Annotated in this window: 51 protein-coding genes (1 of these 51 running past the window's edge); 38 read left to right on the top strand and 13 right to left on the bottom strand. The window is 69.8% G+C overall.

From position 1 onward, the window contains the following. Positions 1-866, bottom strand: partial view of a sulfoacetaldehyde acetyltransferase gene (gene xsc, locus QNJ30_14585; protein ID MDJ0944690.1) — the 5' portion only. It extends 853 nt beyond the left edge of the window; the window shows 866 of its 1,719 coding nt (coding positions 1-866); it begins with the start codon at positions 864-866; its stop codon lies off the left edge, out of view. A gap of 280 nt (positions 867-1,146) precedes the next feature. Between xsc and QNJ30_14580 the strand changes: the two genes are divergently transcribed. Together QNJ30_14580 and QNJ30_14575 are read left to right on the top strand one after the other, a co-directional pair. Further along, positions 1,147-1,596 carry a hypothetical protein gene (locus QNJ30_14580; GenBank protein ID MDJ0944689.1) on the top strand — a complete coding sequence of 150 codons (450 nt, stop codon included), beginning with the start codon at positions 1,147-1,149 and terminating at the stop codon, positions 1,594-1,596. Between the two features lie 34 nt (positions 1,597-1,630). After that, positions 1,631-2,083: a thioesterase family protein gene (locus QNJ30_14575; protein MDJ0944688.1), complete on the top strand. Its 453-nt coding sequence runs from the start codon at positions 1,631-1,633 to the stop codon at positions 2,081-2,083. A 34-nt stretch (positions 2,084-2,117) separates the two neighbouring features. Here QNJ30_14575 and QNJ30_14570 read toward each other — a convergent pair whose 3' ends face one another. Continuing rightward, positions 2,118-3,581: a hypothetical protein gene (locus QNJ30_14570; GenBank protein ID MDJ0944687.1), complete on the bottom strand. Its 1,464-nt coding sequence runs from the start codon at positions 3,579-3,581 to the stop codon at positions 2,118-2,120. Beyond that, positions 3,578-4,054, bottom strand: coding sequence for a YaiI/YqxD family protein (locus tag QNJ30_14565; GenBank protein ID MDJ0944686.1), 477 nt, complete (start codon positions 4,052-4,054; stop codon positions 3,578-3,580). Before QNJ30_14565 ends, QNJ30_14570 begins: the two co-directional genes overlap by 4 nt. 42 nt (positions 4,055-4,096) lie before the next feature. Here QNJ30_14565 and arfB point away from each other — a divergent pair, with 42 nt between their 5' ends. Together arfB and QNJ30_14555 are read left to right on the top strand one after the other, a co-directional pair. Beyond that, the gene (gene arfB / locus QNJ30_14560) at positions 4,097-4,519 is read left to right on the top strand and encodes an alternative ribosome rescue aminoacyl-tRNA hydrolase ArfB (protein ID MDJ0944685.1); all 423 of its coding nucleotides are present in this window, start codon (positions 4,097-4,099) and stop codon (positions 4,517-4,519) included. Between the two features lie 71 nt (positions 4,520-4,590). Continuing rightward, the gene (locus QNJ30_14555; protein MDJ0944684.1) at positions 4,591-5,466 is read left to right on the top strand and encodes a phytanoyl-CoA dioxygenase family protein; all 876 of its coding nucleotides are present in this window, start codon (positions 4,591-4,593) and stop codon (positions 5,464-5,466) included. A 208-nt stretch (positions 5,467-5,674) separates the two neighbouring features. Here QNJ30_14555 and QNJ30_14550 read toward each other — a convergent pair whose 3' ends face one another. The 3 genes from QNJ30_14550 to QNJ30_14540 all read right to left on the bottom strand — a co-directional run bounded on the left by QNJ30_14550 (position 5,675) and on the right by QNJ30_14540 (position 9,286). Further along, on the bottom strand, positions 5,675-6,817 hold the full coding sequence (locus QNJ30_14550) for a hypothetical protein (protein ID MDJ0944683.1): 1,143 nt from the start codon (positions 6,815-6,817) through the stop codon (positions 5,675-5,677). A gap of 253 nt (positions 6,818-7,070) precedes the next feature. Then, a complete protein-coding gene (locus tag QNJ30_14545; protein ID MDJ0944682.1) occupies positions 7,071-7,721 on the bottom strand; it encodes an HAD family phosphatase in 651 nt (216 codons plus the stop codon). An 86-nt stretch (positions 7,722-7,807) separates the two neighbouring features. After that, entirely contained in the window at positions 7,808-9,286 is a 1,479-nt protein-coding gene (locus QNJ30_14540; protein MDJ0944681.1) for a PLP-dependent aminotransferase family protein, read from the bottom strand. A 157-nt stretch (positions 9,287-9,443) separates the two neighbouring features. Here QNJ30_14540 and QNJ30_14535 point away from each other — a divergent pair, with 157 nt between their 5' ends. Together QNJ30_14535 and QNJ30_14530 are read left to right on the top strand one after the other, a co-directional pair. Then, entirely contained in the window at positions 9,444-10,754 is a 1,311-nt protein-coding gene (locus QNJ30_14535; protein MDJ0944680.1) for an aspartate aminotransferase family protein, read from the top strand. 212 nt (positions 10,755-10,966) lie between these two features. Continuing rightward, positions 10,967-11,260, top strand: a complete 294-nt coding sequence (locus tag QNJ30_14530; GenBank protein MDJ0944679.1) for a GYD domain-containing protein — start codon at positions 10,967-10,969, stop codon at positions 11,258-11,260. A gap of 74 nt (positions 11,261-11,334) precedes the next feature. Here the strand turns inward: QNJ30_14530 and QNJ30_14525 are convergent, their stop codons facing one another. Further along, a complete protein-coding gene (locus QNJ30_14525; GenBank protein ID MDJ0944678.1) occupies positions 11,335-12,444 on the bottom strand; it encodes a pyridoxal phosphate-dependent aminotransferase in 1,110 nt (369 codons plus the stop codon). Between the two features lie 173 nt (positions 12,445-12,617). Then, a complete protein-coding gene (locus QNJ30_14520) occupies positions 12,618-14,381 on the bottom strand; it encodes a winged helix-turn-helix domain-containing protein (GenBank protein MDJ0944677.1) in 1,764 nt (587 codons plus the stop codon). A gap of 319 nt (positions 14,382-14,700) precedes the next feature. Between QNJ30_14520 and QNJ30_14515 the strand changes: the two genes are divergently transcribed. From QNJ30_14515 to QNJ30_14395, 25 genes are all read left to right on the top strand, one after another. Further along, a complete protein-coding gene (locus QNJ30_14515; GenBank protein ID MDJ0944676.1) occupies positions 14,701-15,351 on the top strand; it encodes a hypothetical protein in 651 nt (216 codons plus the stop codon). Between the two features lie 263 nt (positions 15,352-15,614). Next, a complete protein-coding gene (locus QNJ30_14510; GenBank protein ID MDJ0944675.1) occupies positions 15,615-16,274 on the top strand; it encodes a peroxiredoxin in 660 nt (219 codons plus the stop codon). Between the two features lie 174 nt (positions 16,275-16,448). Beyond that, complete coding sequence (locus QNJ30_14505) at positions 16,449-17,378, top strand: sulfurtransferase (GenBank protein ID MDJ0944674.1); 930 nt, start codon at positions 16,449-16,451, stop codon at positions 17,376-17,378. A gap of 324 nt (positions 17,379-17,702) precedes the next feature. After that, positions 17,703-18,440, top strand: coding sequence for an MBL fold metallo-hydrolase (locus QNJ30_14500; protein MDJ0944673.1), 738 nt, complete (start codon positions 17,703-17,705; stop codon positions 18,438-18,440). Between the two features lie 44 nt (positions 18,441-18,484). Then, on the top strand, positions 18,485-19,309 hold the full coding sequence (locus tag QNJ30_14495) for a methyltransferase domain-containing protein (GenBank protein MDJ0944672.1): 825 nt from the start codon (positions 18,485-18,487) through the stop codon (positions 19,307-19,309). 67 nt (positions 19,310-19,376) lie between these two features. Next, a complete protein-coding gene (locus QNJ30_14490) occupies positions 19,377-23,114 on the top strand; it encodes a hydantoinase B/oxoprolinase family protein (protein ID MDJ0944671.1) in 3,738 nt (1,245 codons plus the stop codon). 240 nt (positions 23,115-23,354) lie between these two features. Continuing rightward, a complete protein-coding gene (locus QNJ30_14485; protein ID MDJ0944670.1) occupies positions 23,355-24,521 on the top strand; it encodes a M20 aminoacylase family protein in 1,167 nt (388 codons plus the stop codon). Between the two features lie 157 nt (positions 24,522-24,678). Then, complete coding sequence (locus QNJ30_14480; protein MDJ0944669.1) at positions 24,679-26,262, top strand: peptide ABC transporter substrate-binding protein; 1,584 nt, start codon at positions 24,679-24,681, stop codon at positions 26,260-26,262. 47 nt (positions 26,263-26,309) lie between these two features. Further along, positions 26,310-27,233: an oligopeptide ABC transporter permease OppB gene (gene oppB / locus QNJ30_14475; GenBank protein MDJ0944668.1), complete on the top strand. Its 924-nt coding sequence runs from the start codon at positions 26,310-26,312 to the stop codon at positions 27,231-27,233. 7 nt (positions 27,234-27,240) lie between these two features. Further along, entirely contained in the window at positions 27,241-28,386 is a 1,146-nt protein-coding gene (locus QNJ30_14470) for an ABC transporter permease subunit (GenBank protein MDJ0944667.1), read from the top strand. Positions 28,387-28,388: 2 nt separating this feature from the next. Beyond that, a complete protein-coding gene (locus QNJ30_14465; GenBank protein ID MDJ0944666.1) occupies positions 28,389-30,011 on the top strand; it encodes an ABC transporter ATP-binding protein in 1,623 nt (540 codons plus the stop codon). Between the two features lie 149 nt (positions 30,012-30,160). Then, complete coding sequence (locus QNJ30_14460; GenBank protein ID MDJ0944665.1) at positions 30,161-31,105, top strand: peptidoglycan DD-metalloendopeptidase family protein; 945 nt, start codon at positions 30,161-30,163, stop codon at positions 31,103-31,105. 359 nt (positions 31,106-31,464) lie between these two features. After that, complete coding sequence (locus QNJ30_14455; GenBank protein MDJ0944664.1) at positions 31,465-31,641, top strand: hypothetical protein; 177 nt, start codon at positions 31,465-31,467, stop codon at positions 31,639-31,641. A gap of 46 nt (positions 31,642-31,687) precedes the next feature. Continuing rightward, positions 31,688-33,139, top strand: coding sequence for a circularly permuted type 2 ATP-grasp protein (locus QNJ30_14450; GenBank protein MDJ0944663.1), 1,452 nt, complete (start codon positions 31,688-31,690; stop codon positions 33,137-33,139). Between the two features lie 4 nt (positions 33,140-33,143). Next, positions 33,144-34,076, top strand: coding sequence for an alpha-E domain-containing protein (locus QNJ30_14445; protein MDJ0944662.1), 933 nt, complete (start codon positions 33,144-33,146; stop codon positions 34,074-34,076). 10 nt (positions 34,077-34,086) lie between these two features. Next, positions 34,087-34,908 (top strand): transglutaminase family protein, encoded by an 822-nt coding sequence (locus QNJ30_14440; GenBank protein ID MDJ0944661.1) that lies wholly within the window; start codon positions 34,087-34,089, stop codon positions 34,906-34,908. Positions 34,909-34,948: 40 nt separating this feature from the next. Then, the gene (locus tag QNJ30_14435; protein MDJ0944660.1) at positions 34,949-35,686 is read left to right on the top strand and encodes a proteasome-type protease; all 738 of its coding nucleotides are present in this window, start codon (positions 34,949-34,951) and stop codon (positions 35,684-35,686) included. Positions 35,687-35,989: 303 nt separating this feature from the next. Further along, a complete protein-coding gene (locus QNJ30_14430; protein ID MDJ0944659.1) occupies positions 35,990-37,114 on the top strand; it encodes an MHYT domain-containing protein in 1,125 nt (374 codons plus the stop codon). Between the two features lie 351 nt (positions 37,115-37,465). After that, positions 37,466-38,332, top strand: a complete 867-nt coding sequence (locus QNJ30_14425) for a xanthine dehydrogenase family protein subunit M (protein ID MDJ0944658.1) — start codon at positions 37,466-37,468, stop codon at positions 38,330-38,332. Between the two features lie 20 nt (positions 38,333-38,352). Then, complete coding sequence (locus QNJ30_14420) at positions 38,353-38,847, top strand: (2Fe-2S)-binding protein (GenBank protein ID MDJ0944657.1); 495 nt, start codon at positions 38,353-38,355, stop codon at positions 38,845-38,847. Next, positions 38,847-41,255, top strand: coding sequence for an aerobic carbon-monoxide dehydrogenase large subunit (locus QNJ30_14415; protein MDJ0944656.1), 2,409 nt, complete (start codon positions 38,847-38,849; stop codon positions 41,253-41,255). The genes QNJ30_14420 and QNJ30_14415 overlap by 1 nt, the downstream gene beginning before the upstream one ends. 98 nt (positions 41,256-41,353) lie before the next feature. Continuing rightward, positions 41,354-41,746: an endonuclease domain-containing protein gene (locus QNJ30_14410; GenBank protein ID MDJ0944655.1), complete on the top strand. Its 393-nt coding sequence runs from the start codon at positions 41,354-41,356 to the stop codon at positions 41,744-41,746. Continuing rightward, positions 41,743-42,627 (top strand): MoxR family ATPase, encoded by an 885-nt coding sequence (locus QNJ30_14405; GenBank protein MDJ0944654.1) that lies wholly within the window; start codon positions 41,743-41,745, stop codon positions 42,625-42,627. Before QNJ30_14410 ends, QNJ30_14405 begins: the two co-directional genes overlap by 4 nt. Then, positions 42,624-43,790 carry a VWA domain-containing protein gene (locus QNJ30_14400; protein ID MDJ0944653.1) on the top strand — a complete coding sequence of 389 codons (1,167 nt, stop codon included), beginning with the start codon at positions 42,624-42,626 and terminating at the stop codon, positions 43,788-43,790. Before QNJ30_14405 ends, QNJ30_14400 begins: the two co-directional genes overlap by 4 nt. Before the next feature lie 13 nt (positions 43,791-43,803). After that, complete coding sequence (locus tag QNJ30_14395; GenBank protein ID MDJ0944652.1) at positions 43,804-44,736, top strand: XdhC/CoxI family protein; 933 nt, start codon at positions 43,804-43,806, stop codon at positions 44,734-44,736. A 63-nt stretch (positions 44,737-44,799) separates the two neighbouring features. Here the strand turns inward: QNJ30_14395 and QNJ30_14390 are convergent, their stop codons facing one another. Beyond that, entirely contained in the window at positions 44,800-46,779 is a 1,980-nt protein-coding gene (locus QNJ30_14390; GenBank protein MDJ0944651.1) for a DUF3857 and transglutaminase domain-containing protein, read from the bottom strand. Then, a complete protein-coding gene (locus QNJ30_14385) occupies positions 46,764-47,891 on the bottom strand; it encodes a hypothetical protein (protein ID MDJ0944650.1) in 1,128 nt (375 codons plus the stop codon). The genes QNJ30_14390 and QNJ30_14385 overlap by 16 nt, the downstream gene beginning before the upstream one ends. A gap of 230 nt (positions 47,892-48,121) precedes the next feature. Between QNJ30_14385 and QNJ30_14380 the strand changes: the two genes are divergently transcribed. The 3 genes from QNJ30_14380 to QNJ30_14370 all read left to right on the top strand — a co-directional run bounded on the left by QNJ30_14380 (position 48,122) and on the right by QNJ30_14370 (position 50,171). Beyond that, the gene (locus QNJ30_14380; GenBank protein ID MDJ0944649.1) at positions 48,122-48,970 is read left to right on the top strand and encodes an AraC family transcriptional regulator; all 849 of its coding nucleotides are present in this window, start codon (positions 48,122-48,124) and stop codon (positions 48,968-48,970) included. Between the two features lie 219 nt (positions 48,971-49,189). Continuing rightward, positions 49,190-49,876, top strand: a complete 687-nt coding sequence (locus tag QNJ30_14375) for an AzlC family ABC transporter permease (GenBank protein ID MDJ0944648.1) — start codon at positions 49,190-49,192, stop codon at positions 49,874-49,876. Continuing rightward, positions 49,866-50,171, top strand: a complete 306-nt coding sequence (locus tag QNJ30_14370; protein ID MDJ0944647.1) for an AzlD domain-containing protein — start codon at positions 49,866-49,868, stop codon at positions 50,169-50,171. The genes QNJ30_14375 and QNJ30_14370 overlap by 11 nt, the downstream gene beginning before the upstream one ends. Before the next feature lie 174 nt (positions 50,172-50,345). Here the strand turns inward: QNJ30_14370 and kdsA are convergent, their stop codons facing one another. The 3 genes from kdsA to QNJ30_14355 form a co-directional block, all read right to left on the bottom strand. Beyond that, positions 50,346-51,191, bottom strand: a complete 846-nt coding sequence (gene kdsA / locus QNJ30_14365; protein MDJ0944646.1) for a 3-deoxy-8-phosphooctulonate synthase — start codon at positions 51,189-51,191, stop codon at positions 50,346-50,348. Between the two features lie 337 nt (positions 51,192-51,528). Then, entirely contained in the window at positions 51,529-52,467 is a 939-nt protein-coding gene (locus QNJ30_14360; protein ID MDJ0944645.1) for a nucleoside hydrolase, read from the bottom strand. 45 nt (positions 52,468-52,512) lie between these two features. Further along, positions 52,513-52,905, bottom strand: a complete 393-nt coding sequence (locus QNJ30_14355; protein MDJ0944644.1) for a VOC family protein — start codon at positions 52,903-52,905, stop codon at positions 52,513-52,515. A 229-nt stretch (positions 52,906-53,134) separates the two neighbouring features. Between QNJ30_14355 and QNJ30_14350 the strand changes: the two genes are divergently transcribed. The 4 genes from QNJ30_14350 to QNJ30_14335 all read left to right on the top strand — a co-directional run bounded on the left by QNJ30_14350 (position 53,135) and on the right by QNJ30_14335 (position 57,247). Next, entirely contained in the window at positions 53,135-54,376 is a 1,242-nt protein-coding gene (locus QNJ30_14350; GenBank protein ID MDJ0944643.1) for a hypothetical protein, read from the top strand. A 75-nt stretch (positions 54,377-54,451) separates the two neighbouring features. Beyond that, a complete protein-coding gene (locus QNJ30_14345) occupies positions 54,452-54,742 on the top strand; it encodes an HNH endonuclease (protein MDJ0944642.1) in 291 nt (96 codons plus the stop codon). Further along, positions 54,739-55,464 (top strand): 5-formyltetrahydrofolate cyclo-ligase, encoded by a 726-nt coding sequence (locus QNJ30_14340; protein ID MDJ0944641.1) that lies wholly within the window; start codon positions 54,739-54,741, stop codon positions 55,462-55,464. Before QNJ30_14345 ends, QNJ30_14340 begins: the two co-directional genes overlap by 4 nt. Positions 55,465-55,912: 448 nt before the next feature. Next, positions 55,913-57,247, top strand: a complete 1,335-nt coding sequence (locus QNJ30_14335; GenBank protein ID MDJ0944640.1) for a hypothetical protein — start codon at positions 55,913-55,915, stop codon at positions 57,245-57,247. The last annotated feature ends 85 nt before the right edge of the window (positions 57,248-57,332 follow it).

The following is a 57,332-nucleotide window of genomic DNA, read 5'->3' as shown; positions in this document are numbered from 1 at the left end:
CAGTACTCGATGCCGTGCTGGGGCAGGGTGCCGAAGGGCCCGAGGCGGGTGCCCAGGGCCAGCACAACGTCGGCCTGGGCGATCAGCTTCATCGCCGCCTTGGAGCCCTGGTAGCCCAGCGGGCCGCACCAGAGCTCGTGGGAGGCCGGGAAGGAGTCGTTGTGCAGGTAGGAGTTCACCACCGGGGCCGAGAGGTGCTCGGCCAGGGCCATGCATTCCTTGACGCCGTCCGACATGATCACACCGCCGCCGGAGACGATGACCGGGAACTTGGCGTCGGCCAGGGCCGCGGCCGCGGCGTCCAGGCTGCCCGGCCCGCCGGCCGGGCGCTCGACCCGGATCGGCTGCGGGATCTCGACGTCGACGTCGCCGTAGAAGAAGTCGCGCGGGATGTTGAGCTGGGTCGGCCCGCGCTCGGTCAGCGCCAGGTCGAAGCAGCGGCCGGTGAACTCGGCCAGGCGGTCGGGCCGGTTCACGTGGGCCTGGTACTTGGTAATCTTCTCGAAGAAGGGCAGCTGCTCGGTCTCCTGGAAGCCGCCCAGGCCCTGGGTCGCCGAGCCGGTCTCCGGGGTGATGCAGACGACCGGCGAATGGGCCCAGTAGGCCGCCGCGATGGACGTCACGAAGTTGGTGATGCCCGGGCCGTTCTGGGCGATGCAGACGCCCTGGCGGCCGGAGACCCGGGAATAGCCGTCGGCCATGTGACCGGCGCCTTGCTCGTGCTGCACCGAGATGAAGCGGATGCCGGCCGCCGGAAAGATGTCGAGCGCGTCCATGTAGGCGGAGCCGACGATGCCGAAGACGTCGGTCACGCCGTGCGCGACCAGGGTCTCGACGAAGGCCTCGCTGGGCGTCATGCGGGTCATGTCTCTAGCCTCCCCAGAGATCGGGACGATCCGCCGGCGCGGGGCCCGCGGAAGGGCGGGTCTTCGGCGCCTCGGGCGTCGGGAAAACGGTGTCGTCAAGGCGGCGGGACGGTCCCGCGCCGCGCTCAGTCTTGCGCAGGGACCGCCTGCCTGTCATCAGGCCGTCGCCAGCGGCAAGCTTCGGTGATAGACCAAAGCCTGGCCCCCCCATAGGTCCAGACACGCCCTTTCCCCTGGGCCAGGCAGGCAGCGGCGATCGGGTCTTCACAGGAGGGTGCAGATGCGTAGTCTGCAGGCGGGTCCGGTTCGGCGGACCTCCGTCGCCCGGGCCGTGAAAGGGGATGTCGCAATGGACGAGCGTGCTTTCGTAAAGCTGGAGGACTTTCTCAAGCGGGTGCCCGGTATCACGGGCGCGATCGGCAAGGGGACGAGCGACGACGGCAACTGGTGGGTCAAGTTCGGCATCGACATCGATCACCCCCTCGCCTGGCAGGTGGTCCAGGAGCTTGGGCATGTGGTCAACTACCTCTCTTTGGACGAACGGCTGCCCGCCGTCTTCATGCCGGTCTCGCCGCCGCCCTACATGAACGGCGGTCCAAGGGATTTTCTTTCCTGGGTTATCGAATCCTCGTCGCCCGATTTCAGACCGGGGACCCTGGCCGAGTGGCTGGAAGGGCGTTTGCCACGCCCTGTGGATGACCTATCGCAATGGAACGACGACGAGTCTTGATTCCCTGCGACCCGGCCGCGGCTCCTCGGATGCCATGGCAGACCGCAAGACCTGGCACAGCAGCAAAGGGACGCCGGCGATGGTCGAAATCGAGGTTGGCATGACCGGCATGGCGGAGCTCGTCGTCGAGGCCGCGCATACCGCGCCACGGATCGGCAGCGGCCGGGTCCACGTCCTGGCGACGCCGGTGATGATCAACCTCATGGAGGCCGCCGCGCTGGCCGCCGTCGAGCACCGGCTGCCGGCCGGACACCAGAGTCTCGGCACGCACCTTGACGTCAGCCACGTCGCGGCGACTCCCGTCGGCATGCGGGTCCGCGCCGTCGCAGAGGTGACCGAAGTGGCGGGCAACAAGGTCGCCTTCAAGGTCGAGGCCCGCGACGAGGCGGACCTGATCGGCGAGGGCCGGCACCGCCGCGTCGTGGTCGAGGTCGCGCGCTTCGACAAGCGCGTCCAGGCGAAGCTCGCCGACCGGACGAAGGAGTGACGGCGCTCCGCTCGGCCGCCAAAGCAAGATTGCCTCAGACCGCCGTCAAGACCGCATAGACGACCAGCAGCACCGCGACGCAAGTCAGGGTGTAGGCGAGGTTCCAGCGCCAGGCCAGGGTGACGCCGCTGTGGCCCGAGGCGCGGGCCAGCATCAGGGTGCCCGAGGCGAAGGGCGCGCCGGTGGTGCAGATCGCGGTCCCGGCGGCGATGGCGAGCGCGGCCAGGGTCGGGTCGACCGGCAGGACCCCGAGCTCGGCGACCAGGCTGCCCAGGAAGACCGCCATGGTGATCGGGCTGAGCGCGACCTGGCCGCCGATCAGGACCAGCACCGAGAGCCCCAGCAGGAAGAGCCAGCCGGGCAGGGCCTGGAGGTCGAGGGCGGCGGCCACCTGATCGGCCGGCACCAGGTGCGCCGCCAGGGTGCCGATAAAGCCGGCGCAGGCCAGGGAGACCGCCTCGCGCACTGCGCCCGGCAGGGCGACGGTCGCGATCTCCTTCAGCCGCGCCGCTGCACCGACCAAACGGCGGCCGCCCTGCTGGGCCAGGACCCAGGCGCCGAGGGTGATGGGGGCGGCCAGCATGACCCCCGAGACCACCGAGACCCCGGTCAGCCACGACAAGCTCAGGGTCAGGCCGAAGAGCAGCGCACAGACCGCGCCGAGCCGGCCGAAGGCGGCCTTGGGGACGGCCTGGCGAACGGGGCTCGGCAGGCTGCCGCTGGCCTGCAGGCGGCGGCGCAGGGGCCACCAGCGCAGGCTGTCTTCGGCCCAGCTCACCAGCAGCATCACCGCGGCGAGCCCGAGGCCGATGCCGATCAGGCGGCCGGCGTCGATCCCCGGGATCAGGGTCGGCAGCACCGCCTGGGTCACCGCGGTCGGCGCCCAGACCAGGAACCAGGCGAAGCCGCGCAGGGCGGCGCTGAGCTGCCGCCGCTCGCGCACCCGGGCGATCTCGTCCAGGGGCGCCGCCGGGTCGCGGCCGCGGCGCACGCCGCGCTGGATGATCGGCGCCAGCAGGCTGAGCGCCCCCAGGTTGATCAGGACGGAGAAGAGATGACTCCCGGTGAAGACCGCCAGGAAGCGCCGGCGCGGGGGCTGCAGGGTGACGTAGCTGCCGCAGTCGAGCACCGCCGGCGAGGTCACGGCGCCCTCGCGCAGCAGGCCCATCAGCAGGATGAAGGCCGCGAGATAGAGGGCGCGATCCAGGCCGCGGGACACGACGCCCAGGTCGTCAGACGGGCCCGCCCAGACCAGCAGGAAGACCCCGCCGGCGACCGCCAGCAGATAGGCCTCACGGGCCCTGAGCGCCCGCAGGGCCAGCAGCGGCAGACACAGCAGCAGGGCCTGGCCGGCCAGGCCCGCGGCCGCCCAGCCCAGGTAGAGCTGGACCAGCTCCAGGACCATCAGGGCGATCAGGACGGCGCCCAGCAGCGGCCTGGGCGCGGTCGCGGCGGCCAGGGGATCGGGGGCCGCGGCAGACGGGGCGGAGGCGGTCATCCGGCCCGCTTCAGCCGCTCGATGGCCTCGTGCAGGGCCGAGAGAAAGGCCGAGCGGTCGCGCTGCGAAAAGGCCTTTGGCCCGCCGGTAACCTGGCCGGCCTCGCGCAGGTCGGTCATCAGGTTGCGGGTCGCCAGCGCCATGCCGATGGACTCCGGCGTGAAGAGCTTGCCGTTGGGCGCGATGACGCAGGCCCCGGCCTTGACGCAGCGGCTGGCCAGGGGCACGTCGGCGGTGACCACGACGTCCTTCGGCCCGGCCCGCTCGGCGATCCAGTCGTCCGCCGCGTCCAGCGCCTCGCCGACCACGACCAGCTCGAGCCGCGGGTCCGGGGGCAGGCGCAGGAAGCTGTTGGAGACGACCCGGACCGGCACGCCGTGGCGCGCGGCGACCTTGTAGACCTCCGACTTGACCGGGCAGGCGTCGGCGTCGACATAGATCCGGCAATCGGGCGAGGTCTGTGCGTCGGTCATGGATCGGGTTCCGAAGCGGGCCGGCAAGAAGGGCCTTTCAGCATGATCAAGATCACGGAGCGGATCAAACTCGATCCGGCGGAGATCGAGGAGAGCTTCGTCCGCGCTTCCGGCCCGGGCGGCCAGAACATCAACAAGGTCTCGACCGCGGTCCAGCTGCGCTTCGACCTCGCCGGCTCCCCCTCCCTGCCGGAGGCGGTCCGCGCCCGCGCCGCGCGCCTGGCCGGCCGGCGGCTCAACAAGGAGGGCATCCTGGTGATCACCGCGGCCCGCTTCCGCGGCCAGGAGCGCAATCGCGAGGATGCCCTCGCTCGCCTGGTCGCCCTGCTGCAGGCGGCGGCGCGCCCGCCCCGGCCGCGTGTGGCGACCCGCCCGACCCGGGCCTCTAAGAGGCGCCGCCTGGAGGCCAAGGCCCGCCGCGGCGCGCTCAAGAAGCAGCGCCGCAGCAAGCCCGACGACGCCTGAAGGCGCGGCCGCGTCGCATCGCGCGGGATTTTCGCGGCCGTCTCCGCTAGGCTTCAGTGGGAGGACGGGCCATGGCACAGCTCACGTCGGCGCAGATCGAGCTTTTCCGGACCGGGGGCTACCTCGTTGTCGAGGACGCGGTCGAGCCCGCGCTCCTGTCCGAGCTCCAAGAGACCTTCGCCGCCTGGGTCGAGGAGAGCCGCGACCACGACGCGCCCTACGGCGAGACCGTCAACGGCCGGCCGCGCTTCGACCTGGAGCCCGGCCACAGCGCCGAACTTCCCGCGCTGCGCCGCGTCAACGCGCCGGTCGAGGTCTCCGAGGCCTACTTCAAGGCCATGGCCGACAGCCGCATGACCGACTGCGTCGCCGCGCTGATCGGCCCGAACGTCAAGTTCCACCACAGCAAGATCAACGCCAAGCTGCCCGGCGGCCAGACCGCGGTGAAGTGGCACCAGGACTTCCTCTTCACCCCGCACAGCAACGACGACGTGGTGACCGCGCTCCTGATGCTCGACCAGGTCACGGCCGAGAACGGCGCGCTGGAAGTCCTGCCCGGCTCGCACCGGGGCCCGCTGCACGGGCTCTGGCACGACGGCGTATTTACCGGCGCGGTCGCCGAGGCGGTCGCCGCCGACTGCCGGCCTCAGGCCGAGCTCTGCACCGGGCCGGCCGGCGCGGTCTGCCTGATGCACACGCGGCTGCTGCACGGCTCGGCGCCGAACCGCTCGGCCCGGCCGCGCACCCTCTTCATCTCGGTCTACAGCGCCGAGGACGCGGTCCCGCTCTCCCCCAACCCCATGCCGAACCGCCACGAGGGCCTGGTCGTCCGCGGCGCGCGCTCCGGCCGCGTCCGCAGCATCGCCTACGACATCGCCCTGCCCCAGCTCCCCACCACCGCCTCCTTCTTCGACCAGCAGGCCAAGCACCCGGACGCAGCGGAATAGGCCTGCGTCTCGCAGGGGTCCAGCAAGCCAGCGAAAAGGCAGAGAGCCCTTGCAGGTGATCATGCTTCGACAAGCTCAGCATGAGGTGAAGCTTCTGCTACTGCTCGCCCTCACCCGCGCGTAGCGCCGGGCTGCGCCCCCTGTCGAAGGGCGAGGGTGGCCGTTTGCACATCCCCGACCGCCTGTCAGCGGTGCCGAGCCCACGACCTCAATGGCAGTAGCTGAGGCCGCCGGCGCGGTTGACGGCCCAGGGCCGTTCGCCGACGCCGTCGATCAGGCGCAGCAGCCGGCGCCCCATCAGGTCGATGACGGCGACCTGGTCGCTGCTGCTGAGCGCGACATAGAGCTTGGTGCCGCCTTCGGCGGAGACGCCGGTCTCCGGCGTCCCCGGCAGCTCCAGGGTCTTGTCGCGCCGGCCGTCCTGGAGGTCCAGGGCGACGGCCTGGCGACGGGAGCGGCTGATCGCGAAGCCCAGGGTGTCGAACATGCCCAGGTTGACGCCCTGGACGTCCGGCGCCGCCGGCAGCCGGAAGGTCTCGCGGTGGGTCCAGGTCGAGACCGAAGAGACGCTGCCGTCCAAACCGTTGGGGATCAGGAAGAACTGGCTGTTGGCCGAGGGGAAGCCGCGCAGCGCCGGACCGGGAACGCGAAGCTTGGCGATCCGTTCGGCCTTGGGCAGGTCGATGACGCTGACCTCGCCGCTCTGGCCGTGCAGGGCCAGGGCGATGCCGCCGCCCGGGGTCCGGACCAGGTCGGCGATGCCTGGCAGCTCGGCGCCCAGGTCGATCACCTTCGTCACCCCTCCCTGCTCGAGCGAGACCACGTCGATCCGGCTCTCGCGGCCGCTGGCGACGAAGAGCCGTCCGCCCTCCCGGTCGAAGACCAGGTCGCTGGGGGCGGGCAGCCCGTCGATTTCCTGCCGCAGGTCGGGGTCGTCCAGGCCGGCCAGCAGCAGCCGACCCGTCTCAGGGTCCGCGGCCGCGAGCAGGTCGCCGTCGCCGTTGAGCTGGATCAGCTCTGGCCGGAAGCCGGTCTCGATCACTTCGACGACCCGCCGGCTCGTCACGTCAAGGATGCTGAGACGCCGCGCCTCGGCGTGGGCGGCGACCAGCAGGCCCAGGCTGCCGGACAAGAGAAAGCTGTCCGGCGTCAGGCCCAGGTCGAGCCGCTCGACCACCCGGTCGTCCCGGGCGTCGATCACGCTGATCTCGGACGAGGCGCGGTTGGCGACGAAGACGTAGCGGTCCAGCGCCTCGACCTCGATCGCCGCGGCGGGAAGGGGCGAGAAGATGCCCGCCGCCAAGGCGAGCCAAGCCGTGCAGCCAAGGCTACGGGACCTGTTACTGATCATCCGCCTCATTCTCTGTCATCCGCGATTGCAGGAACACTAATGGAGTTCTTCTGACAAGTCTGCGCCGAGGCGATGATCCCACGGCATTGTGAGCTTTGTAGAGGACCGGCGGAGGCCTTTGGTGGCGTCTTCCACCGAGCGCGGGCCGCCCGATCCAATATATCGCCGGCTCGCTAGGGCGGACATCGACAGAGATCCCCCAATGGCAAGCTTTCTTTACGCCGTAACCGGAATGGCACAGCCTTCCGGCCTGTCACGGCCGAGGCGGGGCCGGCCTTGTCAGCCGGTCCGGCTCGGCGTCCAGCAGGCCCCGCGCCGCCAACGTGGCTTCCAGGTCGGCGATGCCTTCGACCTGATGAGCCTCCATGCCCGCGGCGCGCGCGCCCTCGACGTTGTCCGGGCCGTCGTCGAAGAAGACGATCTCGGAGACGGCCCGCCCGAGGTCTTGGGCGACGAAGCCGTAGATCTCCGGGTCCGGCTTGAGCATCCCGAGAAGATGGGAGGCGTAGTGGTGGTCGAAGCAGGACCGCAGGCCGTGGCCGTCGAGGATGTCCTCCCAATGGACCTCGTTGGTGTTGCTGAGGCAGGCGAGCGTGAAGCGCGGGCGCAGGCGGGCCAGGAGCGCGTGGGCGCCGTCGAAGGCCGCCCGGTTCCAGGACCGGAACAGCGCGATGAAGGCCTCCGTGTCGAGCACGAGTCCCCATTCGGCCGAGAAAATGCGGGCGAACTCGGCGGTCGAGATCTCGCCCCGCTGAAAGCCGGCCATGGCCGCCGAGCCCTCCCAACGGCGTCGTATCTCACTGGACGGCGGCGCGTCCTCGAGAAGCGCCGGAAACTCCCGCAGGCCGGCAAAGTCGACCAGGACGCCGCCGAGGTCGAAGAGCAGTACCTTCGGTGATGCCATGCCGGCTCGTCTCCGGTTGCAGTTCGATCGCCGTCAGCTTGAGAGCCGATCTTGACCGAACTTCGACGTTGGGCCCAGCGCCCGATCTAGGCCGCATCCCTCTGCAGCCGGCGGATCACCCCGGCCAGGCGCTCGATGCCCGGCGCGATCCGCTCCTGCGGGATCGAGGAGAAGCCGAGGCGGAAGTGGTTGCGCGGCGCGTCCTGGGAGAAGAAGCAGACCCGGCCGGGCTCGATCAGCACGCCCTCGGCGCGGGCCGCCTCGGCCAGCGCCTCCGCGTCGACCCCCTCCGGCGCGCGGACCCAGTAGGCGCTGCCGCCGAAGGTCGGCATCTGGCTGGACTCCGGCAGGTGACGGGCCAGGGCCTCGCCCAGGGTCTGCCAGCGCGCCCGATAGATCCGTTGCAGCCGGTGCACCAGGGTGTCGTGGTGGCCCTCGGCCAGGAACAGGGCGGTGGTGCGCTGGTTGTTGTTGGGCGCATGGCGCAGCATCAGGCGGCGCAGCGCTCGGGCCTCGGCGACCAGCTCCGGCGCCGCCACCAGGTAGCCCAGGCGCAGGCCGGGGAAGATGGTCTTGCTGAGGCTGCCGACGTAGATCACCCGGTCCTGGGTGTCGAGCGACTTCAGCGCCGGAGTCGGATCGCTGACGTAGTTGGTCTCCGGCTCGTAGTCGTCCTCGATGATCAGGAAGTCGCGATCGGCGGCGCGGCGCAGCAGGGCCGTCCGCCGCTCGATCGGCATGGTGACGGTGGTCGGAAACTGGTGGCTTGGCGTGACGTAGACCGCGTCGCAGACGTTGAGGCGCTTGTCGACCACCAGGCCGTGGCGGTCGACCCGGATCGGGATCACCTGGTCGGTGCGCAGGCGCAGGATGTTCCTGAGGTCCGGATAGCCCGGGTCCTCGATCGCCACCGTGCTGCGCTCCGTGACCAGCAGGCTGGCCAGGATGTAGAGCGCGTTCTGGGCGCCCAGGGTGATCAGGATCTGGTCGTCGCTCGCCAGGATCCCGCGGCGCGGCAGCAGGCGGCTGCGGACCTGCTCGACCAGCAGGGGATCGTCGCTGCCCCGGGTGTCGCTGGTCCAGGCGTCCATGCCGCGCCGGCCCAGAGCTCGCCGCTGGCAGTCCCGCCAGGCGGCGATGGGAAAGAGGCTCTGGTCGACCTGGCCGTAGATGAAGGGAAAGGGATAGGAGGTCCAGTCCAAGGGCTTCTCGATGTTCTCCTGGCCGCTGGGCCGGACCCGGAAGCGCCGGCGCCAGGCCGGCCGGCTGCCGGCCGCCTGGACCGGGGGCGGCAGGGTCGCGGCGCGGCCCTCCAGGATCTCCGGGCTGACGAAGAAGCCGCTGCGTTCCCGCGCGGTCAGGTAGCCGTCGTCGACCAGGCTCTGGTAGGTCAGGACCACGGTGTTGCGCGAGCAGCCCAGCATCTTGGCCATCCTGCGGCTCGAGGGCAGGGGCTCGCCGCCGCGCAACTGGCCGTTCAGGATCGCCGAGACCAGCAGCTCGCGGATCTGCGACTGCACGCTGACGCTCTCGACCCGCTCCAGATGGAACAGCGAATCCCGCATTCCCTGGAACCCCCGCAGTTCCTGGACCTAATCAATCCTCCGATCTGGCCCTAGGGTTGGGCCAGTGGCCCAGCCTACGCTTCCGTTTTGCGCAGAACAAGCCGCAGCGCCTTTCCCCGGGAAAGGCGACGGAGGCGGTATGTCGGGAGCGACCGAGATGCAGCAGGCGACGAACACCCTCGAGCACCACTGGCTGCCCTTCACGGCCAACCGGGACTTCAAGGCGGATCCCCGACTCCTGGTCCGCGGCGAGGGCGTCTACTACTGGAACCACAAGGGCGAGAAGCTGATCGACGCCTCCTCCGGCCTGTTCTGCGTCGCCGCCGGTCACGGCCGGCCCGAGATCGCCGAGGCGGTCCACGCCCAGCTGCTGGAATGCGACTACTCCCCGCACTTCCAGGTCGCCAGCCCGCTGTCCTTCGAGCTCGCCAGCCGGATCGCCCGGATCACGCCCGAGGGCCTGAACCGGATCTTCTTCGCCAACTCCGGCTCCGAGGCGGTCGACAGCGCGATCAAGATCGCCCAGGCCTATCACCTGGCCCGCGGCGAGGGCCAGCGCAGCCGCTTCGTCTCCCGCGAACGGGCCTACCACGGGGTCAACATCGGCGGCGTGTCCCTGAGCGGCATGATCAAGAACCGCCACGCCTTCCCGGCGGTCATGCCCGGCGTCTTCCACATGCGCCACACCTGGCTGGAGGAGAACCGCTTCGCCCAGGGCCAGCCCGAGACGGGCGCGGAGCTGGCCGAGGACCTGCAGCGCGCGGTCGAGACCTTCGGCGGCGACACCATCGCGGCCTGCTTCGTCGAGCCCATCGCCGGCTCGACCGGTGTCCTGGTGCCGCCCGTGGGCTACCTGGAGCGCCTGCGCGAGATCTGCGACCAGCACGGCATCCTCCTGGTCTTCGACGAGGTGATCTGCGGCTTCGGGCGCACCGGCGAGGCCTTCGCGGCGCAGAGCTTCGGGGTCCGGCCGGACATGATGACCATGGCCAAGGCCCTGACCAACGGTGCCCAGCCCATGGGCGCGGTCGCGGTCGACGAGAAGATCTACGACACCGTGGTCAACGCCGCGCCGGAGCGCTCGGTCGAGCTCTTCCACGGCTACACCTACTCCGGCCATCCGGCCGCCTGCGCCGCCGGAATCGCGGTGCAGGACATCTACCAGCGCGAGGGCCTCTTCGAGCGGGCCGCCGAGCTGGCGCCCTACTTCCAGGCGGCGGTCTTCGACCTGCAGGACATCCCGGTGGTCGCCGACATCCGCGGCTACGGCCTGCTGGCCGGGGTCGAGCTGGCGCCCGACGGCGTCCCGGGCGTGCGCGGCTACGACGCGACCAAGCGGCTTTTCGCCCGCGGCATGCACATCAAGTTCACCGGCGATTCCGGCATCGTCTCGCCGCCCCTGGTCGCCGAGCGCGCCCACGTCGACGAGATCTGCGGCATCCTGCGCGAGGTGCTCTCGGCCTATTAGGTCCGTCAGCCGTCGCACGGACCTTCGCCTCGGCGGACGCTCCGACACCTGACCTGAATCAGTGATCGCGGCGCGGCCTTCTGTTGTCCTGAGTGGGCGCGGAAGGCCCGCGACACCTTGCGCAGCGGGTCCGCTCGGATGGCGGCCCCGGCCCGGGCCGAGCGCCCCAAGGGGCATCAATGGACGGCAAGGACCTAGCCAGGAGACGTGAAATGGCAACCTTCATCATGCTCGTGAACTACACCGAACAAGGGATCAAGGCGATCAAGGAGTCGCCGAGGCGCATCGACGGCGTCCGGGTGCTCGCCGAGAAGCTGGGCGGCACGATGGGCAATCTCTATCTGACCATGGGTGCCCACGACATCGTCGCGATGACCGAGTTCCCGGATGCCGAGACGGCGGCCAAGTTCGCCCTGACGCTCGGATCCCTGGGCAACGTGCGCACGACGACGTTGCAGGCCTTCCCGGAAGACCAGCTCCGCGACATCGTCTCCCAGCTGCCTTAGGTGCTGGCCGTCTTGATGCCGGACGCATCGCCGGGCATCGGACAGGACAAGGCGGGTGCTGCCGTCTCTCCGCCTCAGCCCGGCAGTCGCCCGAGGACCTTCTCGAAGGCGGCGGCGAAGAGGGCGCGTTCCTCGGGCTGGCCGACCGAGACCCGAATGCAGCGATCGAGCGGCGGCACGCCCGGCATGCGGATGAAGACGTCGTCGTCCTGCAGGGCCTTGAGGATCGCCCGGGCGCGCTCGCCGGAGCCGACGTCGATGGCGACGAAATTGGTCGCCGAGGGAATCGCCGAGACGCCCAGGCGTCCGGCCAGGGCGTAATAGTCCTGGCGGCCTTCCTCGACCTGGCCCACGACCTGCGCGATGAAATCCCGGTCGCCCAGCGACGCCAAAGCGCCCGCCTGGGCGATGCGGTTGAGCCCGAAGTGGTTGCGGATCTTGTTGAGGCCGGTGATCAGCTCCCGATGCGCGATGGCGTAGCCGATGCGCGCGCCGGCCATGCCATGGGCCTTGGAGAAAGTGCGCATGCGGATGACCCGGGGGTCGCCGGTGTCGATCGGCAGCGCCAGGCCTCGGGGCGCGAACTCGATGTAGGCCTCGTCCAGCACCAGCAGGCAGCCCTGCGGCAGGGCCGCGATGAAGTCGGCGACGACACCGGTCTCCTGCCAGGTCCCCATGGGGTTGTCCGGGTTCGCCAGATAGACCAGGGGCGCGGCCTCTTTCCTGACGGCGGACAGCAGGGACTCCGGATCCTCCCGGTCCTCGACATAGGGCACCTTCACCAGGCGGCCGCCGAAGCCGGCGACGTGGTAGTTGAAGGTCGGATAGGCGCCCAGCGAGGTCACCACCGGCGTGCCCGGCGTCACGGTCATGCGGACCACCAGGCCGAGCAGCTCGTCGATGCCGCCGCCGACGCAGATCTCCTCCCTGGCCACGCCGTGCTCGGCGGCCAGGGCCCGGCGCAGGTCGAAGCTCTCCGGATCGCCGTACCAGGAGACCCGGTCGACCGCCTCGCGCATCGCCGCGGCGGCCTTGGGCGAGACCCCGAAGGCGCTCTCGTTGGCGCCGATCCGCGCCCGGAAGCTCCGGCCCCGCTGGCGCTCGATCGCCTCCGGCCCGACGAAGGGCACCGTCGCCGGCAGGCTCTCCACCAGCGCCGTGAAGGGAATCTCGTATTGGGACATGAGGCCGTCTCCGAATCCTGCTTCGTCGCGGCCGAGCATAGGCGGCCGCCCTCCCGCTTCCAAGATGGCGACGCTGCCTCCCGGTAGACGGCGGCGGTCCGGTCCCATTCCCGACGAGGAAGCCGGCGTGTCCGTGGCAGAGCCAACGCCTCTCGGTGCAGAGAGCCCGGCCCTCAGATCGGCAGGCCGGCCAGGCAAAGCCCGGCGCGCAGGCGCGCGATGTCCTGGGGTCGGCTGTAGACGTGGCGGAACTCGAACTCCCAGGCGATACGCTCGGCGGCGCCGGCCCGCGGGTCGCCCGCCCAGCGCTTTCCGAGATCCTCGAGGTAGTGGGCGGCATGCCTTTGCGCTGCGTCCCTGCGGCCGCTGTGGGCCAGGGCGGCGATGACGACGACGATGCTCTCGTCCAGCTCGTCGTCCGGGACGCGCTCGAAGAACTCGACCGCCTTTTCGTCCAGGCCGGCGAAGAACAGCGCTTCGCCGAGGTCGAAGAGATAGTAGTCCGGATGCTCGGGCGTCTTTTGCATCGTCCGCTGCGCCAGCTCGGTGGCTTCCTCCGGCCGGCCGAGATAGGAGAGGGCGGTGGTCCAGCTCATCGCGACGTCGCCGTCATGGGGGCTCATCGCATGGGAGCGCGCGAGGAAGCGTTCGGCCTCCGCGTAGTTCCGGCAGGCCAGGTAGCTCCAACCGAGCGAGCGCAGGGTCTCCGGGTCGTTGGGGTCGAGCTCCGAGGCCTTGAGGGCGCAGTCGCGGGCGCGTTGGTAGGCCCAGCGCAGCTTGGCGGCATCCCCCGCGTCGGTCAGGACCGCGAGCCAGCGATAGGCATTGGCCAGCATGCCGTAGCCCGGCGCGAACTGCGGGTCCGCGGCGACCGCCCGCTGCGCGAAGTCAAGGACCCGGCCCACGTGCTCGGCAGTGCGCGGCAGCTGGGAATAGCGGCGGGCCATCATGTAGTGGTCATAGGCCTGCCAGTCGGGCAGAGGGCGCCGCCTGACCTCTTGCAGAAGGGCGCAGGAAATCTGGTCCGACAGGGTGGCGACGATCCGTCCGATGATCTCGTCCTGGACCTCGAAGATCTCCTCGAGGCGGCGGTCGAAGCGCTCGGCCCAGAGGTGGGCGCCGGTCCGGACTTCGACCAGCTGCACGTTGATCCGCAGACCCGGGCCAAGCCGCCGCAGGCTGCCTCGGAGAAGGTAGTCGACCTCGAGGTCGCGCCCCGCCTCGACCGGGTCGACGGCCCGGTCCCGATAGGCGGCGCTGGCGCTGCGGGCGGCGACGACCAGGCTGTGGAAGCGCGCGCATTCGGTGATGATGTCCTCGACCATGCCGTCGCCGATCTGGGCCAGGGCCGGATCGCCGGTCATGTCGGCGAAGGGCAGGACGGCGATCGACCGCTTGTGGCCGAGCAGGTTGCCGCGGAGCGACGGCCCGGCGCTTTCGCGCGTTCCGGACAGCCGGTCCTGGTCGAACCGGATGGCGGTCCCGACGCTCGGCACGGCAACCGGCAGCGCGGCGGCCGAAGTCGACGGATGCCCGTTCGGCCGCTCGTCGCCACGGCCGGCGGCTGAATGGCGCTCGGCAAGGTCGGCGCTGCAGTGCCGTTCCGCGCCCCTGCCGCGGGTGACCGGCGCCAGGAGCCTGTAGCCAGCCTTGTGCACAGTCTCGATGTAGCTCGGCCGCCGCGGCTTGTCGCCCAGGGCCCGGCGGAGCTCGGCGACGGCGTGGGTCAGGACCTCCTCGCCGACGACGACGTCAGGCCAAACGCTGTCCATCAGGCTGTCGCGGGTGACGACCTGGCCCCCCGCCTCGACCAGGGTCAGAAGCACGCCGTTGGCCTTGTTGGACAAGCGGACCGGCGGGCGCGTCTGGTCCTGGGTGTGGGTCAGCCGCCGACCCAGCGGGTCGACCTGCCAGATTCCGAGCGTGAAGTCTTGCACTGTTTCTCCCTTGAAGCCGCTGCGCAGGGGCACGGCCTGCGGCCTCGGAGGCTTCGTTTCCTTTCCGGTTTCGCGGTCCGGGGACGTTAGTTGCCGGAGCACTGCGGCAAATCCCCGATTTGAGGGGTGTTTAGCCGCCCCGTTCAAGGCGGGAGGTGGCAAAAGTCACAGGCCGGCGTCCTCAGAAAAACAGTCGAAAAGCATCAGGTCTCCGCGCCCGAGCGCCGCTACTAGAGCGCCCTCTTGCCGCCGCGCCCCAGCGGGCCGCCGCCGGCAAAGCACCGCGAACACCAGGATCATCAATTGAAAGGAGAAATCCGTGTTGCATCGACAAATCCTGTCCCTCGGCCTCGCAGGCCTCATATCCGTCGCGTCCCTACCGGGGGCAGCGGCGGCCGAAGACGGCATCCGGCACGTGCGCTTCGGCAAGCAGAGCGTCAGCGTTGCGCCGGTCGGCGCCTTTCCGGCCCTGCCGGACGGCTCGCTGGCCGAGGTCGACGGGACCTCGCACCTGGTCCGGACCAGGACCGGAGTCGGCTTCACCTTCGACACGACCGCGCTTGCGCCCGAGGCGCCCTACACTGCCTGGTGGGTGGTCTTCAACCGGCCGCGCGCCTGCTTCACCCCCTACGACTGCGGGGCCGAGGATCTCGGCAACGCCGCGGCCGAGGTCGGCGTGTTCTTTGCCGCGGGCCGCGTGACCGACGCCTACGGACAGGCCAATTTCGCGGCCCAGGTGGACTACGGCGAGCTGCCGGACGGCGAGGACCAGGTGCCGAACGCGGAGCGCGCCAATCCGATCAGGCCCAATGCCGAGATCCACATCGTGCTGCGCGACCACGGGCCGGCCTCCGACGATCCCGAGGTTCTCGAGGCGCAGCTCACCCAGTTCAACGGCGGCTGCCCGCCCTACAGCTGCGCCAACGTTCAGGCTTCGGTTCACCCCAGCCCCAAGGCCCGCCTGTGGTAAGGCCGGGCCGGCCGCGACGATCGCGGGGAGCCCTCATTGCCGAGGGCTGCCCGCTTCGACCGGGCGCCCAATTCGCGCCCTTCAGGAAAACGGTCGGTTTTCTTCAGGACTCTCTTTCCGGCCCGCAGTAGAGCAGCGGGCCGGCAGGCCGCTCCGGGCCGCGGGCGCCAAGCGGCGCAGGCGGTCCAGCGCCATCGGGGGATGGGAGCGGCCTGCCGAACCGGATTCAAGTCAGGTTCACATCTTCGTTAAGGGAGCGAGGCATGACTCTTCAGATCAACGACCCGGCCCCGGACTTCACGGCCGAGACGACCCAAGGTGCGATTTCCTTCCACGACTTTATCGGCGAGGGATGGTGCGTCCTCTTCTCGCACCCCAAGGACTTCACGCCGGTCTGCACCACCGAACTGGGCTACATGGCGAAGCTGAAGCCGGAGTTCGAAAAGCGGAACTGCAAGATCCTGGGCCTGAGCGTCGACCCGGTCGCCGACCACGAGCGCTGGGCGCAGGACATCGAGGAGACCACCGGGACCGCGCCCAACTATCCCTTGATCGGCGATACAGAGCTGCGCATCGCGAAGCTCTACGGCATGCTCCCGGCGGAGACCGCCGGCGGCGCGGCCGGACGCACGGCCGCGGACAACGCCACGGTCCGCTCGGTCTTCGTCATCGGGCCGGACAAGCAGATCAAGCTGATGCTGACCTATCCGATGAGCACCGGGCGCAACTTCGACGAGATCCTGCGCGTCCTGGATTCCCTGCAGCTCACCGCCCGCCACAAGGTCGCGACCCCGGTGAACTGGCGTTCCGGCGAGGACGTCATCATCGTGCCCGCGGTCGGCGAGGAGGAGGCCAGGCAGCGCTTCCCGGAGGGCTGGACCGCGCCCAAGCCCTACATGCGGATCGTCCCGCAGCCGGCGTAAGGCGCCGCCGCGCGGGATGCCGGCCGCTCGCCCCGCCCAAGCTTTGACAGCCCTGCCCTCGATCCCCAAACGTCGAAGGCGAGCCCCCGGGCGGGGTCGGCGGCGCTCACATCAAGATGGGCCTTTGCGACCGGAGGTCCGGCCGCAGCGCCCGGAATACAGGAACAAGAGACGATGAATGCCAAAATCCTTGCGCCGGCCCTGGCCGGCCTGCTCCTCGTCGCCACGGCGGCACGACCCGCCTGGACGGAGGACTACCCCAACCCGCAGCTCCTGGTGGAGACGCATGAGCTGGCGGCCTGGCTCGACGATCCCACCGGGCCGGTCGACCCGGACTTGCGGATCCTCGACGTGCGACCGAAGGCGGCCTATGACGCCGGGCACATCCCGCAGGCCCTGCACCTCTCCGCCGACGCGGTGATCGATCCCGAGAGCCATGTCGAGGGCACCCTGCTGCCGGCCGAGGTCCTGGCCGCCAAACTCGGAGCGCTGGGCATCGACCGGACCTCGAAGGTCGTGCTCTACGACGACAAGGGCGGGTTCCACGCCGCCCGGCTGTTCTGGATGCTCGAGTACTTCGGGCATCGCAAGGCCGCGGTCCTGAACGGCGGCTTCCCCAAGTGGCAGGCGGAAGGCCGCGAGGTCAGCGACCGGGTCCCCGTCTTCGAGGCCCGGACCTTCGGCCTGACGATCACGCCGCGGCGCCTGGCCACCGCCGAGTGGCTGCTCGATCACCGCAGTGATCCGGCGACCGTGGTCATCGACGTGCGTCCGCCCAAGCTCTTCCGGGCGGGCCACATCCCCTGGGCGCGGAGCATCCCCTGGAAGCAGAACCTCGCCGAGGATGGGACCCTGAAGCCAGCCGCCGAGCTCGTCGCGCACTTCGCGGCGCAGGGCGTGACCCGGGAGAAGAACGTCGCGGTGCACTGTCAGAACGGCAAGGCCGCGGCCCATTCCTACTTCGCCCTGCGGCTGCTCGGCTTCCCGCGGGTGCGCAGCTACGACCGCTCCTGGGCGGAGTGGGGCGCGGCCGACGACCTGCCCAAGGCCGCCGGGCCGCAGGCCGCGCTCGACGGTCCCGTGCCCCGGGACCTGAAGCTCTAGTGTGATGGTTTCGAAGTTCGGCACATTTCATGTGCCGAGCTTTGGAAGCTGAATCACACTAGATTCAATGAGATAGTGTCCCTTTGATTCCGAAATTCGCTCTTGCGAATTTCAGAATCGGGACACTAGGGCATTATCCGGTCAGATGGAATCGCTTCGCGATCCATCTGACCGGATGTCATGGCCTACCTTCAGAGTCATAGCGCACGACTCCCGGCCAGACGCGAAGGCGTCTGATCGGGAAGTGCGCTAGCCACGGCAAGAGACGCGGCCGGAGCCGGGGCGCCGAAGGTCCCGGTTCCGGCCGGATGAGGACTCCGAAAGATGATCTTCCGTCAGCTCTTCCACCAGGGCTCCTGCTCCTACAGCTACCTGATCGCCAGCCGGCAGGGCGGCGAGGCCTGCCTGGTCGATCCAGTGCTGGAGCAGGTCGATCGCTATCTCACGCTGCTCGAGGAGCTCAGGCTCTCCCTGGTGATGGCGATCGACACCCACCTGCATGCCGACCACGTGACCGGCGCCGGGCGGCTCTCCCAATGCACCGACTGCATGACCGTCATGGGCCGGGAAACCGAGGCCGAGCTGGTCTCCCTGCGGGTCGCAGACGGGGAGGTGATCGACCTCGACGGCATCACCCTGCGGGCCTTGCACACGCCGGGACATACCCCCGACTCCTACAGCTTCCTTCTGGGCGGCCGGGTGCTGACCGGCGATACGCTCTTCATCCGCGGCACCGGACGGACCGACTTCCAAGGCGGCGATCCCGCCGCCCAGTACGAGTCGATCTTCGGCAGACTGCTTCGCCTGCCGGACGAGACCCTGGTCTTTCCGGGCCACGACTACAAGGGCGACTCGGTCAGCACCATCGGCGAGGAGCGCGCCTTCAACCCGCGGCTCCAGGTCGGCTGCGTCCGGGACTACGTCGACCTGATGAACGGCCTGAACCTACCCAGGCCCAAGCTGATCGACGTCGCGCTGCCGGCCAACCGGCGGCTCGGCCTGCCGCCGGCGGCGCCGGAACCGGCCCCGGTCCTGGACCTGCCCGGCGCCTACTTCGTCTGAACCCGCCGCGCCACGGCGCTGCGCGCCTCAAGGAGACGAAAGACATGCTGGATTGCCTCGACGCAGCCAAGGCAAGGGCGGCCGCGACCTACAACGCCGCCGCCGATCACTTCGACGAACCGCCGCTGGCCTTCTGGGACCGTATCGGCGACCGAACTGTGGAGCGCCTGGCTCCTGCGTTGGGCGACCGCGTGCTGGACGTCGGCTGCGGCGCCGGCGCCTCGGCGCTGCCCGCGGCCCGCGCGGTCGGGCCCGAGGGCCGGGTGATCGGCGTCGACCTGGCCGAGGCCCTGCTGGAGCGGGCGCGGATCAAGGCCGCAAGGCTCGGCCTGGGCAACGCCGAGTTCCGCTACGGCGACATGACCGATCTCGGTTTCCCGGACGCCAGCTTCGACGCCGTGGTCTGCGTCTTCGCCCTCTTCTTCGCCCCCGACATGGAGGCCCAGATCGCCAGGCTCTGGCGACTGGTCCGGCCGGGCGGGCGCCTTGCGGTCACGACCTGGGGCACCGAGGCTTTCGAGCCCGGCAGCCGCACCTTCTGGGACGCGGTCCGCTTTTTCCGGCCGGACCTCGTCAACGACTTCCGGCCCTGGACCCGGATCACCGAGCCGGAGGCGGTGACCCGTCTGTTCCTGGAGGGCGGGGCGGCCGCCCCGGAGGTGACGGCGGAGGCGGGGGTCCAGCCGCTGTCCAAGGTCGAGGACTGGTGGACCATCGCCCTCGGCTCCGGCTTCCGCGCGACCATCGACCTGCTCTCGGCGGAGGAGGCCCGCAAGGTCCGTGAGGCGAACCTGGCGCGGCTGCGCCTCGAAGGCGTCGCCGGGATCGAGACCGGCGCGGTCTATGCGGTCGCGCGCAAGCCGGTCTAGGGCGGCGGCTCGACAGGCGCCCGCGCCGCGCTAGAGTCGACTCCGAGAGGGACTCGGGAGCGCGGTCATGTCAGGGGCGCAGGCACGTCTGGCGGTCGATATCGGCGGCACCTTCACCGACATCGCCCTGGAGAGGGACGGCCGGCTGCACACCGCCAAGGTTCTGACCACGCCGGCCCAGCCGGCCGAGGGCTTCCTCGCCGGCATCGCGCGGGTGCTGAGCGAGACCGGCACGGCACCGGGCGACGTCGGGCTGATCCTGCACGGCACGACCCTGGCGACCAACGCCCTGATCGAGCGCAAGGGCGCGAAGACCGCGCTGATCGTCACCGAGGGCCATCGCGACTCCCTGGAGATGGCCTACGAGAACCGCTTCGCCCAGTACGACCTGGAGGCCGAGCGGCCGGCGCCCTTGGTGCCGCGCGACCTGCGCTGGCCGGTGCGCGAGCGCTGCGACTGGCGCGGCGGGGTGCTGGCCCCGCTGGACGAGGCCTCGGTCGAGGCTTGGCTGCCGGAGTTCGAGCGCCAGGGGGTCGAGAGCCTGGCGGTCGGCCTCTTGCACGGCTACGCCAACCCGGAGCACGAGCGCCGCATCGCCGAGATCTTCCGGGCCGTCCATCCCGGGCTGCCGGTCACCCTGGCCTCCGAGGTCTGCCCCGAGGTGCGCGAGTATGACCGCCAGTCGACGACCTGCGCCAACGCCTACGTCCGGCCCCTGATGGCGCGCTACCTGGCGGAGATCGCGGTGCGCCTGGAGGCGGCGGGCTTCGCCTGCCCCTGCTTGGTCATGACCTCGGGCGGCAACCTGGTCACCCTGGAGACCGCGGCGCGTTTTCCGATCCGCTTGGTCGAGTCCGGGCCGGCCGGGGGCGCGATTCTGGCCTGCCACATCGCGCGCAGCCTGGGCGAGGACCGGGTGCTGTCCTTCGACATGGGCGGCACCACCGCCAAGATCTGCCTGATCGACGGGGGCCGGCCGCAGCTCTCGCGCAGCTTCGAGATCGACCGCGCCCACCGCTTCATGAAGGGCAGCGGCCTGCCGGTGAAGATCCCGGTCGTCGAGATGGTCGAGATCGGCGCCGGCGGCGGCTCGATCGCCCGGGTCGATTCCCTGGGCCGGGTGGCGGTCGGGCCCGAGAGCGCGGGTGCCGAGCCGGGGCCGGCCTGCTACGGCCGCGGCGGCAGGTCGCCGACGGTGACCGACGCCGACCTCCTGCTCGGAAGGCTCGACCCCGAGGGCTTCGCCGGCGGCCGCATGACCCTGGATAGGGACGCCGCCGCGGCCGCCCTGGAAAGTGGCGTCGGCGCGGGCCTCGATCTTGACGCTCCCGCCGCCGCCGAGGCTGTGGCCGAGATCGTCGACGAGGCCATGGCCTCGGCCGCCCGGGTCCACGCCGTGGAGCGCGGCAAGGAGGTCGCGGCCCGCACCCTGATCGCCTTCGGCGGCGCGGCGCCCCTGCACGCCGCACGCCTGGCCGAGAAGCTGGGCATCGCCCGCGTGATCGTGCCGACCGACGCCGGGGTCGGCTCGGCCATTGGCTTCCTCCTGGCGCCCATCGCCTACGAGGTGGTGCGCAGCCGCTACACCCGGCTCGCCGGTTTCGACGCGGCGGCGCTCAACGCGCTCTTCGCGGAGATGGCCGTTGAGGCCGAGGCCGTGGTCCGCCTCGGCGCCCCGGAGGGGCCGCTCGAGGCCGAGCGCCACGCCTACGTCCGCTACGTCGGTCAAGGCCATGAGATCAAGGTGACCCTGCCCAATACCGAGCTGACGGCCGCCGACGCCGAGACCCTGCGCCGGGCCTTCGAGGCCGCCTACCAGGCGCAGTACGGCCGCAGCGTGCCGGGGCTGGAGATCGAAGTCCTGACCTGGTCGCTGACCCTGAGCGCGCCGGCCCCGGTGGTGCCCGTGGCGGCGGATACGTCTGCGGCCTCGGAAGCAGGGGCCATCGGCCGCCGCCGCCTGCGCCTGCTCGGCGGCGAGGTCGTGGCGGCGGCGGTCCACCGGCGGATCGAGCTCGCCGCGGGCGCGGAGGTCGCTGGCCCGGCGGTGATCGTCGAGGACCAGACCACGACCCTGGTCGCGCCGGGCTATCGGGCCCGCGTCGGGACCGGGGGTGCCCTCCTGTTGGAGCGGCGCGGCGCGGCCACCGCCGCGGTCTCCGAGGGCCTGCGCCGCCAGGTCGCCTGGGACCGCCTGATCTCCATCGTCGAGGAGCAGGCCCAGGCCCTGATCCGCACCGCCTTCTCGACCACGGTGCGCGAGGCCGGCGACCTCTCGGCCGGGATCTTCGACCTTCAGGGCCGCATGCTCGCACAGGCGGTCACCGGCACGCCGGGCCACGTCAACGCCATGGCGGCCTCGGTCGGCCATTTCCTGCGGCGCTTCCCGGCGGAGACCATGGCGCCGGGCGACGCCTACGTGACCAACGATCCCTGGCTCGGCACCGGGCATCTCTTCGACTTCACCGTGGTCAGCCCCGCCTTCCACGGCGGCCGCCTGGTCGCGCTCTTCGCCTCCACGGTGCACGTCGTCGACATCGGCGGCAGCGGCTTCGGCCCCGACGCCGGCGAGGTCTTCGAGGAAGGGCTCTGCATCCCGCCGCTGCCCCTGTTCCGCGCCGGTACGGCCGAGGACTCCCTGCTGGAGATCGTCCGCGCCAACGTCCGCGAGCCGGACCAGGTCGTCGGCGACCTCTATTCCCTGGCGGTCAGCAACGAGGTCGGCGCCCGGCGCCTGGCCGAGATGATGGCCGAGTTCGGCCTGGAGAGCCTCGACGCGGTTGGCGCGCACATCCTCACTGCCTCGAGCGACGCCATGCTGGCCGAGATCCGCGCCCTGCCTGCCGGGGTCTACGAGAACGCCATGACCGTCGACGGCTACGACCGCCCGGTGACCCTGCGGGCGCTGATGACTTTGGGCGCCGACGGTCTCGACCTCGACTTCTCCGGCTCCTCGGCCATGTCGGCCTTCGGGGTCAACGTGCCGCTGACCTACACCCAGGCCTATGCCTCCTTCGGAGTCCGCTGCGTCCTGGGGGCGCAGATCCCCAACAACGCCGGCTCCCTGGCGCCGATCCGGGTGACCGCGCCCAAGGGCTCGATCCTCAACGCCCCGCGTCCGGCGGCGGTCAACGTGCGCCACGTCACCGGCCAGATGCTGCCCGACGTGGTGCTCGGCTGCCTGGAGCAGGCCCTGCCGGGCTGCGCCCCCGCCGAGGGCAGCTCCAGCCTCTGGAACCCCATGCTCTCCGGCGGCCGCGGCATCGTCGGCGAGACCGACTACGGATCGGCGACGCCCTTCTCGGTGACCATCTTCCACTCCGGCGGTGCCGGCGCCCGCCCGGGCGGCGACGGCCTCTCGGCCACGGCTTTTCCCTCGGGGGTGCGCAACACGCCGGTCGAGATCACCGAGACCGTCGCCCCCGTCCTCTATCACCGCAAGGAGTACCGGCCCGATTCCGGCGGCGCCGGGCGGCGGCGCGGCGGCCTCGGCCAGGTGATCGAGATCGGCCACGCCCAGGGCGCGCCCTTCGCCGTCTTCGCGCTCTTCGACCGCATCGACCATCCGGCCCGCGGCCGCCACGGCGGCGCGCCCGGCGCGCCCGGCCGCATCGCGCTCTCCGACGGCCGTCCCCTCAAGGCCAAGGGCAAGCAGATCGTCCCGGCCGGCCGGACCCTGATCCTGGAACTCCCCGGCGGCGGCGGTTACGGCCCCCCGGCCGAGCGCGACCCCGCCCGCCGCGAGGCGGACCGCCGCAAGGGCCTGGTCACGGCGGAGATAGGCCGGGCGCGGAAGCGGGCCTGACAACGCCCCCTCACCCTCCCAACGCTTCGCGTCGGGCCCCTCCCTCTCCCCGCGGGAGAGGGAAATGGGTGCGCGGCCAAAAGTCCCTCTCCCCTGGAGGGAGAGGGACCCGCAGCGCGTGAGCGCTGTGGGAGGGTGAGGGGGGCACACCGCCTTCGCCCCTCCGGAACGACTCTCCCTCATTGCCCCGCGCCGCCCGCTCAGCCATGGTACCGGCCGGTCACGACAGCGGAGCGGAGCATGACGATCTCGAACCGGATCAAGGCCCTGGCGGAGGAGGCCAGAGGCTGGCGCCACCACATCCATCGGCACCCCGAGCTGCGCTACGAGGAGGTCGGCACGGCGGCCTTCGTCGCCGAGAAGCTGCGCGGCTTCGGGCTCGAGGTGCACGAGGGCCTGGGCAAGACCGGGGTGGTCGGCCTGCTGACCGGAGAAGGCGGCGACAGGGCGCGCATGATCGGCCTGCGCGCCGACATGGACGCTCTGCCGATCCACGAGGCCAACGACCTGGCCTACAAGTCCGTGCACGAGAACGTGATGCACGCCTGCGGCCACGACGGCCATACCGCCATGCTTCTGGGCGCCGCCGCCTACCTGGCCGAGAACCGCGACTTCTCAGGGCAGCTCTGCTTCATCTTCCAGCCCGCCGAGGAGGGCGGGGCCGGGGCCAAGGCGATGATCGACGACGGCCTCTTCGAGCGCTACGCCTGCGACGAGGTCTACGGCCTGCACAACATGCCGGGCATCCCGCAGGGCCACTTCGGCATCCGCCCGGGCGCCCAGATGGCCTCCTCCGACTATTGGGACATCACGGTCGAGGGCCGCGGCGGCCACGCCGCATGGCCGCACACCTGCGTCGATCCTGTGGTCGCCGCCGGCCAGCTGGTGCAGGCCTTCCAGTCGATCATCAGCCGCACCCTGGACCCCCTGACCACCGGCGTGCTCTCGATCACCATGCTCCACGCTGGCGACACTCACAACGTCATCCCACAGCGCGCGACCCTGGGCGGCACGGTCCGCGCCCTCAGCGAGGAGACCCGGCAGATGGTCCGCCGGCGCATGACCGAGATCTGCGAGGGCACCGAGAAGGCCCTTGGGGTCACCATCAACCTGGACTACCGCGAGGGCTATCCGCCGACCGAGAACCATGCCGGCGAGACCGACGCCGCCGCCACCGCCGCCGCCGCCGTGGCCGGCGCGGCGCGGGTCGACCCCGATACCCGGCCGGTCATGGGCTCCGAGGACTTCGCCTACATGCTGCTGGAGAAGCCGGGCGCCTACATCTTCCTGGGCAACGGCGACACGGCCGACCTGCACAACCCGGGCTACGACTTCAACGACGACGCTCTGGAGCTTGGCATCTCCTACTGGGTCCAGCTCGCCCGCGACCGCCTGGCGGCGGGATAGTTCTGACGGGCTATCCGTCCATTAACCTGATGTTATCGGGCTTTCTGCCCGTCCAAGTTGTGGATTGTCGGAACCCCAGAGGGGGGATAGTGTTCCCCAAACACCGGCGGACGGCGATCCGCTGGCGCGTGCACGGACAGGGAGTATCGCTATGCTCATGACCTCGCTGAGGACCGCGGTCCTCGCGGTTTCGCTCGCCGTGGCGGGGAGCTTCGCAGCCGCCGCCGAGATGGTCTACCACCGCGGCAACACGGCGGATCCGGAGACCCTCGACCAGCACAAGACCTCGACGATCTACGAGTCGAACATCCTGCGCGACCTCTACGAGGGCCTGGTGATCTACAACGCCAAGGCCGAGGTCATCCCCGGCGTCGCCGAGAGCTGGTCTGTCTCGGACGACGGCACGGTCTACACCTTCAAGCTGCGCGGCGACGCCAAGTGGTCGAACGGCGATCCCGTGGTCGCCGGCGACTTCGTCTACTCGCTGCGCCGGATCATGAAGCCGGCGACCGGCGCCAAGTACGCCAACATCCTCTACCCGGTCAAGAACGCGGAAAAGATCAACAAGGGCGAGGCCCTGCCGGAAACCCTGGGCGTCAAGGCGGTCGACGACCGCACCCTGGAGATCACTCTCGAGGCCTCGACGCCCTTCTTCCTGGAGCTCCTGACCCATCAGACCGGCCTGCCGGTCCACCCGGCCACGGTCGAGAAGCACGGCAGCGACTTCGTCCGGCCTGAGAACATCGTCACCAACGGCGCCTACGTGCTCGCCGAGTTCATCCCGAACGCCCACGTCAAGTCGGTCAAGAACGCCAAGTTCCACGACGCCGCCAACGTCAAGATCGACACGGTCTTCTATCATCCGACCGAGGATCGCGGCGCCGCGCTGCGCCGTTTCCAGGCTGGCGAACTGCATTCCAACAACGACGCGCCGACCGAGCAGATCAAGTGGATGCGCGAGAACCTGGGCAAGCAGTTCCGCGTCGCGCCCTACCTCGGCACCTACTACTACGCGGTCAAGGCCGACAAGGCGCCCTTCGACGACGTCCGCGTGCGCCAGGCCCTGTCCATGGCCGTCGACCGCGAGTTCATCGCCGAGGAGATCTGGGGCGGCGCCATGGTCGCCGGCTACTCCTTCGTGCCCCCGGGCATCGGCAACTACGTCGACCCGGCCTTCGCCGACTACAAGGACATGTCGATGATCGACCGGGAGGACAAGGCCGCGGCTTTGCTCAAGGAAGCCGGTTTCGGGCCGGACAAGCCGCTGAAGGTCGAGATCCGCTACAACACCTCGGAGAACCACAAGAACACGGCCGTGGCCATCGCCGACATGTGGAAGCCCTTGGGGGTCGAGGTCTCGATGCTCAACACCGACACCAAGACCCACTACGCCCACCTGCGCGACAAGGGCGACTTCGACGTCGCCCGCGCCGGCTGGATCGGCGACTACTCCGACCCGCAGAATTTCCTGTTCATGGTCGAGAGCGACAACGACGGCTTCAACTACGCCAACTACAAAAATCCGGAGTACGATTCCCTGATGGACCAGGCGGCGGCCGAGACCGACCTGGACAAGCGGGCCAACATCCTGAAGAAGGCGGAAGAGCTTTTCATGCGTGACCTGCCCTTCATCCCGCTGATGTACTACGGCTCCTTGAGCATGGTCTCCGACAAGCTCGTCGGCTGGGAGGACAACATCCAGAACGTCCATCCGACCCGCTTCATGTCGATCGTGGAGTAGCCGCAGCCTTGTAGGGGGATGACCGGGACCGCGGCGGAGCGACGGCCATGTTCAGCTACGTGGCGAGACGTTTCTTCGGTGCGGTCCCGACCCTCTTCATCATCGTCACCGTCGCCTTCTTCCTGATCCGGGTGGCGCCGGGCGGCCCCTTCGACCTGGAGCGGCCGCTGGAAGCCAAGGTGATGGAGAACCTCAACCGGATCTACCAGCTCGACAAGCCGCTTTGGCAGCAGTACGCGCTCTACCTGGAGAGCCTGCTGCGCGGCGACCTGGGCCCCAGCTTCTACTTCCGCGACTTCTCGGTGAACGAGCTCTTCGCCCGCGGGCTGCCGATCTCGATCCAGCTCGGCAGCGCCGCGCTGCTGCTGGCGCTGCTGGTGGGCGGGCTGCTCGGCGTCATCGCCGCCCTGCGCCAGAACCGCGGGACCGACGTCGCGGTCATGGCGACGGCGACCATCGGGATCACGATCCCCAACTTCGTCGTCGCGCCCCTGCTGACCCTGCTCTTCGCGATCTGGCTGGGCTGGCTGCCGGCCGGCGGCTGGGGCGACGGCGCCCTGATCAACAAGGTCCTGCCGGTCTTCACCCTGGCCCTGCCGCAGGTTGCGATCATCGCCCGGCTGACCCGCGGCAGCATGATCGAGATGCTGCGCGCCAACCACATCCGCACCGCCCGGGCCAACGGGCTGCCGGGCTACGTGGTGGTCGGCGTCCACGCCCTGCGCGGCGCCCTGCTGCCGGTGGTCTCCTACCTGGGTCCGGCGGCAGCGGCGCTGCTGACCGGCTCGGTGGTGATCGAGACCATCTTCGGCATTCCGGGGGTCGGGCGTTACTTCGTCCAGGGGGCGCTGAACCGGGACTACACCCTGGTGATGGGCACGGTGATCATGATCGCCGTCTTCATCATCGTCTTCAATCTGATCGTCGACCTGCTCTACGCGGTCCTCGATCCGCGCGTGCGCTACGACTGAGGCGGCCATGGCCATCGCCCAGCGACCCGCCGAGGAGCAAGCCGGGACCGGCGCCGAGCCGCAGCGCGGCCGTTCGCTCTGGGACGACGCCTGGGACCGGCTCAAGGCCAACCGGGCGGCGGTCGCCAGCGCGGCGCTCCTGGTCCTGATGGTCCTGGCCTGCGTGGTCGGGCCCTGGCTCTCGCCGCATCCCTTCGACGCGGTCTACCGCAGCTACGTCAAGGTCCCGGCCAGCCTGACGCCCTACCCCCGGGCCGAGCAGATCGGCCCCGGCCTGGAGAGCGCCCTGCGCCGCGCCCGGGTCACGGTGGAGGACTGGCGCGAGGAGGGCGGCCGCGTCTTCGTCACCGTGACCTCGAGCCGGGCGATCGATCCGCGGACCACCCGCTACCTCGACCGGGCCAACGACTTCTCCAACACCCGGGTCGAGGAGACTTCGGCGGACGGGAAGCGCATGATGCTCTCGGCCGAGGTCGAGCGGCTCTACTTCCTCTTCGGGACCGACTCCAACGGCCGCGACCTCCTGACCCGGACCCTGATCGCCGGCCGGATCTCTCTGACCATCGGCCTGCTGGCGACCTTCGTCGCGCTCTTCATCGGCGTGACCTACGGCGCCGTCTCCGGCTACCTCGGCGGCCGGGTCGACATGATGATGATGCGGGTGGTCGATATCCTCTATTCGCTGCCCTTCATCTTCTTCGTCATCCTGCTGGTGGTCTTCTTCGGCCGCAACTTCGTGCTGATGTTCATCGCCGTCGGTGCCATCGAGTGGCTCGACATGGCGCGCATCGTCCGCGGCCAGACCCTCTCCATCAAGCGCCAGGAGTACGTCCAGGCGGCCGAGGCGCTGGGCGTCGGCGCCCGCGGCATCCTGCGCCGCCACGTCGTGCCCAACACCCTGGGGCCGGTGGTGATCTACATGACCCTGATGGTGCCCAAAGTGATCCTGCTGGAGAGCTTCCTGTCCTTCCTCGGCCTCGGGGTGCAGGAGCCCATGACCTCCTGGGGCGTGCTGATCTCGGAGGGCGCGCGCAACATCCAGGGCGCGACCTGGATGCTGATCTTCCCCTCGCTCTTCCTGATGGCGACGCTCTTCGCCCTCAACTTCATCGGCGACGGGCTGCGCGACGCCCTCGACCCCAAGGACCGCTAGCCGTGAGCGCCGCCGGAGAGCCGATCCTGGAGAGCCGCGGGCTCCACGTCCGCTTCTCGACCCCGAACGGCGAGGTCCACGCCGTGCGCGGCGTCGACCTTCAGGTGCGCGCCGGCGAGACCATCGCCATCGTCGGTGAGTCCGGCTCGGGCAAGAGCCAGCTGATGATGGCGACCATGGGCCTGCTGGCCCAGAACGGCCGGACCGAGGGCTCGGTGCGCTTCCGCGGAGAGGAGCTTCTGGGGCTCTCCGCCCGGGCGCTTAACCGCTACCGCGGCGAGAGGCTCTCGATGATCTTCCAGGAGCCGATGACCTCGCTGGATCCGCTCTACACCATCGGCCGGCAGATCGCCGAGCCGCTGGTCCACCACAAGGGGATCAGCCGCGCCCAGGCGCGGCCGCGGGTCCTGGAGCTCCTGAAGCTGGTCGGCATCCCGGAGCCCGAGCGCCGCCTCCAGTCCTATCCTCACGAGCTCTCCGGCGGCCAGCGCCAGCGGGCGATGATCGCCATGGCGCTCGCCAACGGCCCGGAGATCCTGATCGCCGACGAGCCGACCACCGCGCTCGACGTCACCATCCAGGCGCAGATCCTGGACCTGCTGGCCGAGCTGCAGCGGCGCCTCGGCATGGCCATCGTCTTCATCACCCACGACCTGGGCATCGTCCGAGACTTCGCCGAGCGGGTCTACGTCATGCAGGAGGGACGGGTGGTCGAGACCGGCCCGACGGCCCAGATCCTGGCCCGGCCCGAGCACGACTACACCAAGATGCTGCTGGCCGCCGAGCCGGAAGGCCGCAAGCCCGCGGTGCCGGCGGCCGAGCCCCTGCTGCTGGAGGGCCGGGACCTGAAGGTGATCTTCCGGCTCGGCGGCGGCTGGCTGTCGCGCGACAAGCACGAGGTCCGCGCCGTCGACGGCATCGACCTCGCCCTGCGCGAGGGCCAGACCCTCGGCGTGGTCGGCGAGTCCGGCTCCGGCAAGTCGACCCTGGGCCGGGCGCTGCTGCGCCTGCTGCCGAGCAAAGGCGCCATCCGCTACAAAGGCCGGGACCTGCAGGGCCAGGACCGCGCGGCGCTGCGCCCGCTGCGCCGCGAGCTGCAGCTGGTCTTCCAGGACCCCTTCGGCTCGCTCTCGCCGCGCATGACCGTCGGCCAGATCGTCACCGAGGGCCTGCTGGTCCACGAGCCGGAGCTCTCGGCCAGGGAGCGCGACCGTCGTGCCGCGCAGGCGCTGGAGGAGGTGCAGCTCGATCCCCTGATGCGCAACCGCTTCCCGCACGAGTTCTCCGGCGGGCAGCGCCAGCGCATCGCCATCGCCCGGGCCATGATCCTCAAGCCCAAGCTGGTCGTGCTCGACGAGCCGACCTCGGCGCTCGACCGCTCGGTGCAGAAGCAGGTCCTGGCCCTGCTGCGCGAGCTGCAGGCGGCGAACGGCCTGACCTACATCTTCATCAGCCACGACCTGGCGGTGGTGCGCGCCATGGCCGACGAGGTGGTGGTGATGAAGGACGGCCGCGTGGTCGAGCAGGGCGTGACCGAGGCGATCTACGAACGTCCGAAGGAAACCTACACAAAGGCGCTGATCACCGCCGCCTTCCGGCATGAAGCGCACTCCGAGGCCTCGTGACCGGAGCGCGTCGAGCGACATGGCACGCGCCTCTCCACGCCTCGAGGGATTTAGGAGGCCTTTATCCTTTCTTAGGCTCTGTCTTCGAGAGTCGTCCGACGCGGTCGCGCGAATCCGGGGACCTCGCGCATTCGACGCAGGAAGCGGTGATGATCAGGACGATTGCTTTCTCGGTGCTCTGCGGGCTGCTCTTCGTCCTGCCCCCGGGCGCCGCGTCGGCCGACTTCTGGTCCCGGTCCCTGGCCTCAAGCGCGCCCTTCAAGGACCCCGGTGTTCTCGGGGATCTGGAGCGCTACACCGACCTGCGCTTCAAGAAGGCCTTTGCGGTCTCGGTCACCCGGAGCTCCTGGGGCTGGAGCCACGGCTATCGCAGCCAGTGGGAGGCGAACCGAATCGCTCTGCGCGCCTGCGAGACCCGCTCCGGGACCGAATGCCAGCTCTACGCCATCGGCAACTCGGTGGTCTGGGACCCCGAGAAGGCCGCGGTGGGGCGGGCCCGGGCGCTGCCCGCGCCGGCGCGCCGCGGCGCGGTCTGGCGCTACTACGGCGAGGGGCGGCCGCACGAGTTGCCTCTGGTCATGCCGGAGGAAGCGCCGTCGATCATCTCCGACTATCGCTCGGCGCGCGGGGTCCTCGGCGGGCTGCGCGCCAAGCGGAAGATGATCCGGCCGCAGCACAGCGGGATCGACATCCTCGCCCGGATCGGAACCCCGGTCCTGGCCGCGGCGGACGGCGTGGTCAAGGCGGCGGGCGCCCGCGAGGTGGCGGGACGCCGGGTCGAGATCGCCCACGGCGGAAGCGGCGAGGACCCTGCGCTGGTCACCCGCTATCTCCACCTCGACGAGATCCTGGTCGCGGTCGGCGATACCGTGCGGCGCGGCCAGCAGATCGGCACCGTCGGCGTCTCCGGAAAGGGTGCGGTCCCCGAGCTTCCGCACCTGCACTTCGACACCGCGGGCAGCAACCCCCACCTCTACTGGCACGACGGGCAGGGCCGCATCACCTGCTTCCTGCCCGAGCGGACCTTCGCTGCGGATCCGACCGCTCTCACCTATCCTCTGCCCTGCGGGGCGACGGTCGTCGCCGAACGCTAGCCCGGCCGCGCGCGGCTGGGTGGATCGCGGCGGCCGGCCTCCTGCTGTTCTGCCTGCTCGACCCCGGGTCGCCGCCGGCGGCCGCCGAGCGGCTCTACATCAATACCTACGGCAGCGACTGGGGCCTCTGGGTCCGTGGCCACTGCCTGCTCGAGGAACGGGACGGCAAGCTGGTCCTGGAGCTTGAGGCGGTCGCCCTGGAGCCCAACCGCGGCTATCCCCAGGCCCTGGAGGTCGCCGGCTTCCGGCTCGCCGCCGGCTATCTGGATGCGATCAACGAGGAGCCGCTTCCCGACCGGGGCGCGGCGGGCCCCCTGATCGACCACCCGCTGACCCTGGCGCCCGGGGACAAGAAGACCGTGACCGGCCTGGCCCTCGATCTGCCGCGCCCTGCCCTGCCCGGCGCGGGCGAGACGCGGCTGCTCCTGCTCCAGGTCGTCATGGCCTCGGGCACCTCCTTCGCCATCGAGGTGGCGCGGGCCGAGGGATCCGAGGCTGCGGCCGATTCCGACGAGTCAGGTCGCCTGAAGCCTTGACCTGCGCCCGTTTCGCGGGGGACCCTGTCCGGGCACAGGGAGGACAATGACAAAAACCGCCTTCGACGAGATGAACGGCACGGCGGGGGACTGCCGGGCCCAGTACCGCCGGGTCGAGGACTGGCTGACGGCGGTCTCGCCGGACCTGCTGGCGCTCAAGCGCCGCGAGGCCGAGCTCTTGTTCAAGCGCATCGGCATCACCTTCGCGGTCTACACCGAAGGCGGCGATCCCGAGCGGCTGATTCCCTTCGACATCATCCCCCGGATCCTCGACGAGGAGGAGTGGTCGCATATCGCCCGCGGCCTGGAGCAGCGGGTCAAGGCGCTCAACGCCTTCATCTGGGACGTCTATCACGAGCGCGAGATCATCCGCGCCGGCAAGGTCCCCGAGGGCCTGGTCCTGCACAACGAGAGCTTCCGGCCTGAGATGCAGAGCTTCGACGTGCCGCAGCGGGTCTACACCCACATCGCCGGAATCGACATGGTCCGGGTCGGGCCCGAGGAGTTCTACGTCCTGGAGGACAACTGCCGCACCCCTTCCGGCGTGTCCTACATGATCGAGGACCGCGAGGTCATGATGCGGCTCTTCCCGGAGCTCTTCGAGACCCATGACATCGCCCCGGTCTCGCACTATCCGGAGGAGCTGCTCGGCGTGCTGGCCTCGGTGGCGCCGCCGAACTGCAAGGACGAGCCGACCGTCGCCCTGCTGACCCCGGGCGCCTACAACAGCGCCTACTACGAGCACTGCTTCCTGGCCGACGAGATGGGCGTCGAGCTGGTCGAGGGCCAGGACCTCATCGTCGAGGACAACGTCGTCTACATGCGCTCGACCCGCGGCCTGACGCGGGTCGACGTGATCTACCGGCGGATCGACGACGATTTCCTCGATCCGCTCGCCTTCCGGCCGGACTCGGCGCTCGGCGTGCCCGGGCTGATGCAGGCCTACCGGGCCGGCAACGTCACCCTGGCCAACGCGGTCGGCGCCGGCATCGCCGACGACAAGGCGGTCTACATCCACGTGCCGGAGATGATCCGCTTCTACCTGGGCGAGGAGCCGATCCTGAAGAACGTCCCGACCCACTCCTGCGGCGACGAGGCGGAGCTGGCCTACGTCCTCGATCACCTGGACGAGCTGGTGGTGAAGGACGTCCACGGCTCCGGCGGCTACGGCATGCTGGTCGGTCCCACCGCCAGCCGGGCCGAGCGCGAGGACTTCGCAGCCAAGCTGAAAGCCAAGCCGGCCGGCTACATCGCCCAGCCGACACTGGCGCTCTCGACCTGTCCGACCTTCGTCGAGAGCGGCGTCGCCCCGCGCCACGTCGACCTCCGGCCCTTCGTGCTCTGCGGCCAGGACGTCCGCATCGTGCCCGGCGGGCTGACCCGGGTCGCCCTGCGCGAGGGCTCGCTGGTGGTCAACTCCAGCCAGGGCGGCGGCACCAAGGACACCTGGGTGATCCGGACCCCGGACGACGGACCGCAATCTCAGGCGCAGGGCTGACACGGTGCTCAGCCGCACCGCCAACAACCTCTATTGGCTCGCCCGCTACATGGAGCGCATGGACTACGTCGCGCGCCTTCTGGAAGTGGGCCAGCGCATGTCCGGGCTGTCGCGCGGCGGCGAGGAATGGCGCTCGATGCTGATCGCCGCCGGCTGCGAGCCGGCCTTCGTGAAGAAGCACGCGAGGGTCACGACGGCGGCCGCGGTCGATTTCCTGTTCCGCGACCCGGACAACCCCTCCAGCGTCCAGTCCTGCATCACCACCGCGCGGCAGAATGCCCGCGCGGTCCGCACCGCCATCACCACCGACATGTGGGAGGCGCTGAACGGCACCTGGCAGGAGAGCCGCGAGCTCTTTGGCGGCGGCCTGCGGCCCGAGGATCTGAACCGCGCCACGGACTGGGTCAAGACCCGTGCGGTGCTGTTCCGTGGCGCCTACGGCAGCACCATGCTGCGCAGCGATGCTTACTGGTTCGCCCGCCTGGGCAGCCACATCGAGCGGGCCGACAACACGGCGCGTATCCTCGACGTCAAGTACCACGTGCTGCTGCCGGACTACGAGGTGGTCGGCGGTGGCCTGGACTACCACCACTGGACCTCAATCCTGCGCGCGGTCTCGGCCCTGCGCGCCTACCACTGGGTCTACCGGGACCGGGTCAAGCCCTGGAACGTGGCCGAGCTGATGATCCTGCGGCCGGAGATGCCCCGCTCCCTGCGCGCTTGCTACGACGAAATCACAAGCAATCTCGACCTCTTGGGGGCAACCTACGGCGGCCACTACGGGGAATGCCACCGCTTGGCCGGGGAGCTGCATGCCCGCTTGCGCTTCGGCCGAATCGACAACATCTTTCAGACCGGCCTGCACGAATTCTTAACCGAATACATCGATAGAACCTTAGAGCTCGGCGACGAGATATCGGATTTCTTCCTTTTCTAAGAGACCCGAGATGCGGATTCACGTCCGGCACCGCACGCTGTACCGCTACGACTCGCGGATCGACTACACGATCCAGCTGCTGCGCCTCTGTCCCCGCGAGCACGACGGGCAGAGCGTGCTCGGCTGGGACCTTCGGGTGCCCGGCCGCAAGGAGCCCCTGCCGGTCTCCGAGGACGGCTTCGGCAACATCGTCCACGTCCACACCGTCAACGGCGCCCACGACGAGACCGCGATCGAGATCGAGGGCGAGGTCGAGACCAACGAGACCCATGGCGTGGTCCGCGGCGGCGAGGAACGTCTGCCGCCGGCCTTCTTTCTGCGCCCGACCGCCATGACCGAGCGCGATTCCGCGATCGGCGACCTGGCCGCGGGCGCGGTGGCCGGGGTCTCTGACGACGTCGAACGCCTGCACCGTCTGATGGACGCGATCCGCGATCGGATCGCCTACACCCTGGGCGCCAGCGACACGACCACCACCGCCGCGGCGGCGCTGGCCAAGGGCGAAGGGGTCTGCCAGGACCACGCCCACGTCTTCATCGCCGCCGCCCAGAGCCTGGGCTATCCGGCGCGCTACGTCAGCGGCTACCTCTGGACCGGCGACAACGCCGAGCCCTACGAGGCCGGCCATGCCTGGGCCGAGGCCTACGTCGAGGGCCTGGGCTGGGTCGGCTTCGACCCGGCCAACGGGGTCTCGCCGGGCGAGGCCTACGTCCGCACCGCGGTCGGCCTGGACTACCAGACCGCGGCCCCGGTGCGCGGCCTGCGCCGCGGCCTGGCCAGCGAAGACCTGGAAGTCGAGGTCCGGATTGCCGCCGTCGCCAGTCAACAGTAGCCTTCAGCCCGGATCCAGACTCTGGAGTGAGACAGCGGCCATGACATATTGCGTTGGCCTCTACCTGCAGGACGGCCTGGTCCTGCTGTCGGACACGCGGACCAACGCCGGGGTCGACCACATCTCGACCTTCAGCAAGATGCACGTCTTCGAGACCTCGGGCGAGCGGGTCATCGTCGCCATGACCGCCGGGAACCTGGCGATCAGCCAGGCGGTGATCAACCTCCTGAGCGAGGGCCTGGAGAACGGCGAGGACGGGGCGAGCGAGACGCTCCTGACGGTGCCCTCGATGTTCCGCGCCGCCCGGTTGGTCGGCCGCGCGGTCCGCCAGGTTTACGAGACCGATGGCCCGACCCTCGAGGCCCAGGGCCTGTCCTTCGACGTCTCGGTCCTGCTGGCCGGGCAGATCAAGAACCGCAACATGCGCCTCTTCCAGGTCTACGCCGCGGGCAACTTCATCGAGGCCACCGAGGAGACGCCCTTCCTGCAGATCGGCGAGCACAAGTACGGCAAGCCGATCCTGGACCGGGTCCTGACCCACGGCAGCGAGATCGACGACGGCATCAAGCTGGTCCTGATCTCGATGGACTCCACCCTGCGCTCCAACCTGACCGTCGGCATGCCCCTGGACCTGCTGGTCTACCGCCGCGACAGCCAGCGGATCGAGTTGAAGCGGCGGATCTCGGAGGATGATCCCTACTTCCTGAGCATCCGACAGAGCTGGTCCGCCGCCCTGCGCGAGGCCTACCAATCGATCCCGCGCCCGGATTGGAGCTGATAAAGCACGCCGCCAGCGCGTTTTTTTGCTGCGCTGTGGGATTTCCCACCGTCGAACCCCGAAACAGGCGACAGGATGCGGGTCTCGGTCTCGTGCCGAGGCGGGCGTCTCCATCCGGGCGTCCGCAGACACCACGGTCGCCATGTCCGGGAGGGGGTGTGCCTGCCTTGCAGGTCGCCGGGCATGGCGATCCCTCCGGGCCGCCGGCCGTCGCTGCGCGGAACGGCGTGCTTTTCCGCCAGAGATGCTATCATGCCCCCGTCGCAAGGTGCGCGACGGCTTTGGCACAGGGGCTGAGGCATCGTGGTTGCCACCTACGATCCGCTGCTGATCCTGCTCTCGGTGGTCATCGCCATCCTGGGCGCCTACGCCGGGCTGCGCCTGGCGCGGGGCCTGCTGCGCCAGGGCGGCACGCTGCGCAAGGCCCTGCTGTCCGCGGCGGCGGTCACCATCGGCGGCGGCATCTGGTCGATGCACTTCGTCGGCATGCTGGCTTTGGAGCTGCCGGTCACCATTAACTATGACGTCCTGCTGACCCTGATCTCGGCCCTGGTCTCGATCCTGGTCACCGGGATCGGCCTTTCGGTCGCCAGCTACGGCGAGGCCAGCCTGCGCCGCCTGGCCGCCGCCGGCGTCTTCATGGGCCTGGGCATCTCCTCCATGCATTACATCGGCATGGCCGCGGTGCGGGCCAACTGCGTGATCAGCTATGCCTGGGGGCTGGTCGCCGCCTCGGTCTTGGTCGGCATCGCCGCGGCCAGCCTGGCGCTCTGGCTCGCCTTCAACCTGAAAGGCCCCTGGCAGACCCTGGCCGCCGCGGTGGTCATGGGCCTGGCGATCGCCGGCATGCATTACACGGCCATGGCGGCCGCCACCTTCCTGCCGGTCGAGGTGCTGATCGAGCACGCCGCGCCGGCGCTCAGCCCCTACCTGCTGGCCATCGTGGTGGCCCTGGCGGCCTTCCTGATCTTCGGCCTGGCCCTGCTGATCGCCCTGCCCGACCCGGCGGTCCCCGGCACTGGCGCCGAGGCTGGCCAACCGCCGGCGGCTGGCGAATCCCGGCCGGCCGCGAACGGCCTAGAGCCCGAGCGGCTCACCCGCCTGCCGGTCGAGCGCAACAAGACCACCCTGCTGCTCGACCCGGAGCAGATCGTCTCGATCCAGGCCGAGGCCCACTACACCAGGGTCTTCGACGGCGCCGAGACCTACTTCTGCTCCCTCTCGCTCTCCGACCTGGAGGCCCGGCTGGACCCGGCGGTTTTCCTGCGGGTCCACCGCAGCCACATCATCAACCTGAAGCACGCCCGGGCCTTCGAGAAGCACCGCGAGCAGGCGGTGGTACGCCTGGGCGGCCGTGCCGGAGCCAGCGTCCCGGTCAGCCGCCGCAACGTGTCGAGGCTGCGCGAGGCCCTAGGCCTACCGTCCTAGAGCACGATGACATAAGGTCGAATCGACCTCTTGTCTGAATCGTGCTCTAAACTGTTGAAAGAGACGGGATTCAGACATGAAGCTGGATCGGCTTCATGTCATCCCGCTCTAGTCCCGCGGTCGTGGTCGGGGCGCCTTCGGTCTGCCATTCGTGCGCCCAGGCCGCCGCCCGTGCAGCTGGACTGCCGTTGGTGCGCCACGGTTGGCCTTTCGTTTCACTTTCGTTACCCTTGCAGTCGAGCTGACGGACTTGGACGTGCGGTTGTGATGTCGGGCGCTCCTACAGCTCCAAGATGGTCCGGGCCGATAACGGCCGCTAGAGACCGAAATCGATACAGGAGAGGCTAGACCGTGATTCCAGGACCCTTCGACTACCATCGGCCGGGCTCGGTCGATGAAGCCCTGGCGCTTCTCGCCCAGCACGGCGAGGACGGCCGGGTGATCGCCGGCGGCCACAGCCTGGTGCCCATGATGAAGCTGCGCCTGGCGGCGCCGGCCCACCTCATCGACCTCGGCAGCCTATCCGAGTTGCGGGGCATCCGCGAGGCCGACGGCAACCTCGAGATCGGCGCCATGACCACGCAGCACGAGATCATCGGCTCCGAGCTGCTTCAGGCCGTCTGCCCGATCCTGCGGGAGACCGCGCTCCTGATCGCCGATCCCCAGGTGCGCTACTGTGGCACCCTGGGCGGCAATGTCGCCAACGGCGATCCGGGCAACGACCTGCCGGCGGTGATGCAGTGCCTGGGTGCGACCTATCTGGTCCGCAACGCCAGCGGCGCGCGCGAGATCCCGGCCCGCGACTTCTACGAGGGCGCCTACTTCACCGCCCTGGGCGAGGACGAGATCCTGACCGCGGTCCGCATCCCGCGGCCGCCCGAGGGTCAGGGCCAGGCCTACGAAAAGCTGAAGCGCAAGGTCGGCGACTACGCCACGGCCGCGGCCGCGGTGGTCCTGAGCCTGGACGGCGGGACCTGCAGCCAGGCGGCGATCGCGCTCACCAACCTCGGCCAGACCCCGATCCTCGCCGAGGCGGCGGCCCAGGCTCTGGTCGGCAGCAGCCTCGACGCAACCGCCGTCGCCGAGGCCGTCCGCCTGGCCCGGGAGGCCACCGATCCGGTCGAGGACCTGCGCGGCCCGGCCGACTTCAAGCGCCATGCCGCCGGTGTCATGGTCCAGCGCGCCGTCGCGCGGGCGCGCGAGCGGGCAAGCGCCTGAGTGCGGGGAGACAGAAGAACATGAGCAAGATTCCGGTCAAGATGACCATCAACGGCGCGGCGGTCGAGGAGCTGGTCGAGCCGCGCACCCTGCTGATCCACTTCCTGCGCGAGAAGGTGGGCCTCACCGGCCCGCACATCGGCTGCGAGACCTCGCACTGCGGCGCCTGCACCGTCGACCTCGACGGCAAGTCGGTGAAGTCCTGCACGGTCTTCGCGGTCCAGGCCGAGGGCGGGCAGATCACCACGGTCGAGGGCATGGCCGAAGCCGACGGGACCCTTTCGGCCCTGCAGGAAGGCTTCATGCAGGAGCACGGCCTGCAGTGCGGCTACTGCACGCCGGGCATGCTGGTCCGGGCGCACCGCCTGCTGCAGGAGAATCCCAACCCGACCGACGAGGAGATCCGCTGGGGCCTCTCCGGCAACCTCTGCCGCTGTACCGGCTACCAGAACATCGTCAAGGCGGTGCGCTACGCCGCCGACAAGATCAACGCCGGCAGGGAGGCCGCCGAATAATGAACGACGTCAAGGAAATGACCCTCGAGGAGCGCGAGGCGACCCTCGGCGGCATCGGCTCCGCCCGCAAGCGCAAGGAAGACGCCCGCTTCATCCGCGGCAAGGGCAACTACGTCGACGACATCAAGCTGCCCGGCATGGTCTACGGCGACTTCGTGCGCAGCCCCTACGCGCACGCCAAGATCAAGGCAATCAACACCGAGGCGGCCCTGGCCGTGCCCGGCGTCGCCGCGGTGATCACGGCCAAGGACCTGGAGCCCCTGGGCCTCCACTGGATGCCGACCCTGGCCGGCGACGTGGCCGCGGTCCTGGCCGACAAGAAGGTGCACTTCCAGAACCAGGAGGTCGCCTTCGTGGTCGGCGCCGACCGCTATGCCGTCGCCGACGGCGTACAGGCGGTCGAGGTCGAGTACGAGGAGCTGCCGGTTCTGGTCGACCCGCGCAAGGCGCTGGACGACGACGCCCCGATCCTGCGCGACGATGTCGCGGGGAAGGACGACGTCGGCCAGGGCCATCGACGGCATCCGAACCACATCTTCCACTGGGAGGTCGGCGACGCGGCGGCCACCGATGCCGCCTTCGCGTCGGCCGCTGTGACCATCAAGGAGGACATCGCCTATCCGCGCAACCATCCCTGCCCGATGGAAACCTGCGGCTGCGTCGCCTCGATGGACTCGATCAACGGCGTGCTCACGGTCTACGGCACCTTCCAGGCGCCGCACGTCATCCGCACCGTGGTCTCGCTGATCACCGGGCTGTCCGAGAACAACATCCGCATCGTCTCGCCGGACGTCGGCGGCGGCTTCGGCAACAAGGTCGGCGCCTATCCCGGCTACGTCTGCGCCGCGGCCGCCTCGATCGTGACCGGCCTGCCGGTCAAGTGGATCGAGAGCCGCATGGACAACCTCTCGACCACGGCCTTCGCCCGCGACTACCACATGACCGGCGAGCTGGCGGCCGACGAGAACGGCAAGATCACCGCCATCCGCGCCAAGGTCCTGGCCGACCACGGCGCCTTCAACACCCACGCCCAGCCGATGAAGTGGCCGGCCGGCTTCTTCAACATCGTCACCGGCAGCTACGACATCGCCGCCGGGCACGTCGAGGTGGACGGGGTCTACACCAACAAGGCGCCGGGCGGGGTGGCTTACCGCTGCTCCTTCCGGGTCACCGAGGCGGCCTACCTGATCGAGCGCCTGGTCGACGTCCTGGCCCAGAAGATCGGGGTCGACAAGGCCGAGATCCGCCTGCGCAACTTCGTCCAGCCCGAGCAGTTCCCCTACGACTCCTGCCTCGGCTGGGAGTACGACTCCGGCGACTACCCGACGGCCCTGAAGAAGGCCCTGGAAGCGGTCGACTACGACGGCCTGCGCCGCGAGCAGCAGGAGAAGGCGGCCCGGGGCGAGCTCATGGGCATCGGCATCTCGACCTTCACCGAGATCGTCGGCGCCGGGCCGACCCGCAACTGCGACATCGTCGGCCTCGGCATGTTCGATTCCTGCGAGATCCGGGTCCATCCGACCGGCTCGGCCATCGTCCGCTTGGGCACCAAGAGCCAGGGCCAGGGCCATGAGACCACCTTCGCCCAGATCGTCGCCACCGAGATCGGCCTGCCCTCGGACGCAATCACGGTCGAGGAGGGCGACACCGACACCGCGCCCTACGGCCTGGGCACCTACGGCTCGCGCTCGACCCCCGTCGCCGGCGCGGCCTGCGCGGTCGCGGCGCGCAAGATCAGGGCCAAGGCGCAGAAGATCGCCGCCCACCTGCTCGAGGTCGGCGAGGACGACCTGGAATGGGAGGTCGACCGCTTCAAGGTCAAGGGCCTGCCGGAGCGCTTCTCGACCATGAAGGACGTCTGCATGGCCGCCTACTCGACCAACCTGCCGGAGGGCCTGGAGCCGGGGCTGGAGACGACCAGCTACTACGACCCGCCGAACTTCACCTATCCCTTCGGCGCCTACATCTGCGTCGTCGACATCGACCGCCAGACCGGCGAGGTCAAGGTGCGCCGCTTCTACGCCCTCGACGACTGCGGCACCCGGATCAACCCGATGGTCATCGAGGGCCAGGTCCACGGCGGTCTGGCCGAGGCCTTCGCCATCGCCATGGGCCAGGAGATCGTCTTCGACGAGACCGGCAACGTGCTCGGCGCCAGCTTCCAGGACTACTTCGTCCCGACTTCGGTCGAGACGCCCTTCTGGGAGACCGACCACACGGTGACGCCCTCGCCGCATCACCCGATCGGCGCCAAGGGCGTCGGCGAGTCGCCCAACGTTGGCGGCGTCCCGGCCTTCACCAACGCCGTGGTCGACGCCTTCGCCCAGCACGGCGTCACCCACACCCCCATGCCGCACACCCCCTGGCGGGTCTGGCAGACCATCGAAGCGGCGGGGCTGGCCAAGTAGATGCTTCAGAGCATCGCGACGAGCTCCCTCCCCCCTTGTGGGGGAGGGGTGGGGAGGGGGGTAAGACCTAGTCTCATGTCTCTCCGACAGGGATGCATGTGAGCGAACGGGCCAAATCTCTACGCAAGAATCCGACTGACGCAGAGATGCGCCTCTGGTCGCATCTGCGTCGACGGCAGATCGCTGGCATCCGGTTTCGGCGGCAGGTCTCAATCGGCCCCTACGTCGTGGACTTCGCCAGCCATGAAGCAAAGCTGGTCATCGAAGTGGACGGCGGTCAGCATGATCTTGGCTCGGCTAGGGAAACAGCGCGAACTCGACGCATCCAAGAAGATGGATTTCGGGTCATCCGTTTCTGGAACTCTGAGGTGCTCGGAAATTTCGAAGGCGTGGTCCTTTCGATCGAGGCCGAGCTCACCTCCCACCCCCCACCCCAACCCTCCCCCACAAGGGGGGAGGGAGAGATTGGGGACACCGAGGCCTTGCAGTGAAAAGCGTGAACTGGCGTGACCTGAAGGACAAGCTCGGCGGGACCGGCTACGTCGCCGATCCCGAGTTGGCCATGGCGCTGGCCCTGATGCAGCGGCTGCAGCGGCCGCTGCTGATCGAGGGCGAGGCCGGGGTCGGCAAGACAGACGTCGCCAAGGCGCTGGCCCAGGCGCTGGACACCGAGCTGATCCGCCTGCAGTGCTACGAGGGCCTCGACGCCAACGCCGCGGTCTACGAGTGGAACTACCAGCGCCAGCTTCTGGCCATCAAGGTCTGGGAGGGCGAGCAGCTCACCGCCGACCAGAAGGAGGAGCACGTCTTCCAGGAGAAGTTCCTGCTCAAGCGGCCGCTGCTCGATGCCATCTCCCGGCCCACGCCGCCGGTGCTGCTGATCGACGAGATCGACCGGGCCGACGAGGAGTTCGAGGCCTACCTGCTGGAGGTGCTCTCCGACTTCCAGATCAGCATCCCAGAGCTCGGCACCATCGCGGCGACCAGCGTCCCCTTGGTGGTCCTGACCTCGAACTCGACCCGGGAACTCTCGGACGCCCTGCGCCGGCGCTGCCTCTATCACTGGCTCGACTATCCCAGCGAGGCCAAGGAGCTGGCCATCGTCGACGCCCGGGTGCCGGGGATCGAAGGGGTCCTGGCCGGCCAGATCGTACGCTTCGTCCAGGCCCTGCGTCGGGAGGACCTGGACAAGAAGCCGGGCATCGCCGAGACCCTGGACTGGGCGCGGGCGCTGACCGGCCTCGGCGCCCGGCGCATCGACGAGGACCTTGAGGAGATGCGCCAGACCCTCATGTGCCTGCTGAAGACCCGCAGCGACCGCGGCCGGATCACCCCCGAGGTGGTCGACCGCCTGGCCGCCAAGGCGCTATGAGCCCGGACACCTCGGGCCTCCACGGCCTCCGGGACGACGGGGAGCCGGACGGCCGGCGGATCCACCGCAAGCTGCTGGCCTTCGCCCGCCGGGCCCGGGACAACGGCTTTCCGGTCGGCATCGAGGAAAGCCTCGACGCGCTGACCTTCGCCGGCGACTTCGACCTGCTCGACCGGGAAGAGCTGCGCCGCGGACTACGGGCGATCTTCTGCGCCTCGACCACCGACTGGGAACGCTTCGACGACCTCTTCGACTCCTTCTGGTTCTACGACAGCGAACGCACCGTCCTGCGGGTCTCCGGCTCCTTGCCGCGCGCGGGCGGGGAAGGCGAGGTGCCCTCGCCGGCGCCCCTGGGCTCCGGCGGCGAGGGCGCGGGCGTCGAGGAGACCTTGGGCGGCGCCAGCGCGGCCGAGCGCCTGGCGGGCACCGACTTCCGCCACCTGGAGACGGCCGAGGATCTCCAGGCGGTCTACGCCCTGGCCGAGCGCCTCGCCCGGCGCCTGCGCTGGCGCCTGTCGCGGCGCGAGCGGGTCCGGCGCCGCGGCCGTCGGGTCGACCTGCGCAACACCATCCACCGCAGCCTGCGCCACGGCGGCCTGCCCCTGGACTTGGCCTACCGCCGCCGCCATCCGCGGCCGGTCAAGCTGGTGATGATGCTCGACGCCAGCGGCTCGATGAGTCTCTACAGCAGCTTCTTCATCCGCTTCATCCGCGGCCTGGTCGAGACCCTGGCCCGGGCCGAGGCCTTCGTCATCCACACCCGCCTGGTGCACATCAGCGCCGTGCTGCGCGAGCGCGACTTGGAGAAGGCGGTCGACCGGATGAATATCCTCTCGGCCGGCTGGGGCGGCGGCACCCGGCTCGGCGAGAGCCTGCGCAGCTTCAACGACAACCACGCCAAGCAGCTGCTGCACGGGCGCGCGGTGGTGATGATCCTCAGCGACGGCTACGACACCGGCCCGCCTGAGGTTCTGGCCGCCGAGATGGCGCGCCTCAAGCGCCGCGCCCGGCGCGTCATCTGGCTCAACCCGATGATCGGCTGGCAGGGCTACGAGCCGGTCGCCCAGGGCATGGCGGCGGCCCTGCCGCACGTCGACCTCTTCGCGCCGGCCCACACCCTGGACAGCCTGGCCGCCCTCGAGCCGCACCTGGCCAAGCTCTGAGGGGAATGGGACCATGATGGTCATGACCGCCGAGACCGAGGACATCATCGACTGCATGGCGCGCTTCAAGGCGGCCGGGCGGCCCTTCGCCCTGGCCACCGTGGTGCGCACCGAGGACCTGACCGCGGCCAAGGCCGGGGCCAAGGCGGTGATCGACCTGGAGGGCGGCCTGCACGGCTGGATCGGCGGCGGCTGCACCCAGGCCGCCGCCCGAAAGGTCGCGGCCCGGGCCCTGGCCGACGGCCGGGCGCGCTACGTCCGGGTCCGGCCCAAGGCCAAGCTGGCCGCCGAGGCGGCGGCGCCCGACGTCGAGCTACACGCCAGCGGTTGCCCCAGCGGCGGCAGCATCGAACTCTTCGTCGAGCCGGTCCTGCCGCGCCCCATGCTGATCGTCGCCGGCGCCTCGCCGGTTGCCCGGGCCCTGGCCGAGCTGGGCCGCGGCGCCGGCTTCGCGGTCACCGCCGCGGCGGCGCCCGAGGACCACGAGCGCCTGGCCAAGGCCGACCACCGCATCGAGGGCTTCGACCTCGGCGCGGCGGTCGGGGCGGGGAGCGGCTTCGTCGTGGTCGCGACCCAGGGCAAGCGCGACCGCGAGGCTCTGCAATCCGCCCTGGCGACCGGGGCGCCCTACGTCGCCTTCGTCGGCAGCCGGCGCAAGGCCGCCGCCCTGAAGGAAGCCCTCCTGAAGGCCGGCACCGATCCCGCGCGCCTCGCGGCGCTGCACGCCCCCGCCGGCCTCGACATCGGCGCCGCCACGCCGGAGGAGGTCGCCCTCTCGATCCTGGCCGAGATCGTCCAGCTCCACCGCGCCGCCGAGCAGCGCCCGGGCCCGCCCGCCCTGGAGCGCGAGGAGATCGACGGCGGCAGCCTGGAAGCCGAGGTCGTCTCTCCGGTCAAGGGCGCCTGCGAAACCAAGGGCCGGGAGTTCGGCCGGAAGCCTGGGTAGCCGGCCTCAGAGCGACGGCTGTCCGAAGGCGACCTCGGTCACGGGTCCAGGTTTCCTCCGTATTCACTCCTTCGCGATGTCGAAGGCGATCTTGGCGTGATCGGTAATGTGCTCGATGAAGGCGTTGAAGCTGGGGATCGACTCCGTCGGGATCCGCTGGCGCGGCATCCTGAGCTCGGTGGTGACTTCCAAGCTTTGCCCTTCGATCCGATAGCTGCGCGTCAGTCGGCCGAAGGCCGAGTCGAAGTCGATGCGGGCGCCGGCGTGGACGACGCGATGGCCCTCGGGCAGCGTGTAGCGGTTTACGCCGTGGTAGCGCAGCCCCGGAAAGGCATAGGGATGGTTCTCGTTTCCGGTCCGGAAGTTCCGGGCCTCGTTGAACATCTCGGTCTCCCAATGGCTGAAGCTGCTCAGGTCCTCCGGATCGAAGGATTCGGCGTAGACTGACTTGGTCCGGATCGTCACCTCGTCGGTCAAGCGTTCCACGCCTTCGGTCGCGACTGAGATCAAGTCGACCGCGTCGGTGTGGATGTCCCGAAAGTCTTCGGTCAGCCATTCCTGCCGCTCCTCCGGGTTGCGGGTCTGCAGGCGGGTTCTCAGCCAGGCCGCGTTCATGCCGGCAAAGGTCCGGGTCGCGTCTTTTTCGAAGCTGCCCTCCGGGGTCAGGACATTGTTCGAGGCGACGGTGAGGACCCAGCCGTAGTCCGCCGCGGGCATCTGTCCGGGAGCGCGGCTTTCGGGCCTTATGTCCAGCCGGATCGCGCCCTGGACGCTTCGATAGGGCACCGAATAGGCGCTGTAGGGGTCGGTCAGGTCGACGCAGATCTCCCGCTCCGGCCCGCCCTCCGCGTCGGGCAGTCTGGCGCAGGCGACCATGTGGTTGAAGTAGCTCGAGGCGGGCAGCAGAAGCTTCCCGACGTTCTCCCGGCGCGTCGAAGTGAGCACCGGAAAGGCCTCGATGCCGGCCCGGCGCACCAGGTCGACGAAGAGCGCGGTCTTGTCCTTGCAGTCGCCGAAGCGCCGTGACAGCGTGCGGTGGGTCGGGCGCGGGATGATCCCGCCGAGGCCGTGCTCCAGGCCAAGGTAGCGGACCTCCTGGGCGACGAAGGCGTGGATCCGGGCCAGGCGCTCTTCGGCGCCCTCGGCACCCTCGGTCAGGCGCGCGACCGCCCGGTCCAGCGCGGCGCTGTCCTCCAGGGCCCGGTTGAAGAGCTCGATCTCGCGCCGCACGAGCTCCGACCAGGTGATCGCCTCGGCTATCACCAGGGTCGGCATGGTGTCGCGGTAGAGGATATCCGGATCGGTCTTGAAGGCCGGGACCTCCGAGGCGCCGCAGACCAGGCGCCGGCGGCCCTCCTCCTCGCAGGTCAGATCCGGCATGTCGCTGCGCCATTTCGGTGGCGTGACGCCCGCGTCCCAGGTGACCACCACCTCGAAACGCTCGCTGGGGCGCGTGATCTGCGGCCAGAAAATGCGCGACCAGGGCAGGGGAAAGTCCCGGCTGCGGTGCCGCGAGTGGACTGCCAAGACAGTCATGGCGCCCGGGACTAGGCCCGCGAAGGGCACGATCATCTGGAACTCGTCGCTGAAGATCCGGTCTTCGTCGTCCGGCGTGACCTGGATGGTCGCCGGCTCGACCTCGATCCGCTCGCCGCTCGGCAGCAGGCTGTAGGCCTCGCGGATCGTCGCGGTCTGGCTGTAGGCGTCCACCCATGCGTCGTCGTCGCCATGGCGTCGGATCGCGGCTTGGCTCAGCAACAGCCGAACGGTGGTCCTGGTCTCCTCGACGTCGCCGTCGGCCCGAAGATGGATCTCGGCGCGGAAGAGCCGGACGGCATAATCGATTCCCTCGTGCTCGAGAGCATCCCGGCGCGCTTCGCCCAAGGCCAGGTCCTCGAAGGCAAAGCCCGGCGGCTGCGGCGACCAAAGGGCGAAATCGACTGGCTGGCCACCGGATGTCAGGCGCTGGGCGTTTCCGGCGGCGGCATCTCCGGCGAGCAGCGCGCTGGCCAGAAGTACAAGGATTCTCAGTTGCCGTCGCACGACGTGACGTCCTCCTTCAGTTTCAAGCTCATGACCATGCGCTCCATCGCTGCGCGCTCTTCCTCGCCGCCGGTGCTCGTGCCGATTACTTCGACCATGACGTCGCCCTGAGCGACGGTGGCAACCAGGCTGGCGTTCGTCCGACCATTCCGAACGCCTTCGTAGCGAGCGAACGAGATCGGCAGGAAGGACTCCGGCAGAAGCCGTCTTTCCTCGTCGATGCGCATCTCACGGTAGGCCGCACGCTTCTTGCGGCGGCGGAAGCGTACCCGGTCTTCGACGCTCACCCCGTCGCAGCGAACCCAGATCAGAACGTGCGTCTCCTCGCTTGGTCCGTAGAGCGAGAGGTCGCTATCCGCATGGAAGTGATCGGCGCCGACCCGGACCCAGCCCGCTTCGGACGGGGTCAGGGTGTAGAGACCGCTGGTTCCGGCGATGGCAAGGTTCGCCGTGAGAGATTCGCCCCGCCAGCGGTCGATCTTCGTGTCCAATTGCGAAAGCGCGAAGGTGGTGACCATCGCAATCACACCGATCTTGGCAAACCGATGGCTCGACTTCCATCGGTATGCCTTGTGCGTCCAGCGCGGCGCGGCCAACTTCGCCTTTAGGGCGTTGATGCGTTTCTGAATTGCAAGAACCGGCAAGGGCAGCAATAGCAAGAACACGATAGCTGGCGGCACGAAGCAAAGACAGGAAACGCCGTTTGAAGGGATGCTGAACATCAGGGCGGCGCCCAGGTAGCTTTGATAAAGGCAGAGTGGGCCGCCGATTAGGTAGGAACGGCTCCAGTGTGCGTCCCGTTGCGCTTTGCAAGCGTCCGGATCGATCTTCTCTGCCGCGTCCGCAAGGTCCAGAAGCAAACTAGAGCCACGGATTGGAACCAGCATCCCGAGCGAGATGGCCCAGGGCCTGACGCTGTCGTCGCGATGTCGCCTCAGGTCGTCTGCGAGCCGCCAGGCCCAGACAGGAAGCCATAGCCCAAGGCTGACGACGCAAAGCAGATAGCAACGCCATAGCGATAGGGGAGGATGCCACGTCTCACGATCGCCGGTCGCCTGTGGGGCGCCGACACCGCCTTGCATTCCGCTGGCTGGAATAATCGTCTGAGCCATCCCGTCGCCGCGCCCCCAAGGTCCCCGTAATCCTGCTTATCGCTCGCCCGCTCCGTGGGTGCTAACGTTTCAACACCGTGGCGAAGCGCAGCTTTAGCGCGAAACCGCAAAAGCCCGGTTAAACCTCTGGATTCGAGACAATCGCCAGCATTCTCCGGGTTGCCGGCGCCCCGCGGCAGAGCGGCAAGAACGTTCAAGGCGGGTTCGGCGCAGGCTGCTACGCTGCCACCATGGGAGTCGAAGCGGAGATTGCCGAGGGCGGGCGGGTGCGGGCCTTTCGCCGGGTCGCGGCGCTGGAAGGGCTGGAGGTGCTGCAGGCCGATTTCGGCCGCTATCGCTTTCCGGCCCACGCCCACGACCGCGACGTGATCAGCCTGATCGACTGCGGCAGCCACAGCGTCGAGCGCGGCGGCAGCCGGATCGTCGCGGACGCCGGAAGCGTGGTCATGATGCCGCGCAGCTGGGTCCACGCCGGCGGCAACGTCGACGCCGAGGGCTGGCGGATCCTGACCCTCTACCTGCCGGAGCGCCTGCTGGACGATGCGGCGGGCGAGCTGGTCGGCGGGGTGCCGGGGCCGGAGGTCATGCCAGAGCGGGTGACCCGGGACCTCAGGCTGCGCCGGGCCCTGACCCGGCTTCACGGCGGCTTGCGCCGGAGCGAGGCGCGGCCCGACGCGCTGCTCGGACAGCACGAATCCCTGCTCGCGGTTCTGGGCTATGCCCTGCGCAGTTACGGCGGAGCCCAGGAGGTCCGGCCACTGGGCGCCGCACCGCGCGCGGTCAGCCGGGCGCGCGACCACCTGCACGCCCACTGGGCGGAGCCGGTCACCCTGGCCGAGCTCTCGGCCGTCGCCGGGCTAAGCCCCTTCCGCCTGGCCCGGGTCTTCAAGGCGGCGACCGGTCTGCCGCCCCACGCCTACCAGATCCAGCTCCGGGTCGCCCGGGCCCAGGAGGGCCTGCGCGTCGGCCGGCCCATCGCCGAGGTCGCCCTGGACTGCGGCTTCGCCGACCAGAGCCATCTGACCCGGGTCTTCAAGCGCAGCCTCGGCTTCACCCCGGGCCAGTTCCGCAAGGGCTGACCGCCGGCCGCGTAGATAACGGCAAGAACGTGCAAGGCTTCCGCCGGCTGGGACCCTAGCCTCTAGCGCACTTCCCGACCAGACGCGTTCGCGTCTGGCCGGGAGTAGTGCGCTAACACGTTGGAACGAGGGCATTACATCCGGCCAGATGGATCGCGAAGCGATCCCATCTGATCGGATAATGCCCTCGCCATCCAAGGACGCGACGGAGGGTTCGCGATGAAGATCGCCTTCAGCCTGCCCGGCCTCCTGGCCGGGGCCAGGGACATCCTGCCCTTCGCCCTGGGTGCGGCGATGTTCGGCCTGGTGCTTGGCCTGCTGGCGGCCCAGAAAGGGCTCAGCCCAGCCGAGGTCATAGTCATGAGCGCCACCGTGTTCGCCGGCGCCAGCCAGATGGTCGCGGCCGAGCTCTGGACCGCGCCCCTGCCGGTGCTGACCATCGTCATGGCGACCCTGGCGGTCAACGCCCGCCACCTGCTGATGGGCATGACCCTGACCCCCTGGCTGAGGCCGCTGCCCCGGCCGCTGAGCTGCTTCTCGCTGTTCTTCATGGTCGACGAGAACTGGGGCCTCTCGGTCGCCCGGCTACGCCGGGGCGAGGGCGACGTGGCCTACCTCCTGGGCGGCGGCCTGACCCTCTATCCGGTCTGGATCGCCACGACGGGTCTCGGCGCCGTCTTCGGTGGCCTGGTCGTCGATCCCCGCGCCTTCGCCATGGACTTTTTGCCCCTGGCGCTCTTCCTTTCGCTGCTGCTGCTCTTCTGGCGCGGCAAGGGCAGCCTGCTGCCCTGGGGTGTCGCCTCCGGCGTCGCCCTCATCGCCTGGATGCTGCTGCCGGCCGGCTGGCACGTGCTCGTCGGCGGCCTCGCCGGCAGCCTGGCCGGAGGCCTCTTCGATGACGCTTGAGCCCCTGCACCTTCTCGTGATCGCCGGCATGGCCGCGGTGACCTACGCCAGCCGCCTGGGCGGCTTCCTGCTGCTCGCCGGGGTCGAGCCCGGCCCGCGCCTGGCCCGAATCCTGAACCAGATCCCCGGCGCCACCTTCGCCGCCCTGATCGCCCCCATGGTGGTCCAGGGCGGCCCGCTCGAATGGGCGGGCGCTGCGCTCACCGCCCTGGCCTATCGCCTCACGGGCCAGGTCCTGGCCGCCGTGCTCTGCGGCGTGCTCGCGGTGGCGGCGGCGCGCCTGCTGCTGGGCTAGGGCCCAGGTCGAGCGCGCACTTACGCGGTTCGGACAGCCACCCCCTCCCAACCCTCCCCCATCCAGGGGGAGGGCTTCAGTGGTCGGCGGCCGTGACGTTCTCCCTCCCCCTTGATGGGGGAGGGTAGGGGTGGGGGTGGGGTGCCTCTCCGAAATCTACAGACTGGTGCCAGATCACTCGATCCGCAGTTCCGGAAGCGACTTGACCAGGTCGTCGACCGCCTTCATCTGGGCGAGGAAGGGCTCCAGCAGGTGCAGGGGCAGGGCGCTGGGGCCGTCGCACTTGGCGTTGTCCGGGTCGGGGTGGGCCTCCAGGAACAGACCAGCGATGCCGACCGCCAAGCCGGCGCGGCCGAGCTCGGCGACCTGCCGGCGGCGCCCACCGGAGGCTGCGGCGCCGGGGTCGCGCATCTGCAGGGCGTGAGAGACATCGAAGATCAGGGGCGCGTCGCCGCTGGCGTCCTTCATGGTCCGGAAGCCGAGCATGTCGACCACCAGGTTGTCGTAGCCGAAGCAGGCGCCGCGCTCGCAGAGCATCACCTGGTCGTTGCCGCATTCGCGCAGCTTCTCGACCAGGTTCTTGACCTGCGGCGGGCTCATGAACTGCGGCTTCTTGACGTGGACCGGCGCCCCGGTGCCCGCGATGGCGGCGACCAGGTCGGTCTGCCGGGCCAGGAAGGCCGGGATCTGCAGGATGTCGCAGACCTCGGCGACGGGCTCGGCCTGGGCGACCTCGTGGACGTCGGTGATGACCGGCACCTTGAAGCGCGCCTTGACCGCTTCCAGGACCCGCAGCCCTTCCTCCAGGCCCGGGCCGCGGAAGGAATGCACGGAAGAACGGTTCGCCTTGTCGAAGGAGGCCTTGAAGACGTAGGGGATGCCCAGCTTTCCGGTCACCTCGACGAAGTGCTCGGCGGCCCGGAAGGCCAGGTCCTCGGACTCGATCACGTTGATGCCGCCGATCAGCAGCATGGGCCGGTCGTTGCCGACCGGGATCTCGGCTACCGTCAAGGTCGTCATGGCGCGTCTCTCCTAGCTCGATACTGCGAATCCCCGCCTGGGTTGGCCAAGGCAGGCGGTCTGTGGACCTGTTTCCTCTCGCGGGCTGCTGATGTGCCTAGAGCACGATGATATGAGGTTGAAGCGACCTCATATCTGAATCGTGCTCTGATCTGTTGAAGTAGAGCGGGATTCAGATTTGAAGTCGAATCGACTTCAATTCATCCCGCTCTAGGAGCCCTTGCCAGAGGTCATGCTTCGACAAGCTCAGCATGAGGTGAAGCCTCCTGACTTGCTCACCCTCACCCTGAGCTTGTCGAAGGGCGAGGGTGGCGGCTCGCAATTGTTCAACAGCCCGCTAGAGCCTCGCCAGCCGCTCGGTCAGCAGGGCGAAGAAGCGCCCCGCGTCGATCTCGTTGATCACCCGGCAGTTCCTGGGCGCCGCCGTGGTGCCCCACCAGTCGACCACGGTCATGCCCAGGGTCGCTTCCGAGGTGGTCTCGATCCTGACGTTGCAGTCCCGCCCGTCGAAGATTTCCGGCTCCAGCAGGTAGGCGATCACGCAGGGATCGTGCAGCGGCCCGCCGTCCCGGTCGTACTTCTCGGCGTCGTGGGCGCCGTAGGAGGCCATCATGCCCGCCGCGGCCTTAGCGACCGGCGTCTCCAGGGCCTGCACCGCGGCGATCCGCTCCGAAGTCATCAGCGCCTTGTGGGTCACGTCCAGCGGCATCATGGTCAGCGGCACCCCGCTGGTAAAGACCACATGGGCGGCGTGGGGGTCGACGTGGATGTTGAACTCGGCCGCCGGGGTCGTGTTGCCGCCGGCGAAGAAGCCGCCGCCCATGAGCACGATTTCGCGGATCTTGGGCAGGATGCGCGGCTCCTTGACGATCGCCAAGGCGATGTTGGTCAGCGGCCCGATGGGGCAGAGCGTCACGCCCTCACCCCCGGCCGCCATCAGGGTCTCGACCAGCCAGTCGACCGCGTGCTGCGGCTGCAGCGGCATGCTTGGCTCGGGCAGGGGCGCGTTGCCCAGGCCGTCGTGGCCGTGGAAGGACTCGGCCGTCACCAGGTTGCGCAACATCGGCCGGCTGCAGCCGGCGAAGACCTTGACCTCGCCGCGCCCGGCCAGCTCACAGACCTTGCGGGCGTTCTTCTCGGTCAGCGCCAGCGGCACGTTGCCGGCGACCGCGGTGATGCCGAGCAGCTCGAGCTCGGGCGAGGCCAGGGCCAGCCAGATCGCGATGGCGTCGTCGGTCCCTGGATCGCTGTCGATGATGATGGGGCGTGGCGCCACCTCGGAACCTCCCTCCGTGATCTTGGTCCAGCATACTTGCGGCGCTCAGGTCCGCCGCTCCAACAGATCCCAGGCATTGCCGTAGAGATCCTCGAAGACCGCAACGGTGCCGTAGGCTTCTTCCCGGGGCGCTTCGCGGAAGACCACGCCCTTGGCGCGGTAGTCGGCGTGGTCGCGCCGAAAGTCGTCGGTCTCCAGGAACAGGAAGACCCGGCCCCCGGTCTGGTCGCCGACCCGCTCCGCCTGCGCCGGCGTGGCCGCCCGCGCCAGCAGCAGGCGCGCCTCCCGCGATCCCGGCGGCGCTAGGACGACCCAGCGCTTGTCGCCGTCCAGCGGCCGGTCCTCGACCAGGGTGAAGCCCAGCTTCCCGACATAGAAGCCGAGGGCCTCGTCGTAGTCCCGGACCAGCAGGGCGACCAGGCCCAGGTGCTGCGGCATCCTTTCCGTCCCGCGGGTTGCTCTCCCCGTCTCACTAGCAGCGATCGAGGGATTCGGACAGCCCCCGGGTTCCGAAACCTGGCGAGGCCCCGCCCGGTCACGACTTCGTCACGGCCGGCTGGGCGAGATGGAATTTCTTTGCCGCGATCAATCGCTATAGTGGTGCGCCTGCTTCGCGCGATCCGGACTCGACGCTGGAGCGCCCGCTTTTCCGGGAGGACTCTCGACGATGATCAAGCGATCCCAGCAAGGCGCCCTCCGCGCCGCCCTGCCGCTCATGCTGGGCCTTGGCCTGCTCCTTTCCGCGCCGGCGGCCGCGGCACCGATCCAGGGCGCCTGCACCGGCGGCACCGACGCCACGCCCCGGATCGCCCTGATCTCAGCCTTTTCCGGCGAGGCGGACCGCTTCATCGAGGAGATGCAGCTGGATGACGGCGCCAACGCCTTCGAGGGCTGCGTGGTGATCAACGGCCACCGCTTCACCACCGGGCGGCTGCGCGGCCAGGACGTGGTCGTGGTGCTGACCAACATCTCCATCGTCAACGCCGCCATGGTGACCCAGCTGGCCCTGGAGCGCTTCAAGGTCATCGCCGTCGTCTTCAGCGGCATCGCCGGGGGCATCGGCGGCCTGGGCGCCAACGACGATGACCCGGCGACCCCCAACGAGGCGCCCATCGGCTCGGTGGTGATCCCGCAGCGCTGGGGCTTCCATCAGGAGATGTTCTTCAACACCAAGGGCAACCAGGTGCCCTGCGCCTTCCTGCCGGGGCTCAAGCTGAACCACACGCTCCAGGACGCGTCGGCCGAGGCCAAGAGCTGCAACTTCGTCTTCGGCAGCGAGCGGCGCCCGGGCCGCGCCGATCGCAACTCCCTCTTCCGGCCGGATGCCAAGAACGCCTTCCTGCGCGACACCAACGTCAGCTCGGCCGCTGCCCCGCAGTTCTTCCTGAACGAGCAGGATCAGCAGCAGCTGCGCGCCGTGCCCTTTCCGGGGGCACCGGCCGACCCGGAGACCGACCAGGACCTGAAGTTCTGGTTCCCGGCCGACGAGACCCTCTTCGCGGCGGCGCAGGGCCTGAAGGTCGAGCTGCTGGACTGCGCCGAGCCCGGCCCGGAGGGGAGCTGCCTCGGCACCCCGCTGGAGCCGGCGCCCCGGCTCATCGTCGGGCAGAACGGGGTCTCCGGGCCGACCTTCGTCGACAACGCGCGCTACCGCGCTTTCGTTGCCGAGACCCTGAACTTCGACGAGGCGGGCGAACGCGGCGAGGAGACCGACGTCCTGGTCCTCGACATGGAGACCACGGCCTCGGCCATGGTCGCCGACTCGGCCAGCGTGCCCTTCATCGCCGTGCGCAGCGTCTCCGACCTGGCCGGCGGCGGGGACTCGGCGGCCGGCGAGCTCGATACCTTCTTCGCCGTGGCCGCCGAGAACCAGGCGCGGGTCGTCCTGTCGCTCCTGGACGCCCTTTAGCCCGCTCCGGGCCGGGGTCGCAGCTCCGCCGAAGCGCGCTACACTGCCGCGGTCCCTGGCCGAGGTGGAGCCGCGATGGAGCAAGACACCTGCGCCCTGTGCCGGCGTCCGCTGGGTCGGCTGCGCGAGAAGCATCACCTGGTGCCGCGCAGCTACGGCGGGCGCGAGACGGTCGAGCTGCACCCGATCTGCCACCGCAAGGTCCACGACGTCCTCGGCGAGCGTGAGCTGGCGCAGGACTACGCCACACCGGAAGCCCTGCGCCGCCATCCCGAGATCGCGCCCTTCCTGCGCTGGCTGAGGAACAAGCCGGCCGACTTCCACAAGATGACCCGGCCCAGCGCCGCTCGAAGGCGCCGGCGATGACCGGCGCCTTCGCCAGCAAGCAGGCGGCGCGCGGTGCGGTTTGGGACCGTCTCCAGGAGGAGCGCCTGGCCGCCTTCCCCTTCCCGCCCCACGGCCGGATCCCGAACTTCAAGGGCGCGTCCCAGGCCGCCGCCCGGCTCTTCGAAATCCCGGCCTTCCGCGACGCCCGGCGGATCAAGGTCAATCCCGACGCCGCCCAGCGCCCGGTCCGCGCCGAGGCCCTGCGCCGCGGCATCACGGTCTATGTCCCGACCCCGCGCCTGGCCGGCGGCTTCATGATGTTGGACCCGGCGCGGATCTCGCCCCAGGACATCCCGGCGGCGACCACCATGTCCAAGTGCCGGCGTTTCGCCGAGGACGTCGCCCTGACCGAGCTGCCGCAGCTCGACGCCATCGTCTGCGGCTCGGTCGCGGTCACCGCCGCCGGCTTCCGCTGTGGCAAAGGCGAGGGCTACAGCGACATCGAGTTCGCGATCCTCGCCGAGCTGGGCCACGCGCCGGTCCCGGTTGCGACCACGGTCCACGACGTCCAGGTCGTCGCCGGCTTTCCCCAGGTCGGCAACGACCTGCCGCTTAGCTTCATCGTCACCCCGACCCGAACCCACGCCGTTGCCGATCCGCCGGCACCGCCGCGCGGCATCGACTGGGCCCGCCTCACCCCGGCCGACCTCGAGGCCATGCCGGTGCTCGCGGATCTCAAAGCCGTGAAGGACACCGCCTAGAGCGGGATGAATTGAAGTCGATTCGACTTCAAATCTGAATCCCGCTCTACTTCAACAGATCAGAGCACGATTCAGATATGAGGTTGCTTCAACCTCATATCATCGTGCTCTAGTCCTCGCTTTCCCGAGCGGTGTCATCACCCCCACCCAACCCGCGCGCAGCGCCGCGCGGACGCGCCCCATCTAGGGGGAGGGCTTTTACGGACCGCCGCCGCCACTTTCTCCCCCCTTGATGGGGGAAGGTTGGGGTGGGGGTGACACCTCGGGCGTGTCGAGCAACGCAGCCCGCGACCGAGCCGACGTGAAGAAGAAGCCTCCGCGCCCAGACTTGCGTGCATTTCCCGCATCCCGTTAGCGAGTCCGTAACGGGCTCCGGTGTATCCCGTATCGACGGCAAGTCCCAGCGCCACTTGCCGAAAGAAAAAGACCTTTGCCAGGGATTGACGACATGAGCGGCCCGCGAGCGGCGGCGGCACGCCTTCCTGCGTCGGTTCGTGGGGGGCCGACCGCGGGTCGGCGCCCCGCGACGGCCTCGGTCATCGCGGCGGCCGGCCTTCTGGCGATGGCGGGAACGGCCTGTGCGTCCGACTGCGAGCTGCTCGGCTATCTCTCGAGGGAGACGGACCCCCTGGGCTCGGCGGTATCCGATGCCGCCGGGTCCTGGGGCGACGCCGCCCCGCGCGCCGAGGCCGGCCGGGTCCGGCTGCGCGCCGACAACTCCCTCATGCCGGCCTTCGACAGCCCCTGCGGCCTCTCCCTCGACGCCGCGCTTCTGGGCGACCGCCTGGCCCTCGACGTCGCCCAGGCCGAGGACCGGCCGACCCTCGCCACCCTGACCGCCGACCTCGGCCCGGAGGACGACTGGGCGAGCTGGTCCGTCGAGACCTCCTTCCTGACCGAGGATGCGACCGAGGCGGCGCCCACCAGCTACCTCGGCGCCCGCAACGGCTTCGGCCTCTTCGGCGACCGCCTGCGGGCCTCGACGGACTTCGGCCTCGCCCTGGACCGGGCGCGGGAACCGAGCGGCTACGCCACCCGCACCCGCTTTGAGGCGGAGCTTTGGCGTGGCGACGGCCTGACCCTCTCCGGCACGGCCGGCTTCGCCCTGGCCAGCCCGGGCTATGCCGCCGAGGGCGTCGACCTGGACGCCGACCGGGCGCGGCGGCGGCTCGCCCTGGCGCTCGACTGGCGGCGCCTCGGCCTGAACCTGGCGCACAGCGTCGCGACCGACAACGTCGAGGGCGAGACGGGCCGGGACACCGACCGCTGGCGGGTCTGGTCGGCCGGCCTCGACCTCGACCTCTCGGGCCTGCACGGGCTGCTGCCCCAGGACGTCAGCCTGACCCTGGAGCAGGAACTGGCGGATCACGCGGAGCCCGAGGGCGGCGAAGACCTCGACCAGCGGACCCGCAGCCTGACCCTGCGCCTGGCCTGGGACCACCAGGGCGGCACCACGACCCTGGACCTGTCCGGCTCCGCGCGGCGCGACCGGGCGCCGGACGCGGAGACCGCGGCCGACTCCAGCCTCGAGCTCGGCCTCAGCCGCGCGGTCCGGATCGCCGACTGGGCGCTCTCGGCGGGTGCGACCTGGACCTTGCAGCGCGAGATCGACGGCGGCGGCGCCCGGGACTCCCACGGCCTCGACCTGGAATTCGACCTCACCACCGCCCGCTTCTGGCACGGCACCCTCGGCCTCGAGGGCGAGACCTCCTTCTCCGACGACGCCGGCACCGGCCCCCTCGCCGAGGCCTCGATCTCCCTGACCTACGACCTGAAGTTCTGACGGCTCCGGCGCCGGCCCGCTACAGCGGCCAGACCAGCAGGATCATCGGGATCGCCACCGCGATGACGATGATCTCCAGCGGCAG

This window comes from Kiloniellales bacterium, assembly GCA_030066685.1.
Taxonomy (GTDB): domain Bacteria; phylum Pseudomonadota; class Alphaproteobacteria; order Kiloniellales; family JAKSBE01; genus JAKSBE01.
Note: the sequence above shows the minus strand (reverse complement) of the source record. Positions and strands in the feature narration are given on the sequence as shown.

Bases quoted from the DNA above. Each gene is read 5' to 3' on its own strand.
- QNJ30_14580 (MDJ0944689.1), top strand. From the start codon at position 1,147: ATGCGTAGTCTGCAGGCGGGTCCGGTTCGGCGGACCTCCGTCGCCCGG.
- QNJ30_14575 (MDJ0944688.1), top strand. From the start codon at position 1,631: ATGGCAGACCGCAAGACCTGGCACAGCAGCAAAGGGACGCCGGCGATG.
- QNJ30_14570 (MDJ0944687.1), bottom strand. From the start codon at position 3,581: ATGACCGCCTCCGCCCCGTCTGCCGCGGCCCCCGATCCCCTGGCCGCC.
- QNJ30_14565 (MDJ0944686.1), bottom strand. From the start codon at position 4,054: ATGACCGACGCACAGACCTCGCCCGATTGCCGGATCTATGTCGACGCC.
- arfB (MDJ0944685.1), top strand. From the start codon at position 4,097: ATGATCAAGATCACGGAGCGGATCAAACTCGATCCGGCGGAGATCGAG.
- QNJ30_14555 (MDJ0944684.1), top strand. From the start codon at position 4,591: ATGGCACAGCTCACGTCGGCGCAGATCGAGCTTTTCCGGACCGGGGGC.
- QNJ30_14550 (MDJ0944683.1), bottom strand. From the start codon at position 6,817: ATGATCAGTAACAGGTCCCGTAGCCTTGGCTGCACGGCTTGGCTCGCC.
- QNJ30_14545 (MDJ0944682.1), bottom strand. From the start codon at position 7,721: ATGGCATCACCGAAGGTACTGCTCTTCGACCTCGGCGGCGTCCTGGTC.
- QNJ30_14540 (MDJ0944681.1), bottom strand. From the start codon at position 9,286: ATGCGGGATTCGCTGTTCCATCTGGAGCGGGTCGAGAGCGTCAGCGTG.
- QNJ30_14535 (MDJ0944680.1), top strand. From the start codon at position 9,444: ATGCAGCAGGCGACGAACACCCTCGAGCACCACTGGCTGCCCTTCACG.
- QNJ30_14530 (MDJ0944679.1), top strand. From the start codon at position 10,967: ATGGCAACCTTCATCATGCTCGTGAACTACACCGAACAAGGGATCAAG.
- QNJ30_14525 (MDJ0944678.1), bottom strand. From the start codon at position 12,444: ATGTCCCAATACGAGATTCCCTTCACGGCGCTGGTGGAGAGCCTGCCG.
- QNJ30_14510 (MDJ0944675.1), top strand. From the start codon at position 15,615: ATGACTCTTCAGATCAACGACCCGGCCCCGGACTTCACGGCCGAGACG.
- QNJ30_14505 (MDJ0944674.1), top strand. From the start codon at position 16,449: ATGAATGCCAAAATCCTTGCGCCGGCCCTGGCCGGCCTGCTCCTCGTC.
- QNJ30_14500 (MDJ0944673.1), top strand. From the start codon at position 17,703: ATGATCTTCCGTCAGCTCTTCCACCAGGGCTCCTGCTCCTACAGCTAC.
- QNJ30_14495 (MDJ0944672.1), top strand. From the start codon at position 18,485: ATGCTGGATTGCCTCGACGCAGCCAAGGCAAGGGCGGCCGCGACCTAC.
- QNJ30_14490 (MDJ0944671.1), top strand. From the start codon at position 19,377: ATGTCAGGGGCGCAGGCACGTCTGGCGGTCGATATCGGCGGCACCTTC.
- QNJ30_14485 (MDJ0944670.1), top strand. From the start codon at position 23,355: ATGACGATCTCGAACCGGATCAAGGCCCTGGCGGAGGAGGCCAGAGGC.
- QNJ30_14480 (MDJ0944669.1), top strand. From the start codon at position 24,679: ATGACCTCGCTGAGGACCGCGGTCCTCGCGGTTTCGCTCGCCGTGGCG.
- oppB (MDJ0944668.1), top strand. From the start codon at position 26,310: ATGTTCAGCTACGTGGCGAGACGTTTCTTCGGTGCGGTCCCGACCCTC.
- QNJ30_14470 (MDJ0944667.1), top strand. From the start codon at position 27,241: ATGGCCATCGCCCAGCGACCCGCCGAGGAGCAAGCCGGGACCGGCGCC.
- QNJ30_14460 (MDJ0944665.1), top strand. From the start codon at position 30,161: ATGATCAGGACGATTGCTTTCTCGGTGCTCTGCGGGCTGCTCTTCGTC.
- QNJ30_14450 (MDJ0944663.1), top strand. From the start codon at position 31,688: ATGACAAAAACCGCCTTCGACGAGATGAACGGCACGGCGGGGGACTGC.
- QNJ30_14440 (MDJ0944661.1), top strand. From the start codon at position 34,087: ATGCGGATTCACGTCCGGCACCGCACGCTGTACCGCTACGACTCGCGG.
- QNJ30_14435 (MDJ0944660.1), top strand. From the start codon at position 34,949: ATGACATATTGCGTTGGCCTCTACCTGCAGGACGGCCTGGTCCTGCTG.
- QNJ30_14420 (MDJ0944657.1), top strand. From the start codon at position 38,353: ATGAGCAAGATTCCGGTCAAGATGACCATCAACGGCGCGGCGGTCGAG.
- QNJ30_14415 (MDJ0944656.1), top strand. From the start codon at position 38,847: ATGAACGACGTCAAGGAAATGACCCTCGAGGAGCGCGAGGCGACCCTC.
- QNJ30_14400 (MDJ0944653.1), top strand. From the start codon at position 42,624: ATGAGCCCGGACACCTCGGGCCTCCACGGCCTCCGGGACGACGGGGAG.
- QNJ30_14395 (MDJ0944652.1), top strand. From the start codon at position 43,804: ATGATGGTCATGACCGCCGAGACCGAGGACATCATCGACTGCATGGCG.
- QNJ30_14385 (MDJ0944650.1), bottom strand. From the start codon at position 47,891: ATGGCTCAGACGATTATTCCAGCCAGCGGAATGCAAGGCGGTGTCGGC.
- QNJ30_14380 (MDJ0944649.1), top strand. From the start codon at position 48,122: ATGGGAGTCGAAGCGGAGATTGCCGAGGGCGGGCGGGTGCGGGCCTTT.
- QNJ30_14375 (MDJ0944648.1), top strand. From the start codon at position 49,190: ATGAAGATCGCCTTCAGCCTGCCCGGCCTCCTGGCCGGGGCCAGGGAC.
- QNJ30_14370 (MDJ0944647.1), top strand. From the start codon at position 49,866: ATGACGCTTGAGCCCCTGCACCTTCTCGTGATCGCCGGCATGGCCGCG.
- kdsA (MDJ0944646.1), bottom strand. From the start codon at position 51,191: ATGACGACCTTGACGGTAGCCGAGATCCCGGTCGGCAACGACCGGCCC.
- QNJ30_14355 (MDJ0944644.1), bottom strand. From the start codon at position 52,905: ATGCCGCAGCACCTGGGCCTGGTCGCCCTGCTGGTCCGGGACTACGAC.
- QNJ30_14350 (MDJ0944643.1), top strand. From the start codon at position 53,135: ATGATCAAGCGATCCCAGCAAGGCGCCCTCCGCGCCGCCCTGCCGCTC.
- QNJ30_14345 (MDJ0944642.1), top strand. From the start codon at position 54,452: ATGGAGCAAGACACCTGCGCCCTGTGCCGGCGTCCGCTGGGTCGGCTG.
- QNJ30_14340 (MDJ0944641.1), top strand. From the start codon at position 54,739: ATGACCGGCGCCTTCGCCAGCAAGCAGGCGGCGCGCGGTGCGGTTTGG.
- QNJ30_14335 (MDJ0944640.1), top strand. From the start codon at position 55,913: ATGAGCGGCCCGCGAGCGGCGGCGGCACGCCTTCCTGCGTCGGTTCGT.